Here is a 57,091-nt window from a genome sequence, read left to right as displayed (position 1 = left end):
CGCCCGGATTCCTCCGCCACGTGGGCAAAGGTGTGGCTGATATTTTCCAGGCTTTCGTTGATTTCGCTGACCGCCGTGACGGCCGCCTGCATGTTGGCGGTGATTTCGCTGGTGGCGGCGCTCTGCTGTTCCAGCGTGCCGGCCACCGAGGTGACATTGCCCAGCACTTCATTCATCGAACTGGAAATCAGGCCGAGCGCGCCGACCACCTCGCCGGTCACCGCCTGCATATTGGCGATTTCGGCGGCGATGGTCTGGGTGGAGCGCGCCGCCTGGTTGGCCAGGGACTTGACCTCCGAGGCGACGACGGCGAAGCCGCGGCCGGCCTCTCCCGCACGGGCGGATTCGATGGTGGCGTTGAGCGCCAGCAGGTTGATCTGGCCGGCGATATCCTGGATCAGGGTCACCACAATGGTCATGGAGGTAGCCGACTTATTGAGGGATTCGGCCGAGGTGTTGGCGACTTCGGTATGCTTGAACACGCCTTCCACGCTGCCACGCGCATGGCCCATGCTGTTGGAGATATCGCGCACGCTCTGCGCCAGTTCTTCCGAGGCGGCGGCGACACTGTGGATCATGGCCCCCGTCTCGGTCGAGGCGCTGGCGGCGATGCCGGCCTTCTCGTGGGCTTCGGAAATACTGCCAACCACCACGCCCAGTTCGCTGTTAAGTTCGGCGCCGCGGATGCGCCGCTTCACGGTGTCCGTGACATCGGTAGCGAACTTGACCACCTTCACCACCGCGCCGGTGTCGTCGAAGATCGGGTTATAGGTGGCCTGGATATAGATGTCGCGTCCGCCCTTGCCGAGACGGCGGTATTCGGCGGCCTGGTATTCGCCGCGTCCCAGGCTTTCCCAGAACTGGCGGTAGGCCGCTGATTGCACATAATCCGGTTCGCAGAACATGGCGTGGTGCTTGCCTTCAATTTCGTCAAGGCTATAGCCGACGGCTGCCAGGAAATTCGGGTTGGCGGTAAGAATGGTGCCGGTCGGGGTGAATTCGATGACGGCCTGGGCGCGGCTGATCGCCTCGATCTTGCCGTTGACATCGAGCTCGCGCAGCCGGGACTCAGTGATATCGCAGGCGAACTTGATGACCTTGATCACCTTGCCGGCCTCATCACGGATCGGATTATAGGTGGCCTGGAGCCAGATGACCCGGCCGCCCTTGCCGAAGCGCTTGAAGGTATTGGACGCAAAATGTCCCTGCGCCAGGTCGTGCCAGAACTGGCGGTAATCCGGTGTTTTTATATATTCCGGATCGCAGAAGAGGCTGTGATGCTGGCCGGTAATCTCGCCCAGGCTGTAGCCGACGGTGTTGAGAAAGTTGCTGTTGGCGGTCAGGATCTCGCCCGACGGCGTGAATTCGATGACGGCCTGCGAAGCGTGGAGGGCGTCGATGATGGCCTTGGTATCGGTCTGGTCGGTCTTTTTGAAAAACATGATACGCCTCACGCCCCTGACACGGTTACTCTTCCGGATCTGGTGCAGGCTAGGCTGTGTAAGGTTAACGGGCGGTTTACTGAACTATAAATATATAGCGGATACTTTTTACGTATATCGGATACGGATTTTTATATTCAGTAAAGGAAATAAATACTGGTCATGCGTTTAAATAAACGAAAGTAACTTTTGTGTCGCTGCATTTTTATGCAGAGACGGCAGAAAGCTGACCGCGTGAAATTGTTTGCGTACCGTAACAAGTTTGGCGTGTATATTGGTCACTCGCTGGCCGCGAACATTGATCTATATTCGCCAGAAGGGCGAAAATTCCATCTAAACAGATTCTGAGCAATTCAAGATTGTAAAAGGCGCGCGAAAGTTGATTATTGTGCTGTCCGAACCGGCACCTGCGCATTGCAGATATCGACCGCGCCGGCAGCCTTGACGAAAAACGCGCCGGAACGATTGGCACGCGCCTTCACCCACGCGGCAAAGGTCGGGCTGTCGCTGTCCAGCACCTGGAAAACCGGGCGTTCGGCTGGCGGCAGGTCTGCCGCCATTTTCGCGGAGATTATTTTGATGCGCTGGCTGTCATCCTTGTAAAAGCCCAGTTCCTCCGTGCCGCGCGGCCGGTCGGTCAGGAACTCCATGCCGCCAAGTATGCGGCCGACCACGGCCAGGTTGCGGTCGAGATGGCGCGGTGCGTGGCCGATCACGGTGTAAAGCTGTGTGCCGGAACCGGTATCGGGCGCCACGTCGCGCGCCACGCCGATCATGCCGTAGCAATGGATAAGCCAGTCCGTTTTGCCGTCGCTTGCCACCGGCCAGGATTTGACGTGACCAACTCGCTCAGCATAGGCGTCACGATAGGGGAATGGTTTTAAATCGGCCGGCGGGACGAATTCATATTCCGCGGGTGGCGTGGGATTTATCCCCTTCGCCTCGGTCTTGTCCTCGTCCGGACGGCCCCATTGCACCACATAGGCATCCTGCACACGCAGGATCGAGGCGCCGTCGAAATAGCCGGAGCGCACCAACTGGCGAATATTGGCGACATGGACGGGGGCGAAATCAGGCGCCAGTTGGTATTCGACCTGATGACCGTCGGCCAGGGTCATCACCACCAGATCTTCAGGCGATACGGTCAGCCAGGCGCTGGCCGGCGCGGCATCAAGGACTTCCTGCGGAGACGCCTGGGTGGAGCTGCCCTGCTGGGTGATGGGGGCGGCGCCGATCAGGAAGAGGGCGGCGGTGCCGGTCAGAAGCAGGCGCTTGAGCATGGAGGTCTCCAATCTGTTTCCGGCGAGACTAACCGCCGGATGCAATCCTGCAAGCAAATAAAGTTTTAACCACGTCTGTTCACCGCGTTTTTGCTTACTTTCACTAAGGTGCCGGCATCAACCGATGGAGTTCCCCTTGCTGCCCCAGATGTCCCGCGCCGCCAAAATGACCCTGCTTGTCCGTACCTGCCTGGCTGTGCTGACCCTGACCATTGCCATTCTGGTCTTTGGGCCGTTCGGCGGTCTGGAAGAGAAGGTCGGCTTCACCGACAAGGAGGCGCACGTACTGGCCTTCTATGCCCTGACGGGCTTAAGCCTGCTGGCCCTGCCGAAGATCCGCAAATGGGACGTGGCGTTGATCTGCCTGGCCGTCGGCGGCCTGATCGAAGTGGTGCAGGCCATGGTGGGCCGCGATGGCAATGTGCCCGACTGGCTGGCCGATGCGTTCGGCATATCCCTGGTCATGGCGCCGCTGGTCATGCAGTCGATGCGCCGCTCGATGCAGGGCAACCGCCCGTCGCGTCGCCGTACCGATCGTGTGGGCGCGAATGCCGATGCCGTCAGCAAGCTGCCGCTCTGAATTTTCTGTAGTTATAAAGAATGGCGCCGGCCGCTTAAGCGACCGGCGCCATTTTATTTTCCTCAGGGTATCAGGTCCTATTCGACATAATTGCTGTCGATGGACGCATAGATGATGCCTGGCTTTTCGATCTGTGCCAGTTCGACCGCGCCGGTCGCATCGACTTTTGCTTTACCGTCAACGGCATAGGCGACATTGTTCGAAACGTAGTTGTAGGTGAACCAGGTGCTGACGACGCCGTTATTGACCTTGCAGCCTTCGACCTTGATCAGGCGCTTGCTTTGGGCGGGGGCGCTGTCGCGCACCTTGTCGGCGGCCGCATCGGCGATGGGCTTGCCAACGGCCTCTTCCTGGGCGGTGGTGCAGCTATGCGACGACGGGTTGCTGAAGCTGCCTTCGGCAAAGGCCGGAACAACGGAAACGGATGCGGCCAGCAGGGCGGCGCCGGCGAGGAGAGAGACGGATTTCATCATGGGACACACTCACAAAGTTCAGGGTTGCGGTTTATAGCGCGCCACGGCCCAAAGAGGGGGCGTGGCAAACCGAGGCTGCACCACATTGACAGCGCTGTCATCACAAAATATCGCGCTGCAACATTTTGTGATCGTATACGATTGCTGGGGGTGGCGAGCCTAGGGGCTGATAAGCCTACGACATAAATCTCAAGGAGCGGATTTTACTCGTTGCGCATAAAATACGACTTCTATAGCCGTTAGAAGCGGCCATAAGACGTTGTAGGCAAGGTTGTTGTTAATCAACGCTAAAACCAAAACAGCATATTTAACGAGATCAAGTGCAATTAGCACTATGAATACTGACAATGAAAGACACTTTTTGAGAGCCAAATAGATAAAACGAAAAGTCCAGAAGAGACTAATTGCCGCAGATAACAGTCCAACAATTCCGCCAGTAAGCGTAATCCAAAAGACGATCGGGTCGTGTTTCAGGTCGTCGCCACGTATTTGAAAATAGCCAAAGGCGGTCGCAAAAGCTGCTGCAATTACGAAGAAAGAGGCGTTGATAATGAGGCTCTTATTTTTCATATAAGCTTCGTCTAAGCCCGCTCGCTTTTCAGCGGCCGCGACAGCAGCGCCTCGATGGCGCGGGAGACATCCATTTCGCCGGTCAGCACAGCATTGACGGCCTCGCAGATGGGCAGTTCGACCTTGTGCCTGCGGCCAAGATCGACCACGGCGGGCGCCGACTGGACGCCTTCCGCGACCGATACCTTGCCTTCAAGAAACTGCGCCAGGGTTTGCCCTTGGCCGAGCGCCAGGCCGACGCTCATATTGCGTGATTGCGGCGAGCTACATGTAAGCACCAGATCGCCCAGACCGCACAGGCCCGACATGGTCTCGAAGCGGGCGCCTAAAGCCATCGCCATGCGCGACATTTCGGCGAAGCCGCGGGTGATCAGGGCGGCATGGGCATTGCGGCCCAGGCCCTTGCCCTCGGCGATGCCGCAGGCGATGGCGATGACGTTCTTGATGGCGCCACCGGCCTCGGCGCCGATCAGGTCGGTAGATTGATAGGGCCGGAAGGTCGGCCCGGCCAGGGTGGCGGCAATCCGCGCGCCGAGCGCCTCATCCTCGCAGGCGATAGTCACCGCCGACGGTAGCCCCATGGCCACCTCTTTGGCGAAATTCGGCCCCGCCAGCACGCCGGCGCTGGCCTTGGGCAGGACGTCTTCCAGCACCTCGGTCATCAGGGCGTCGCTGCCACGTTCGACGCCCTTGGCGCACAGCACCACCGGCAGGCCGTCGCGCACCCAGGGCTTGAAGGCGGTCAGGGTCGCGCGCATGAACTGGGCCGGCGGCACGGCCAGAATCAGGTCGCACGCCGCCAGGTCGGCGAAGTCGCTGGTGGCGGTAATATCGGCCGACAGCTTGACCCCGCCGAGATAGAGACTGTTTTCGTGTTGCGCATTGATCGAGGCGACCACCTCGGCCTCGCGGGCATGGAGGATGACAGTGTTGCCGCCGAGTGTCGCCACCTGCGCCAGCGCCGTGCCCCAGGCGCCCGCGCCGATCACGCCTACCTTTTCAAAGGTTTGTATCGTCACGCCTTCGCTCCCTTGCGGCCGGGATATTTATGGATCGGCGCATTGGCGGCGCTCGTCTCATCGAGCGGCCAGCGCGGCCGCGCGATGGTGCTCATGCCCGTCTCTATGTCGGGGAGCGCACCCTTGCCCAGCTTTACATAATGTTCAAGCCCCGCCAGGGCGATCATGGCGGCATTATCGGTGCAGTATTTCAGCGGCGGGGCCTTTAGTGAGAAGCCGTTCTTTTCCGCTGTGGCCGTCAGAGCCGCGCGCAGGGCCTGGTTGGCCGCCACGCCGCCGGCCACCACAAAAGCGGGTGTTTCAACGTCATTATCCGCCTTGAACAGCTTCATGGCCCGGTCGGAACGCTCCACCAGTTGCCGGGCAATCGCTGCCTGCACACCGGCGCAGAGATCGGCGCGGTCCTGTTCGGTCTTGACCTCGGCATGGGCGATCAGGGCGGCAGCGGTCTTTAGGCCGGAGAAGGAGAAATCACAATCCTTGCGACCCAGCAGGGCACGCGGCAGGGTAAAGCGTGTCGCATCGCCGGTCCTGGCGCAGGCTTCCAATGCGGGGCCACCGGGATAACCAAGGCCCAGCACCTTGGCTATCTTGTCGAAGGCTTCGCCCGCTGCGTCATCGATCGTGGTGCCGAGGCGCTCGTAATCGCCGACACCTTTGACGCTCAGAAGCTGGCAGTGACCGCCGGAAATCAGCAGAAGCAAAAACGGAAATTGCACATCCTCGGTAAGGCGGGCGGAAAGGGCATGGCCTTCCAGGTGGTTGATGCCAATCAGCGGCAAATCGCGCGCCAGGGCAAAGCCCTTGGCGAAGGAAAGCCCCACCATTACCCCACCGATCAGGCCGGGACCGGAAGTGGCCGCCACCAGATCAAGCGCAGGATCACCGGCCTCTGCCAGCGCCTGCCGCGCCAGGTCGTCGATGGTTTCTACATGGCTGCGCGCGGCGATTTCCGGCACCACGCCGCCGAATGCCTTGTGCTGCATCACCTGACTGTGGATCACCGATGACAGCACTTGTGTGCCCCCCGCATCACGGCGCACCACCGCCACGGCGGTTTCGTCGCAGCTAGATTCGATGCCTAAAACGGTGAGGGTGTGTGTCATGGGGCTTCTACATCCCGTCATATGGTCGCCCGTCAAGTACTTTGCCAAGTCTTTTGCATTGATCCTGCATGACAAAGTGCTAGTGAAGGCGCATGAGCAAGCTGAAAATCGGTACACGCGGATCGAAACTGGCCCTGACCCAATGCGGCTGGGTGCAGCGGCAGATCGTGGCCCTGATGGGCGAAGATCCTGAAAACGCCAGTGACATCGCGCCCCTGACCATCATCACCACCCAGGGCGACCGCATTCAGGATCGCAGACTGATCGAGGCGGGCGGCAAACAGCTTTTCACCAAGGAAATCGAGGACGCCCTGCTGCGTGGCGATATAGATGTCGCCGTCCATTCGCTGAAGGATATGCCGGCCGCCGATATTCCCGGTCTCAGTCTTTGCGCCATACCGGTGCGCGAAGACCCGCGCGATGCCTTTATCAGCCTGAAATATGAAACCGTCGAAGACATGCCCGCCGGCGCCCGACTCGGCACGGCCAGCCTGCGGCGTCAGGCGCAGATGCTCAGCCTGCGGCCCGATCTGGAAATTGTGATGATCCGCGGCAATGTCGATACCCGTCTGGCCAAGCTGACTGCCGGCGACTGTGACGCCATGCTGCTGGCGGCGGCGGGTCTGAACCGCATGGGGCTGTCGCACCATATCCGCTCCTTTATTGACGCCGATATCCATGCCTCCGCCCCCGGCCAGGGCGCGCTGGCCGTGCAGTGCCGCTCCGATGACCTCGGCGCCGAATGGATGCGCAAGCTGCATCACGAACCGACCTTCCTTGCCGTTCAGGCTGAACGCGGCGCGCTGGAAGCGCTGGAAGCCTCCTGCCGCACAGCGGTGGGCGCCTATGCGATGATCGATGGCGATACCCTGTCGCTGTTCGTCGAGGCCCTGAGCGCCGATGGCCGTACCCGCTGGCAGAGGCGGGAAACCCTGGCCCATCCGAATGCCCTCAGCGCCCGCAATCTCGGCCTGCGGCTCGGCGTCGAGATCAAGGTCGAGGCCGGGCCTGATCTGATTCAGATCGGCGGCTAGGGATGACGGATCGCGCGCCTCTCGTCTGGGTTACGCGCACCACCGAAGGCGCCCGCCGGACCGCCCGCGCGGTCGAAGCTTTGGGATATCACACCCTTGTCGCGCCGGTGCTGAAGATTCAGGCGCTGAAGCCGATCATCGATCCGCACAGTTTCGATGCGGTTATCTTCACCAGTCGCAATGGCCTGAACGCTTTCTCAGCCCTGTGCAGCCGCCGCGCGCTGACGGCCTGGTGCGTGGGGGACGCCACCGCCCAGGCGGCACGCGAAAAGGGCTTTCAGCCAGTTATCAGCGCCGGCGCCGACGGCAAGGCGCTCGTCGAATTGATTCGCCAGACTGCCGATCGCCACAGCCGTCTTTTCTATGCCGCGCCGGCCGAGCCGGCGGCAGCCCTCGGCAAGGCCCTGCGCGCCGATGGCTTTCAGGTTAGCGAGGCGGCGGTTTACAAAACGCAAGGCGTGGTGCCGCGCCTGAATCCGTCTGATCTGCCGCGCATCCGCCACATCCTGGTGCAATCGCCCAAGGCCGGCCGCGCCATCGCCGAGGCCGTGATGGCCTGGCACGATAAACTTTGCTTTCCCAATCTCCGCTTTATCTGTATTTCTGAAGCGGCATGGCAGGGCGTGGAAGCGGGTTTGCGCCAAAGCACGGCACCGGAAATCAGGCAGGCTGTGGCTGCGGGCCTGGACCGGCGCATTGCCGAGACGCCCGATGAAGCCGCCATGCTGAGACTGTTAGAGACGGACGGATGATATGAGCGACCCGCTAAATACCAGCGACATCAATGCCGAGGGCCAGGCCATAGAGACTCAAGATTGGGCCGATCCGAAGACCACCAATATCGCACGTCTGATGGCTTTTTTCATCCTGCCATCCGTGTTCGTCCTGATCGCCATTTTTGCCGTCTTCTGGGGGCTGACGCACCAGAAAAAGCCGACCGTCGCCACCACCGCGCCGGTGCCGGCCGTCAGCGCCCCGGCCGTGGCTACCGACAAGGATGCCCAGATTGCGCAACTGCAAGGCCAGCTTCTGGCCCTGCAAAGCCAGCTTCATCCGGTTGAAGGCGCTCCTGCGGCTCCGGCGCAACCCTATTATGCGCCAGACCCTACAGCCTTGGCGCAACTATCCGCGCGTCTCGATCGCGTCGAGGCCGCCCAGCGCGAACTGGTCAAGGCCACGGCCGCCGCCTATGCCGCGCGCAGCCTGCAATTGGCGGCGCAGGATGAAAAGCCTTTCCTGTCCGAACTGGCCGTGGCCGAGCCGGCGCTGAACGATCCGGCCGTGGCCGCCACCTTGCGACCTTATGCCGAAAAGGGTGTGCCGAGCGCGGTGGCCCTGGCCGTCACCTTCCCCTCTGTCGCCGCCCGCGCCAATATCGCCGCCCATGCTGATGACGGCAAGACTGGCCTCTTCGACAAGATTCGCCACGCGCTCGGGGGCTTCATCTCGGTGCGGCGCATCGGCAATCCGGGCGGGCAGGGCGCGGAAGCCATACTCGAACGCGCTGAAATCCGGCTGAACAGCGGCGATCTCAAAGGCGCCGTCGCCTATCTCGATACGCTTTCACCTGCAGCGCAAAAGGCCCTGTCTCCCTGGCTGGAGGAGGCGCGCGCCCGTGTGCTGGTCGATGACACCACACGCCGCCTTTCGGAAACCGCGCTCAACCGTCTGAGCCAGATGACCGCCAGCTCGTCGGCGCCGCTGACCAATGGGGGCGTCCTGTGACCCGGACCGTTCTTATCCTGCTGGGTATCATTGCCCTGGTGGCCCTGGCCATTGCCGGTATCGGCGATGCCGGTCAGGCGTCGCTCGTCTGGCTCGGTTATCGCATCGATACATCGGCGTCGGCGGCCATTATCATCGTCGGCGTCATGGCCTTCTGCGCCGTCAGCTTCTGGAACATCGCCCTGTGGCTGTCGCGCTCGCCACAGCGCGCCGAACGCGCCCGCGCCCGTGCCCGCCGCAAACAGGGTGACGAGACCCTCACGCGCGGCTTCCTGGCCGTGGCCAATGGTGATGGCGCCGAGGCCCGCCGTCAGGCCGCCAAGGCGCTTGACGTCTGCGATAATGTCGCGCTCGTCCGCATCCTGACCGCCATGGCCGCCGAACAGTCCGGCGACGACGCGGCGACCAAAACGGCCTATTCCGCCATGCTGAATGTGCCTGAACTGAAGCTGGCCGGCCTCAAGGGCCTTATGCAACTGGCAAAAGGCCAGGGCGAAAAGACAGAAGCGATCCGTTTGGCCACCGAAGCCTACAACCAGTCAAAACCGGCCATGTGGGCTTTTGAGACTCTGTTCGAGGCCCGTCTCGAAGCCGGCGAGTGGGCTGAAGCGCTCGATCTGATCGATGGCGCCCTGAACCGTAAGCTGATATCGCCGATCTTCTCCGAGCGTGCCAAGGCATCGCTGATGGCCGCCTCTGCCGCGCGGCTTGAAACCTCTGACGACGCCCAGATGCGCGACCAGGCGCTCGATTACGCCCTGCGCGCGGCCAAGCTGCAACCGGCCTTCACGCCGGCGGCGATCATCGCCGCGCGCCTGCTGAACAGGGCGAAAAAAGTGGGCCGCGCCGAGGATGTGCTGGAAGCGGCCTGGGGCGCCCAGCCGCATCCGGCCATCTGGCTGACCTACCGCGACCTCGTTTCCAGCGAGACGCCGAAGGAACGCGCCCGCCGCCTGCAGGGGCTGATCGACCGCAACAAGAGCCACCGCGAAAGCCGGATGCTGCAACTGGAACGCGCCCTGCTGGCCGGATCGAAACCCGACATCACCACCGCCATGGCGGTCCTGGCCGATGACGCCACGGAAGACAAGCTGACCAAGCGCGTAAGCGGCCTGATGTCGCGTGGAGCTCAAGCCCTGGGCGACCTCGATGGGGCCCGTACCTGGGTGGCGCAGGCGGCCCTGGCCAAGGGCGAGCCTGAGTGGTCGGATATCGATGCCGAGGGCAATGCGTTTGCCTATAGCGCCTCGGACTGGAGCGATCTCATCCTGACCTTTGCCCGCAACGCCACCCTGGCCCATCCGCGTTATGAACGCGGTGAAAAAGGCCTGCCGGAAGTGCCGGACCTGTCGTCGCGCTATGTGCCGTCCATGCCGTTCATCAAGGCGGCGCGCAAAACGGCGGGTGGCAAGATCAGCCCGATTCCGCAACCGGATGATCCGGGCGATTACGATACGGCGATTACCGGCCAGGATTTGGATGTGATTGCGGTGCCGCAGGTCAAGACGGCTCGCCCGCGCCGCACATCGCCGCGCACAAAGAAATAGCTTTTAGGCTCTTGGCAAGCCGCCAAGACCTGTGTAATGAACGCGCCTGCTCGCAGGCCACGCGCCGCGACGCTGTTTCCGGGCCGCTTTAGCTCAGCCGGTAGAGCACCTCATTCGTAATGAGGGGGTCAGGTGTTCGAGTCACCTAAGCGGCACCACTACCTCGTTCGCCAAAGTCCGCGAATGTTTGAAAAATTCAATAAAATCTGCCAATTTAGACGCTAGATGGCCACTAGAGCGTTATGACTTTAAGTGGAAGCATAGCCTGAGTTCCTGAAGTAGTTTGCGCATTCGTCTGGAGGAAATCGATCAATGAGTTTTCCGATCTTCCTCCAGACGGTTTCTTTGGTTCGCTCCGCCGCCTTCCTCATGAGATGTTTGAGCTTGGAGAAGACCTGTTCGATCGGGTTGAGATCGGGGCTGTACGGGGGCAGGAAAAGCAACCGTGCGCCGGCTCTGCGGATAGCTTTACGAGCGGCTTTAGCCTTGTGGCTTGAGAGGTTGTCGAGGATGACGATGTCGCCCGGCTTGAGCACGGGCACCAGGCACTGTTCTACGTAATCGACGAAGCCCCGGCCATTGATCGGGCCGTCGAAGACACATGGCGCATCTATCCGATCACAGCGTAAGGCCGCGATAAAGGTCATGGTCTGCCAGTGCCCGAATGGGGCTTTGGCCCTTAACCGTTGTCCCTTCCGACACCAGCCGCGCAGGGGTGACATGTTGGTTTTGGCCCATGTTTCATCAATGAAGACAAGGCGACTTGGATCAAGACGCCCCTGATACATCTTCCACTGCTGGCGTCGGCGCTGAACCAGAGGGCGATCCTGTTCGCTGGGCAGAACGCTTTTTTTTGAAGCTCAAGCCTTCGTCATGCACGAAGGTCCATACCGTATGATAGTCGACCTTCACGCCGCGCTCCGCGAGTTCATGCACCAGGCCCCAAAGCGTGAAGTCACGCTGCGCACGTTCAAGAAGCCAGTCGCGGTTCGCGCCGCTCAAAATCCGTGGCCTATGCCCGCCCATCTGACCCGGTGAAACACTCCCAGTCTCTCGAAAGCGTTGCCACCACTTCGCGACACTCGACGGGGCAATGCCCAGCGCCTCGCCAACTGAACGCGTTGTTTCTCCCGCCTGAACACGCGCTACCGCGCGCTCACGCAGGTCCATGGACAAAGGACGACCCATCACTGCCTCCAGCAAAAAACGGCTGAAGGTAGTGAATCAAAATATCGCTGATTTGGGAATCCCGATTCAGCTAAAACTCATACCGCTCTAGTGCGTCGGCATCGCTTGCAGGTACAAGTGTACCTGCGGCGCTAACCTCCTGCTACTCGCCTCAAAGCTCTGGCCTAAAGGCGGGTGAGCTAAAAGGTCAGCCTTCGATCATGTAAGTGAACGGCTTACCGCGCGATTCAGGTTCCCAGCCATAGGCGATGGCCTTGCCGATCTGGATGGCGACGTCGCGCTTGTCGACCTTCGGGCGCTGGGCATGGCGGCTGGGCTTCGGGAACGGATATTCCAGCAGCAGCACCTTCTGCGGATTTTCGGCGTGCTGCACCGAAATGCACAGCCCCTTGGCGCCATCCACCGAAGCCCATTGCGGCTCCCGGTGGATGTGCCAGCGGTAAGAGACACCGTCCACCAGGGCGACGTCTTCCATTTGTCGTTTCGCTTTCGCGACCATTATTTACCCTTGGGTATGAGAGCATCCAGAATCGGCTTCACCCATACCTTCTTTTCGGCGTCATAAACACCAAAACCGCCGTCCCAGTACCAATAGGCTGTGGCAAATCCATGCTTGTGGGCCGACTCCGATACGGTTCGCGTCCACAGGGCGCGGTCCTCCAGCTTGCCGAATTTGTCGTAGGCGCCGAATTCGCCCAGGAAAATGGGCCGGTTCGACGCCTTTGACCATTCCGCAACCTTGTCGAAATCAGCATTGATGGCCGCCACCTCCTCCGGCTTGCCCTGCCAGCGAATGCCGCTGAGCTTTTGGGTTTCGGGATCGGCCCATGAGGCGCCCTGATGGGTGAAGTGGAACGGATCGTAATAGTGGAAGGTCACGATGATATGCCGGTCATTTTCCGGCAGTTGCAGCAGGACCAGGTCGTTGCGACTGTTCCAGTGCGTCGGGCCAATGATGACATTGCGCTCCGGATTGGTCTCGCGCACAATCGCCAGCAGATCGACCAGCCAGGAATTCCAGATCTTGTCATCCACCTGCCCATTCGGCTCATTAAGCAGTTCGAAGATCACGCTGTTGGGGGCGGACTTGAAATGCTCGGACAACTCATACCAGACATTGCTCAGGCTGGTGGCGCAGGCATCGGCATCCTTGGCGCAGGTCTCGAAATCATGTTCATCGAGAATGACGGTCAGGCCATTGGCCAGGGCCGCATCGACCACCTGATCGATGCGCTTGAAATAGGCGGCATCCAGGTGGCCGTCCTTGTCCAGATGCTTGAAAGTGAACAGGGGAATGCGCACGGTCGAAAAACCAGCCGCGCGGATCTTGTCGAAATCACTGAGGCTGAATTTTGTTTCACCGCCATCCCACCACGCATCGTAACCGCCGATGACATTGATGCCGGCGCCCATTTTCGCCACCTGCGCTTCGGGCGTGAGCGGTTGAAATGGCGTCTGCGCTTTTGCGGGTGAAACCATCAACCCTGCGCACAAGGCCAAAGCCAGGGCCGTGCCTGCCAGTTTACTGAACACTCTATCTCCTCCGACCAAATTGTTTATTTGGCATTATGTTATTATTTTCGTCATTCTAAGCGCAATTGACGATGGAAGGCAAGTCAGCCCTGCCGCGCCCGGATCAGGGCCAGCAGGCCGGCAGTGTCATCGAAGCTTGCGGTAATCGGCAGGCAGGCGATGCGTGCGCGCCAGGCCGGATCAAGCTTGATCCAGTCCTTTTGCGTGGTGATCAGTTGGGCGCCAGACGCCAAAGCCCTTGCCGTCAGCGTTTGCAGTTCGGCGGTAGTGAGGGCGGCGTGATCCGGAAAGCCCTCGAAACCGGCGATATCATAGCCTGCGCTGCGCAGGGTGGTCTCGAACTTCCATGGCTTGGCGATGCCGGCAAAGCCATAGACCGGCGCAGAAATAGCCGGGGCCTGGGCCTGGAGCCGGGCTATAAAGACCGGCTTATCGCCCAGCAGCGTCATCAGGTCCGGATCGGGTTGGGCCTCTTCGTCCGGCACCCACAACACAAAGATATCGGCGCGCGCCAGGCCCTGTTTGAGTGGCTCGCGCATCGGGCCATAGGGACATACGCCGCCATCACCGAACGGCCAGGCGCCGTTGCGCGTATCGCCATCGATGACGAGGATATGCAGGTCCTTGGCGATTTTCAGGTTCTGATGGGCGTCGTCGACGATGACGATCTTTGGCTTCGGCGCCTTGCGGTGCTTCTCGATCAGGCGCAGGCCGGCGGCGCGGTCGCGGGCGATGACGAAGGGATGGTCCTGCGCCAGCATCAGGGGTTCGTCACCGACTTCGGCGGCCGTATGTGTGTGCGGATCAATATTGATCGGGCCGGGGAGGCTGCCGCCATGACCGCGCGACAGACCGACGGCTTCGGGCGCCAGCAGGCCGAGCAGGGCGCCGGTGATCGGTGTCTTGCCGGAACCGCCGAGCGTCAGGTTGCCGACGCTGATAACGTACAGCGAGGAGCGGTAGGGGCGGGCATTGGCGGCCTTGAACGCATTGACCGCAAGCCAAACCAGCGACGGCGGCCACAACAGGAAACGCCACCACGGCGCGCCGGCGGCGTATCGCTTATACCACCAGTCGGGGGTCTTAATCGCCATGGGCGCTTTTCGCGGCTTTCGGCGGCAGCAATGGTTCGAGCGCTGCCCAGACAACATCGAGCGTGTCGGCTTCCTTGCGGCTGACCTCCAGGGCACGTTTGTCGGTGGCCTTCACGACTTCGGGATGCTGGCGAAGCTGGCTCAGCAGAAAGCCCAGTTCGGCCGTGCCCTTGACGCGGAAACCGGCGTCGGCATCGAGCAGGTCGGCATAGATGCCCGCCCAATTGCTGATATCCGGGCCGGTAATGACGCATTTACCGAGGCGCGCGGCTTCAAGCGGATTGTGGCCGCCAATATCCTCCAGGAAGCTGCCGCCCATGAGGGTGATACCGGCGACCGAGAAGAACAGGCCGAGTTCGCCCAGGGTATCAGCGAGATAGACATGGGTCTGGCTGGTAATCGGCTCGTTTTTCGAACGCTGCGCCACCTTCAGGCCCATCGCCTGGAGATCAAGCCGGATTTCGCCGGCGCGGATCGGATGGCGCGGGGCCAGGATCAGCAGGTCGCCGCCCCAGAGGGCCGGTTCCAGCGCCTTGGCGATCAGGCTGTCCTCGCCATAATGGGTGCTGGCGGCAAAATAGACGAACTGTTTGCCGATCTGCTTTTTCAGCTCTGCCAGGGCCTTGGGATCGACCGGCGGCGCGGTGCCGAGGGTCTTCAGATTGGCGCGCGGCCCCGGCGTGATGCCCATAGCCTTCAGGCGATCCTCGCTGGCCTTGTCCTGCGCCATGACCAGTGTATAGCCCGTCAGAAGCGAACGCATGGCGCCCTTGAAACGCTGCCAGCCCCTGTAGGTCTTTTCAGTGATGCGGGCACTTAGCAGGACGTGCGGCGTGCCGCGCCGGGTCAGTTCACGCAACTGGGTGGGCCAGATATCGCTTTCGATGAAAACCGCCAGGTCCGGGCGCCAGTGATCGAGGAAGGCGGTGACTGCCTGGGGGGTATCGAGCGGCGCGTACTGGTGGATCACGCCCTTGGGCAGGCGCCTGGCCAGGATATCCGCCGAGGTGGTGGTGGCCGAGGTGATCAGGATATTAAGGTCCGGCCGCTCGACCGACAGGGCTACGATGACCGGCAGGACGGACAGGCTTTCGCCGACGCTGACGCCATGAAACCAGACGAGTTGGCCCTCCGGGCGGGGGCGATCGGTCTGGCCCAGCTTTTCGCGCCAGCGTGCGGCATCTTCCTTGCCGCGCTGGACACGCCTTTGCAGCAGACCCGGTGCGATGACGTGCGCCGCGCCCATCAACCGTTGATAGAGGGATAAGGACAGGCTCATGATGCCCCCTGCGGGACAAGACCGAGTATTTCATCGGCACGGTCGGTCACCGCGGTCAGGGCTTGCTCGGCCTTGAGGCGCAGGGCTTCCATCTCCATTTCATCGGTATCGGCCGGAATGGCGGGCAGTACGCCCCAGACCATGGCACCGCGTGAGAAGGGCAGGGGAATGCGCATCCGGTCCCAGGTCTTGAATTCCATGTAGTTCTTTGTCGATTGTCCGAGCACGACCAGCGGTGCGCCGGACATCTGCGACAGCTTGAGCGAACCTTCGGTCATCACCCGCGCCGGGCCACGCGGACCATCGGGCGTCATGGCGACGCAGCGACCGCCAGTCTCCCGGTCGCCCCTGATCCAGCGGATCAGTTCGCGGAAGGCCTGGGCGCCGCCCTTCTGCTTGGTCGGATCGGACTTCTTGGCCGAGGAACCGCGAATCGAATGGTAGCCGAAGCGGGTATTGATCTTCATGCTGACCTCGCCGCTTTTCGACATCGAGGCCAGCACACAAACCGGCTGACCGCGATCGCGTGGCCACGACGCATGGCCCAGATGCAGTCGGCCATGCCAGAACATCAGCACGACCGGCCCCTTGCCGTCCCAGATGGCTTCAAGCGGGGCCTGATTTTCTATGGTCCAGCGCGTTGTTCGGTAACAGAATTTCAGATAGCCGACGAGCGTACCGGCGATCAGATCCTGCATGAAGGGCGACTGGAGGATATCCTTCATTGCGCGGCCTCCGCGCCATTATACGTTAACTCAGGAGTGCCGAACTGGGTGGCGGCCAGGCTGGCATAGAGGCCGTTGGCCCGGATCAACTGGTCGTGCGTGCCGCGCTCGACGATTTGCCCCTGATCCAGCACCAGAATCTGGCTGGCGTGGCGAATAGTGGAGAGACGATGGGCGATCATGAAGGTGGTGCGCCCTTTCATCAGGCGTTCCAGCGCGTCCTGCACCTTGATCTCGGACTGGGTATCAAGCGCCGAGGTGGCCTCATCGAGCAGCAGGAGCGGGGCGTCCTTCAGAAAGGCACGTGCAATGGCGATACGCTGTTTCTGGCCACCGGAAAGCCGCGAACCGGCTTCGCCGACGCGGGTGTCATAGCCCTGAGGCAGGGCGGTGATAAAGTCATCGGCGGCGGCGTCCCTGGCGGCCTGTTCGATCTGCTCAGGCGTGGCGTGGGGATTGCCATAGGCGATATTGGCGCGGATGGTATCATCGAACAGGAACGGGTCTTGCGTCACCAGGGCGATGCGGCTGCGCAAGGATGTGATCGACAGATCGCGGTGGCTGAGGTCATCAAAACGGATATCCCCGCCGGTCAGGTCATAGAAGCGCGGCAGCAGATTTAGCAATGTTGATTTCCCGGAACCGGAAGGCCCGACCAGGGCGATGCTTTCTCCGGCTCTGGCGGTGAAACTGACATCCCGTAGCACGGCCGCTTCACCATAGGTAAAGCCGGCACGATCAAAGGTGATGGTCTTGAAATCGCGGCCCAAAGGTTTGGCATTGGTGGCATCGACGATTTCCGGTTCGATATCGAGCGCGGCGAACAGGCGGCGGGCAGCGGTCAGCCCTTGCGTAAAGGTGCCTTGCAGTCCGGCCAGTTGGCGCAGGGCCTGGCTGGCGGTGCCCAGTGCGGCGACATAGGCGAACAGGCCGGCGACGGTCAGATGCCCGGCCTGGGCGCGCCAGCCGGCAAAGGCCAGCAGACCTGCCAGCAGGAAAGCGGTCAGGACTTCGGTGGCCGGGGCGGCCATCGAGCGGGCATTGGCGCTCTTGATCAGGAAGCGCTGGCGGCGATTGATGACTTCGCCGACGCGCGCCTCTTCAGCGGCTTCCTGATTGGTGATTTTGACGATCTTGACGCCATCCAGGCTTTCCATGACGGCGGTGGAAAGCGATGAGGTCTCGGCCATGGCGCCCTGGGCGGCCTTGCGAGTGGCTTTCAGATACTTGCCCATGACCGCGCCGATAACGGGGCCTGCCACCAGCACCAGCAGGGTCATCGACCAGTCGGTCCAGACCATGAAGGCGAGATTGCCGATGACAAGCAAAAGCGCCTGGATATATTGCACCAGCCCGGTCGAGGCGGCATCGCGCACCTGATCTGCATCATAAAGAACCGACGATAAGTACTGGCCGGAATGGGCTTTTTGCAGGTGACCGAGATCGGCGCGGACGAGGCGGGAGAACAGTTGCTCCTGGATGCGGCCGACCAGTTGATTGCCAACACGGTTCAGCGTCGTGGTCAGGCCGCGCTGGCCGGCAAAACGCAGCAGGCCGAAGACGATAATCACGGCGGGCACGGAAACCAGCGGATGCGCAGTGATCCATGCCGGCAGATGCGGCGTGATGCGATCGTCGGCGCTGTTGGCGTGAAACAGCAGATTGATGGCCGGATCGAGCCAGCCGACGACCACGGTCGTGGTCACCGCCACGAGTACGGCGCAGGCGATGGCGAATGACAATAGACCCTTTTGCGGCGCCAGATATTGCGACCAGACACGGGCGACGAGCGCGGAAGTGCGCATTTCAGTCGCGGCGGTGATCGGGTTGTCAGTCATGTTCGTCTGGAAAAAGCTTTGTGAGCGATTATATAGGCTTATGCGTGATTTCTTCAAACCTGTCGCCTGTTTATGTGTTATTTGCAGTGCGAATCCACAGTCGAGGCGTTCTTGAAGCTGCTCCCTAAAAAATCGCATGTGAAGCCGTTTCCGACGGATACCAAGTGGGGGCTGTTCACCACCTACCTGCATTATCTGTGGGCTGACCACGCCTACCTGCGAATCGGCTTCACCAATGCCCACTGGATCGGGCCGGACATGGTGCGCACCAACCAGCCCTGGCCGTTCCAACTGGCGTGGTGGAAAAAGCAGGGGGTGAAGACTGTTATCAACCTGCGTGGCGGGAAGGGATCGTTCTATTATCTTGAAAAACAAGCTTGCGAGAAACTGGGGCTCAAGCTGGAGGATTTCGGCCTGACCTCGCGCAGCCTGCCGACGGCAGCGGAGTTCCGTGAGGCGAAGGCGCTGTTCGATCGCATCGAATATCCGGCCCTGCTGCACTGCAAGTCGGGCGCCGATCGCGCCGGCATGATGAGCGTGCTCTACCGTCATTTTCACCTGGGCCATTCGATCCGCGATTCAGCGAAGGAACTGGGCCTGCGCACCTTGCACATGAAGGCTGGCCATACCGGCGTGCTCGACTATGTGTTCGAGGTTTACCTGCGCGATATAGAGCCGCAGGGCATCAGCTTCTGGGACTGGACGCAAGGCCCTGACTACGATCCAAACAAGTTGAAAGCCACCTTCAAGGCCAGTTGGTGGGGCACCCTGCTAACCGATAAGTTATTGAAACGGGAATAGAAAAGCCGCCGGATGATCCGGCGGCTTTTCTATATTTAATGGCTGTGATCGTCGGTCGACGGATCGATCAGTTTGTGGGCGTGGATCACGAAGTAACGCATCAGGGCGTTATCAACGGTTGATTGCGCCTTGGAACGCCAGGCCAGGACGGCTTCGGCATTGTTCGGATAGGCGCCGACAAACTCGATCTTTTTCAGATCCTTGAAGGTGGTGCCGTTAAGGTCGGTCAGTTCGCCGCCGATGACGAGATGGAGGAGTTGCTTGTCGCTCATATTCTTACTCTTTGATATTAAAGCTGTTCCAGGTGAGCACACCGCCGGATGATTTCATCGAAAAGCGGCGCGCCCGCGCAGATCAGGCTGGGTTTGAGGCTGTCTATAGCATTGAATCCATAAGGATTGCCTAAATGGTCCGAAACCACTGCGCCGGCTTCCTGGGCAATCAGGGTGGCGGCGGCCACGTCCCAGTCACGCTTGGGCGTCAGGGCCAGGGTGAAATCGGCCTTTCCGGCGGCGACGCTGACCATGCGATAGGCCACGGACGGCCGTGAATGCACGCTGAGGCGCGGCCAGGGCAGGGGCCAGATGTCCCTGCCGAACAGGCGGGCATCGCCCAGAACCTCGGCGTCTTCCAGGGTGTCGCGCCGGCTGGCATAAATCTGCTCGCCGTTGAGCCAGGCGCCTTCACCGAAGGCGGCCGCGTACATTTCATTCGAGTCGGGCGCGTACACGGCGGCGGCCACCGGCTGGTTGGCTTCGATGACGGCCAGGGCGATGGTCCAGTAGGGGCTGCCCTTTGAGAGGCCCATCGTGCCGTCGATCGGATCGAGCACGAAGGTGCGCAAGGAGGTCAGACGCTCGGCATTATCGGCCTCTTCCTCGCTTTGCCAGCCATAGTCGGGGCGGGCGGCGAGCAGGGCTTCCTTCAGCCACAGATTCACCTCGGTATCGGCATTGGTAACGATAGAACCGTCGGACTTGTAGCTGGTTTTCAGACCGTTTGTCTTGAGATGCTGGGCGAGCGCGCCGGCGCGACGAACCTTGTCGATGATCAGTTCAAGGTCTGTCGCGTGGTCATCGCGCATTATTTGCCCCCGACGCTCAAAGACTCGACGAGCAGGCTCGGCGTATCGAGCGTACCCTTGATTTCCAGATCAGAGGCGGGCACGAGGCGGCTATAGATATCGATCAGGTTGCCCGCCACGGTGATTTCATTGACCGGATAGGCGATGACGCCGTTCTCGAACCAGAAACCGGAGGCGCCGGCCGACCAGTCGCCTGTGTCGTTATTGACGCTGGGGCCGAACATAGATGTAACGATGACGCCTTTTCCGGCCGAGGCCATCAAGCCTTCGGGCGTTTCCGTACCGGCGCTGAGCGTGACGTTGTGCGTCGAAACGCCCGGCGCATTGGCTAGGCTGCGCGAGGCATGACCGGTGGAGGTCATGCCGAGTTGCTTCGCCGCGGAACTGTTGAGCAGCCAGCCGTCGAGCACGCCATCACGGATAATGGCGCGTTCGCAGACGGCCACGCCTTCATCGTCAAACAGGCAGGAGCTGAGGCCGCGCACTCGCAAGGGGTTATCGATGATTTGCACGGACGAATCGAACAGTTGCTGGCCAAGCCTGTCCTTCAGGAAGCTGGAGCCGCGCGCGATCATGGAACCGGAAATGGCGCCGATGAACTGGCTGATCAGCGACTTGGCGATGCGCTTGTCGAAAATGACCGTGGCTTTTTGGGTCTCGATTTTGCGGGCGCCAAGCGCCGCCAGAGCGCGCTCGGCGGCAATACGGCCGGTTTCGGTTACGTCCGGCAGGTCCGAGGCAAAGCGCACGCTGCGGCCTTCGCCATCGCGCTCCATATTGCCGTGGATGTCGGTGGCGATATAGCGGCCCGATTGGAAGAACAGGCTGGTCTGGTGGTGGCCGCGGAAGCCATCCGAGGTCAGCATCGACCACTGGTTCTGGACATAGCCCGTGCTGGCGGCATCGCTCTGAAGGGCATCGTTGCCAATTGACAAGCCGGCGGCTTCGATATCGAGCGCGCGCTGTTGCAGGCTTTCGGCGCTGAGATGCGTGTCGTCGAAAAGCTGGAGATCGACGGGTTCGCCTTTATACAGCAGGGTTGGATCAGCGAGGCCGGCATAGGCATCATCCGGCGCCAGTTTCGCCATGGCGACGGCCCGTTCCACCAGACGGTCCAGAGTCGCTTGTGAAAACTCGGAAACCGAAACCACCGCCTGTTTTTGACCGACGAAGACGCGCAGGCCGAGGTCGCTGTTTTCATCGCGCTCGACGGTTTCGACCGCGCCCTTGCGTACACCGACCGACAGCGAGCGGCTTTCGGCGAAGACGGCTTCGCACGCATCGGCGCCGGCCTTGCGGGCGGCCGTCAACAGGTTTTCGAGGCGCTCGAACCGGGTGTCTGCCGAAGCGTTTGGGGTATCGTTTCGCGTTTGCAACATGAAAATTCTATAGGCCCGGCGAGGATGTGAAAGCAAGTCTCGTTTGTGACAATTTAAACCGCATGTTTGGAAAATCTGGTGCCCGTACACACCAGACAAAAATCCACTTTCCGCGACAAAAGACGGCCTGTGCAGCATTAAATTACCGCAGATTAGCGCTTTTTTTAGGTGTGGCCCTTATGAATGTTGCGGTCAGGCCGCGCCTGATGCGTTTAAAACAGGGTTGGGCCGGTAATGTTGCGTTGGATGAAGTCGATCTTTGCCACCTTGCTGAATAACCGGTCGACACAGGCCAGCGCGGAAGACAGCCTGAGCGAGGTCGAGGAAGTATCGGCCATGAAGCCGATCGTATCGAGCTTCTGCCTCGTCAATGGCGGCTACTATATCCTGGTCACGCTCAATCGTTTCTGGACCGAAAGCGGCCAGGGACTGGTCCTGATGGCCAGCCTGTCGGCCCTCACTATGCTGGCCGGCTTCTATTTCTATTTCTTCTGGCTGAAAAGCGCCCGGCGCGTCTACCAGTTGAATATCGCCAGCCTGACGATCAATTTCCTGCTGTATCTCAATCCGGTCGTTTTCCAGAGCCTGCATTTCGACAGCGACCGTCTGGTCTATTTCGTTTTTCTGGCCCTGGTTTTCGCCACCACAGGGGTGAGCCTGCGGGTGGTTATCCCTAGTGTATCGCTGTGCATTTTCACAGTCGCCTGGTTGAAGCACCAGCACCACGCCCCGATGAATGCCGATAATGTCGGGCTGGTTGCGCTCATCCTGCCCCTGACGGCCTTCCTGACCTATATCGTCCGCCAAACCCTTTTGCGCGCCGTGAAAGCGCGGGTGATCGCGGAAAAACTGCGCGTGGAAGCCCAATCCATGGCCGACAGCGATGTGCTGACCGGCCTGCCCAACCGACGCAGTTTTTTCCAGGTCATGGAAGCGGCGCTGGCCGGCGTCGGCATCGGACAGAAGCCGTTTCACCTGGCCCTGATCGACCTGGATGGCTTCAAGCCTATCAATGATATCTACGGCCACAGCGTTGGCGATGCCCTGCTGATCGAGGTCGGCAACCGGCTGCGCCAGGTCTGCGGTGAGCTGGCCTTCGCGGCGCGGATGGGGGGCGATGAATTTGCCATTATCCTCTACGGCGATACGGCGCCCGCCGAACTGGACGGTTTCGGGACGCAACTCTGCGATGCCCTGCGCGATACCTACTTCCTCGGCAGCGTGACCGCCCATATTTCGGGCAGCGTCGGTTTCGTGCGCTGCGCCTCGGGCCAGTTCACGCCATCACAACTGCTGGAGCGCGCCGATTACGCCCTCTATTTCGCCAAGCAGAACCTGCGCGGGGCGCCGGTGGTCTTCACCGATAAGCATGAAGCCGAGATGCGTGATTTCAGCCAGGTCGACCAGGCCCTGCGCACCAGCGATCTCGACGCCGAACTGTCGATCATGTTCCAGCCGCAGGTCGATGTCATCGAAAGCCGTACCATCAGTTTCGAGGCCTTGGCGCGCTGGAACAGCCGCAAGCTTGGCAGCGTGCGCCCGGATATCTTCATCAAGGCGGCGGAGCGCTCCGGCCTGATCACGCAGATCACCCTGATTCTGCTGGAAAAGGCCCTAAAGCAGGTGCGTGACTGGCCGGCGGAAACCCGCGTGTCGTTCAACCTGTCGGCGCGCGACCTGCGCTCAGGCATTTCGATCACCAATATCTGCAAGGCCGTGCGCGACTCAGGGATAGATCCGCGCCGGATCGAGTTCGAGATCACCGAAACCGCCATGCTGACCGATTTCGAGCAGGCGTGCGAGGCGCTGGCCCGTCTGAAGGCCATGGGCTGCCGCATCGCCATCGACGACTTCGGCTCCGGTTATTCCAGCTTCAGCTATATCCACCGCCTGCCGGTCGATAAAATCAAGATTGATCGCAGCTTTGTCGTGCAATTGCTCCAGCACAGTTCGGCGTTGAAAATCATCAAGACCATCATCGACCTGTGCCGAAACCTGAACCTCGATTGCGTCATCGAAGGCGTCGAAACCCAGAGCGAAATGAACAAACTGGCCCAGATACGCGCGCGCTATATCCAGGGCTACCTCTTCTCCAGGCCCATGCTGGCCGAAGAGGTGCTGCCCTATCTGCATAATGAGGCGGCGCGCGGGCAAACCGCCCTCAAGGCCGTCTGATCATTTCCAGATGGATTTTCCCGCTTTTTTTCTAACCGGAAAATCTCATCTGTTCCAGATGGATTTTCCTTGGCTTGGCAGGCCCATCTCTGCCCACTTTTCCGAGACGCGATCAATGATGGATTGCTCCATATAGAGCTTCTCGCCCCATTCGCGGTGGGTTTCCGGCGCCCACTTGTTGGTGGCGTCGAGGCCGATCTTGCTCCCTAAGCCCGATTCTGGCGAAGCGAAGTCGAGATAATCGATCGGGGTGTTTTCCACGAGCGTGATGTCGCGCGCCGGGTCCATGCGGGTGGAGAGCGCCCACATGACGTCCTTCCAGTCGCGGGCATTGATGTCGTCATCCACCACAATGATCCACTTGGTGTACATGAACTGGCGCAAGTAAGACCACGCACCCATCATCACCCGTTTGGCATGACCGGGATAGGCCTTCTTCATGCTGATGACGGCGATGCGGTAGGAGCAGCCTTCCGGCGGCAGCCAGAAATCGACGATCTCCGGAAACTGTTGCTGGATCAACGGGATAAAGACCTCGTTTAACGCCTCGCCGAGCACTGAAGGCTCATCGGGCGGGCGGCCGGTAAAGGTCGAGAGGTAGATCGGCTTTTTGCGCATGGTGATGGCGCTGATCTTGAAGATCGGGAACTTCTCGATGCTGTTGTAATATCCGGTGTGGTCGCCATAGGGGCCTTCATCGGCATAGTCATCGAGCAGGACGTGGCCCTCCAGCACGATTTCGGCATGGGCCGGCACCATGAGAGGGACCGTCTTGGCCGGCACCAGTTCGGCCTTCTGGCCGCGCAGCAGGCCGGCGAACTGGTATTCAGACAGCGTATCCGGCACCGGCGTGACGGCGGCCAGGATCAGGCCCGGATCAGCGCCGAGTACAGCCGCGGCGGGCAATGGCTCTCTCTTGCCTTCTGCCTTCCAGCGCCGGTGATGCTGCGCGCCGCCGCGATGGGCCAGCCAGCGCATGATGGTCCGGTCCTTGCCCAGAACCTGCATCCGGTAGATGCCGAGATTGTAATCGTCCTCGCGCGTATCCGAAGGGCCCTTGGTGACGATCAGCGGCCAGGTGATCAGCGGTGCCGGCTCGCCCGGCCAGCAGCCCTGGATCGGCAGTTTTGTTAAATCGATGTCTTCACCCGTGAGCACAACCTCCTGAACCGGCGCGGTTTTCACCGTCTTCGGGCGCATGGAAAGTACGGTCTGCATCAGGGGCAGCATCCCCACGGCGTCCTTCAGGCCGCGCGGTGGTTCGGGCTGGCGCAGGAATGCCAGCAGTTCGCCGACCTCACGCAGTTCCGGCGCGGTGGTACGTTCTTTTCCCTCAAGCGTGACGCCCATGGCGACGCGCTTCACTGTGCCGAACAGATTGACCAGAACCGGCATGGGGGAGGGCGTGCCGTCTTCCAGGGTGACGTTCTCGAACAGGACCGCTGGGCCTTTTTCAGCCAGCAGCCGGGTCTGGATCTCGGTCATTTCGAGATGGGTCGAAACCGGTGTTTTCACGCGCACCAGTTCGCCGGCGGCTTCCAGCTTATCGATAAATTCACGCAGGGACTTATAGGCGGCCATTTTGTTCCTCTGGTACTCAGGCTCGGAGACGGCTCCCCCGCATAAGCCGGAACGCGGGCGCTGGCAATGGGCGCCGGTGTCGCATTCGCCGCAAGCTTGAAAATCGGCATCAACTCGGCCAAGGTGTCTGGATTCGCTGGGAGACAGGTGTGATAACGGACAAAAAAGGCTTGCTGGTTATCGGTGCGCGTTCGCTGATCGGGCGGCGGATGCCGGAGGCGATCAGGGCGGCCGGCTGGCCGGAAGAGTCCGTGCTCTACAGTTCGCGCCAGCCTGTGGCGAAACAGGGCGTTATCCTCGATACCGCGCGGCCTTATGACTTCCAGCCGGACCGCACCTTTGTGGCGGTTATTGTCTGCGCGCCCATCTGGCTGATCACGGATGTCCTGCTGGAACGACTGGTCGGGCTCGGCATGAAGCGCATAATCGCCTTTTCCTCGACCAGCCGGCTGACCAAGGGCGCATCAGGAGAGGCGGCGGAGCGCGAGGTGGTGGCCAAACTGGCGGCCGGCGAGGCGACCCTGACCGCCTTCTGCGAGGCGCGCGGCGTGGCCTTCACCATTCTGCGGCCGACCCTGATCTATGATGAGGGTCTGGATGAGAATGTCACGCGTATCGCCGATCTGATCCGCAAGCTCGGCTTCTTCCCGGTCTGCGGCCTGGCCAAAGGGGTGCGCCAGCCGGTTCATGCCCGTGACCTGGCTACGGCGGCCATGCAGGCCCTGACGGCGAAGCCCAGTTTCAACAAGGTATATAATCTCAGCGGTGGCGAAGACCTGACCTATGCCGCCATGGTGCGGCGCATTTTCGAGGCGCTCGGCCGCGCGCCGGTGATCATCGCCCTGCCGGAACTGCTGTGGCGGATCGGTTTTTTTATGGCAAATCTGGTGCGTCCCAAACGGCTGAAGCGCAATGTCCAGATGGTGCTGCGCATGAACACCGACCTGTGGTTCGATCACAGCGCCGCCACGACGGATTTCGGTTACCGGCCCGGACCTTTTAAACCGGAATTTGAATAGTCAGTCCGGTTTCCAGCGCATGGAGAGGCGCAGGGACTTGCCGTCATATTGCTTCGCCCAGTCGGTCTTGTTGCCGGACGTGCCGAGGCGATCCATGATCCGCATCAGCGAGGCGCCGAAACCGTAGTCCTTCGGCTCTTCCTCCGTCAGCACGCAGTCATCCAGATCACCCGAGGCCGTAAAGCGGCATTCCGCCGAGGCCCGACCGCCGACCTTGTCGTTCTGCGCATTGACCGGATAGGCCGAGACGCTCAACTGGTCGTAATAACCGTGAATATCCATGGTCTGGAAGCGCGGATCATTGGTTTCGGTGGCGAAGAACATGATGTCGCGCGGGATCTTGTCGAGATCGAGCGCCGGGGCTTCCGGCGCATCGGGATGGGCCTTCAGCCAGTCCTTCGCGGCGGTATCCGTGTCATCGCGCGCCAGGATACGGTAAAGTCGGGCGGCGCGACCGATATCGACCGGTGTGCCCGCACCGGTCTCATACTGATGGGCCAGCAGGCGCACGGCCTGGCGATCGCCGCGTTTGGCCGCCTTCTTGAACAGGTTGACGGCTTCGGTCTGGTCCTGCGGCGCCAGGTCGCCGATCATGTAGATCTGGCCGAGTTCGGTCAGCGCGCCAGCATGGCCCTGATCGGCGGCCTTTTTCAGACTGGCCAGGGCCAGGGCATTGTCGGGCGTGATGCCACGGCCCTCAAGATAGGCCATGCCCACGGCGTATTGCGCGTTGGCATCGCCCTTTTCCGCCGCCGTCTGGCAATAGGGCAGGGCTTTTAGCCAGTCCGGCGTGATCGTGTCGCTTTGGGTGTAGGCTTCGCAAACAAAGGCGCGAGCCTCTTCACGGCCCTGGTCAGCGGCCTGTACATACCAGTGAAGTGCTTGGGCGGAATCCGGCTTGACGCCGTGGCCCAGGCGGTAGGCGACTGCCAGGTCATATTGCGCTGTGGCATTGCCGGCCTCGGCCGATCTGGTGATCCACGAAAGCGCTGTTTTGGCGTCGGTTTTTTGATCGAGCAGGCCATCGAAATAGACCTGGGCCAGGTCGTATTGCGCCTGGGCATCGCCGCTTTCGGCCTTGTCGGTCAGGGCCTTGAGCTGTTCCTGCGGCGTCGGCGGTTTCGGCGGGACAAGCGCCGCCGTGGCGGGCTGCGCTATCGCCGCTGCAAGCACTATCAGGGAAAGCCAGCCGAGCCTACGCACGTTACCTCTTCTTGGACCTCTACTTGGACCTCTGCTTATCCGACCATACCGCCAGTTCATTACCCGATGGGTCGGTAAAATGAAACCGCCGTCCGCCGGGGAAGTCAAAGATCGATTTTACGATCACTGCCCCTTGCGCCTTGACGGCGGCAAGCGATGCCTCAAGATCCTCACTATATAGGATCACCAGGGGCTTTGCGGAAGCCTCGGCCGGATCGGCCTGGAAGCCGCCATCAAGCCCGGCATCGGCGAGCGCTGCATAGGTCGGGCCGTAATCGATGAAATTCCAGCCGAATGCCTTGCTGTAGAAGTCTTTCACCGCGCCTAAGTCGCCGACGGGAAACTCGATATAGTTGATCTTATGATGTTCAGGCATGTTCAGGTTTCCAGTTTCCAGACGCTGGCCGGCTTGACCGCCGCTTCCTCGATATCGGCATTGGTCAGGATATCGTAATCCGCCAACCGGGTCAGACCCGTTTTCGGGAAATAGGTTCGGTGGGGATCGCCGATATAGACCTCTATCTTGTGGGGCGCGGCGCGGCGAAAATATGTCAGCATGGCGTCCGTCATCGGTTTTTCGTAGCAGATATCACCGGCCAGGATGACATCGACATCAGGTGCTGGCCCAGCCAGAAGGTCCGTGCCGGTGAAAGCCAGTTCCAAACCGTTCAGGCTGGCATTCAGCCTTACAGCGGCTTCGGTGTAGGGATCGATATCATTGCAGAGCACATATTCCGCACCGGCCAGCCTGGCCGCGATGCCGACTAGGCCCGAACCGCAGGCGATATCGAGCACGCGGCGGCCTCGCACGATTTCCGGATGTTCCAGAACATAACGCGCCAGGGCCTGCCCGCCGGACCAGGCAAAGGCCCAGAAGGGCGGGGCCAGACGCTGGGCGACCATCTCCTGCTCGGTCATCAGCCACAAAGGGGTGACCTCATCGGCCTGATACAGCCGGATCGACGGCAGGGAGGGCACGGGCAGGGGGCGGGTATGGGCCCGGATAAACGCTTCAGGATCGCTCACTCGGCATCCGGATCGCTCAGGGCCTGGTCCTTGACCGGATCGCCGCCGAACTGATCGGCAAATTCCGGCGCCAGCACATCGCCCAGCATGGTCTGGGGTATGCGGATTTCATAGGGCCCCTCGGCATAGGGGCCGACATCATAGGGCGCATAAAGCGCATCGATGGCCCCTGCCTTGCCGCCGGCCGTGGCCGGGATCAGCACCAGCCGGCTTTCGGCGAACTTCGGGCAGGCAAAACCGGAGCCGGATTGCGATACGGGCTCACCGGCGCGTTTCGAGCGTTCGGCCTCGACCTGATGGCAGAGATAGGCGTCGATGGCCTTGAAATCGGCGCCCGGCCTGAACAGGCGTTTGGTGTCGATCGCCGTCTTGGCGGTCTTGTCCCACAACAGGGTCTGGATGGTGTGGTTGGGATGGGCGCCGCCCTGGTAATCGTCTTCCTCGGAAAAGACCGAGACGAGCCGCGGCGTCTGGGCGGCGATCTTCCAGACGATGCTGTGATAATAAGGCGGCTCCTCGATGCCGTCGGCGCTGTTCTGGGCGCGGTCCTTGTGGGCCTGGTCCATAAAGGCGGTAAGGTTGGTCTGCGCTTCGTTAAACAGCCGGGTGTGCAATTCGGGATAGAGCTTGATCGCTTCGGGCAGGGTGAGATTGACCTCCGCATCGGCATTGGTATTGGCCAGGCTCAGGGGTACGGGCGCCGCCGGCACGGCGGTCGCGGTCGCCTGATCGTCTTTCGGTTTTTTCTGGCAGGCGGAAAAGGCAAGCAGGGCGCCCAGGGCCAGGCCGGTAAAGAGTTGGCGGGACTGTGTCATGCTGCCTCTATGCATTAAGGAACCCGGTGAAATGCACCGCCAGCAAACTGAAGAACCATATGAGCCCGGTCGTGCGGTTGGACTTGAACAGCCTGAGCGCCAGGGCTGGCTCCCAGCGCTCACCGGACGAATCCGGCCGCAAACGGACGATCTGCATGAAAAGATGCGTGGTTACGAGCAAAAGTCCAACAAAAAAAAGCTGTGGCAGGCCGGCCAGGAACGCAGCCACGCCGGTCAACACCGAGGCGGCGCCATAAAACAGGCTGACTCCGGTGACGGTATGTTTGCCCAGGGCGCGGGCGCTTGACTTGACGCCGATCATGGCGTCGTCCTCGATATCCTGCAGGGCATAGATGGTGTCGTAGCCGAGTGTCCAGAAGATCAGGCCGGCATAGAAGAGGAGCGCCGGCAGGGTCAGCGTGCCGGTGACGGTGGCGAAGCCCATCAGGAAACCCCAGTTGAAGGTCAGGCCCAGCCACGCCTGCGGCCACCAGGTGATGCGCTTCATGAAGGGATAGGCCGCCACCAGCAGCAGGGAGCCGGCACCCAGAGCAATGGTCAGCCAGCCCAACTGGATCAGGATCAGGAAGCTGATCAGCGAACAGCCGGCGGCGAAGGCCAGGGCCTGTTTCGGGCTGATCTGGCCGGAAGGGATGGGCCGGCCGCGTGTGCGTTCGACCTTGGCATCGAAATCCCGATCGACGAAATCATTGAAGGCACAGCCTGCCGCGCGCATCAGCACCGAGCCGATGGCGAAGAGCAGTAGTTTGACCCATGGAAAATGGTAACGCAGAACCTCCTGCGGCGGCAAAAGGCGGGCCGTGCCGTCCAGATTACTGGCAAAGAACGGGTGGGCGATGGCGAAGGCCAGTCCCATGGCACCGGGCAGGAACAGCAGCCAGATGCCAATCGGCCGATCGAGTCGTGCCAGTTTCAGCCAGGGTTGCAGCGGGCGCGGCGCGTAGCGGTCAACCCAGTTGAGCCTGGCGGCATCGGGCAGGGGAGCGGAAGTTGTCATACGCCGTTGATGAACCGCTCACCCGGAATTGTCGAGTGGAAGTTTTTTGTATGCTTCGAAACCTAAATTTCTGTGGTAATGAACCGCCATTCCGCCGCCCAATCAGGAATTGTCCAGAGCGGATTTTCCAATGGCGCGCGAAGCGGCTTGCCATGTAATGCAGAAGCACCACACTTCCAGTCCACAAGGGCATCCAACTGATCGATAATATAAAACGTCTGTTTGATGTTTAATGCCTTGTAACTACCTTCGTCAGGCATATACCTGAACTCCATTTTTTCATGATGATCCAGCTTAGCCACTAGATCGCTGGCAATATCAGGCAGCTGATGTTGAAGAGCTTTCGTATGTAGTTTTTCAAGGCTGTGACCCCATGCTTCAACACCTTGCGCGATTAGCCAAGCTTTCAGGTATAGTTCAACGGCGAAACCTAAAAGCATGGAGTAACTTAAAAAAATGGAACTATCGATCTCCTTTACACCCCGGCGATGTTCGCTGGTCGCCAAAATAAAGGCGGACTGCATATAGCCTTTTGCTGTTGAATAGGCCTTAACGGCATCTAGAGTTTTTTGCGTCATTCGAAGATCCTTTTGCTAAAACTCATACACGAAGTACAATAAAAAAGAAATCAACCACTTATTATTATCTTGCGATCATATTCTTTAACAGAGCTGTGATTTACTGCCCAATTCTTATGGGGCTTCCTTAACTAAGCCCTGCGTTTCAGCAGTTGCGAACGATCCTTGCGCACCTGGGCGGCCGGAATGACGCGGGCGAAGGGGCGCAGGCCGAAGAGGCTCTCTTCCATCCCGGTTTCCAGGATGTCGCCGCGCTTGGGCGCTTTCAGGAACAGGTCTTCCATCGGTGTGATGACGTAGAGCCCTTCCGGCGCATAGACCAGCACCAGGCCCTCGTTTTTCGGCATGACCTCGGACCAGATTTTCAACTGATCATAATAGTGCGGGCGGCGCCAGTCGTGCGGTCGGTCGGGGTCGACATCGACCGCGAGTGTGGTGCCATTGGGTTCCAGGCGCAGGACGAAGCCAGCGTGATCGGGCCGCCACACGCCGTTCATATCGTCGTGCTTCAGCCACAGGCACTTGAATTCCTGGCAGATTTGCGGATGCAGTCCCCAGACGCCGCAACCGCCTTCGGGCCGGACATTGACGCAGGTGTGGCCGGATTTCTTTTCCAGGTCAGGGATATCGTAAACCTTGCAGCACAGGTTGCAGGTGCCGCATTCCTTCAGGTTGGCTCGCTTTGCAGGCGCAGGCGGTGCCTTCTGGCTGTTTACGTCATGTGCGCTTCGCGTCACGGGGGGTATCATAGGCCCTGAACCTTTTGTCCAGACTGGCAGCCCTTTTGCGGCCAGCAACGCCGCAAGCCTCCCAAAACAGAGTCAATAAACGGTTACTTTAACCTTTTATTTTTCAGGAATATGTGCACCGATTCGGTGTTCCTGACCTGTTCACGGCTCCAGCGTCTTGCGGCCTTCGATGACCTCGTCATAGGAGAAGACAATATCCGGATCGGGGGCGGAGACATCGCGGCCGGCATGGGGGCAGTCGAGCACCTTCAGCACATGGCGCAGGATGTTTTCGCGCGCCTTGACCTTGCTGTCGGTGGCGACGCACATCCATGGCCCGTGTTCATGATGCGAACGGCGCAGCATGTCGTCACGCGCCGCCGAATAATCGGCCCAGCGATCCTGTGCCACCTGGTCGAGGTCGCTGACCTTCAGCTTCTTGCGCGGATCGGCCCGGCGGGCATCGAGCCTTTCTTTCTGTTCCTTCATCGAGATATCGAGCCACAGCTTGATCAGGGTGATGCCGCTGCGCACGATCATGCTTTCGAAATCGGGCACGTCCCTAATGAAGGTTTCCTGCTGTTCGGGTGTGGAAAAGCCCATCACCTTCTCGACGCCGGCGCGGTTATACCACGAGCGGTTATAGACCACCCATTCGCCGGTGGAGGGCAGGCGGTTGACATAGCGCTGAAACCACCAGGCGCCGCGGTCGAAATCGGTCGGCTTGGGCAGGGCAATGACATGGGTGTTGCGCACGGAGAGGCATTCGGTCAGGCGCTTTATGGCGCCATCCTTGCCGGCGGCGTCGCGGCCTTCCAGAAGGATGCACACCTTCTGGCCATTGGCCATGGTCCAGATCTGGGTATCGACCAATGCCACCTGCAAGGCTTCGAGGCGCTTCTGGGCGGCTTTCTTGTCGTCTTTTTTCGACACGGGATCCTCCATAAATTCCCGGCCAGCTTGCCGGAATTTTGTAAGGAAACAAGTGTGTTCCAAAATTTAGGCGATCAGCCGTCCGTCCCTGGCGATCAGGCGCAGGTGGGCGGACTGCGGGCCTTGCTCTGGTGGGCACAGGCGGACGGAGTCCAGCGCGTAGCGGCCGAGCACGCCGTTCGGATTCTGCGGCATGGCGCTGAGGGTCTGGTAAATGCCGACCAGGCGATCGACCTTGCCATAGGCGTTCAGCATGGGGCACAGGCAGATTTCAAAACGCACCGTTTCATTTTGAAACAGGGCGGCTTCTTCCGGCGACATTTCGGGATGTGAGGTCTGCCAGGGCGCGGACAGGCTGAGGATCACCGGCTGCGCCTGGCGACGGGCGAGCATCAGGGCGGTGGTCACCCGGCCGATAAAGGGCGCCTGGAAAAGCGCGGTAAAGGACGTGTCCTTGAGTTCGCAACCATGCAAGGCGCGCAGGAAGCCGCCCGCCAGGCGAAAGCGGTGGCTGTGATCAGTGGTTGAGACCATCATCATCTGCGGGATCAGGGTCTTGAGACATGCGGGATCGAACTGTTCCCGCAGCGGGGCCTTGCCCGGATCGGTCTGAAGGCTGCGCCAATAGCTCAGGAATGAAACTGTACTGGAATGGGGCACGTCGATCTCCTTTACACAGGGGAAAGGCAAGATCGCTGCCGGAAATGTGGTGTTTGTGTACTTTTTTGACGCCGGGCTTAATCAAAAGGCAAGTTTGGCGCGGTATGGTTCTTGCTGATGAGTGGCCAGAATAGCCATGAGGGCGAAAAAGCCATGAGGAAAGTTTTGATGCGCAAAGCCTTGAAGAACCTGTTCACCCTTCTGGTGGGCGCCGGAATGCTGGCCTTCGCCGGCGCCGCCGCGGCCTGCACGACCGGATGCGCACCGCCGGCGCCGCCCACCGTGCCGCACAATCCGCGTCCGCCGCATACCCCCTGCACGAGCTGCGGCGGTGGCGGCAATGTCAATGTGAACGTCAATGTCAAGGTCGGCGCCGGTGCGAGCGCCGGCGCCAGTGCCGGGGCCACCACCTATTATGGCGGCGGTTACAGCAACTGGTCGCAGACGCCTGGCTATCCGCAGGCCGCCGGCACCCTGAATGTGGTCAGCGGAAACTGCTGCGGCGCCATGGAAAGCTACAGCGAGCAGCAGACCTTCACCAAGCAGACCATCATCCAGGCGAGCTGCATCGATGATACCGGCGTACCTCACCCGGCCTCTCAGGTCTTTTCGGGCCGCGATATCGCCGGTTCCTATCGCGGCGAGGTCTATCGCTGCATCGCCGGCACGCATATGCAGTGGACCTACTCGGACTATGACGGTTCGCACATCAATTTTGACGGCGGCAAGAACGCCACCTGCGCCAAGAACGAGGCCCTGTGGTTCGAAAACGGCACCCTGACCTGCAAGACGCAGATTCCGCAGCGTCAATGCAACGAACGTTCGCTGCTGCGCCGCTTTGGCGTCGGCATCAAGATCCTGACCCTGACCCGCACCGAAACCATCACCAAGCAGCGTCAGATGGCCTGCAATAGCTGCAATGCCACCAGCACAGCCGTGATGAGCTTCGATGGCGGCGTCGGCGGTTTCGTTCAGTAAACTAAAAAAGTGCGCACATAACTGAAAACCCCGCCGGTCCATCCGGCGGGGTTTTTGTTTGCCGTCGCGGCAGTTTTAAACTAAACTAACCGAACTTAGTTTAGTGAGGTCTGTCATGAAGGCGGTCAATATCCACGAAGCCAAAACGCATTTGTCGCGCCTGGTCGAAGAAGCGGCAAAGGGCGAGCCATTTATCATCGCCAAGGCCGGCCGGGCCATGGTCAAGGTCGTGCCGATCAATGAGCCGGTGGTGAAAACGCCGCAGCGGTTTGATTTCCTGCCGGCTGATTTCACCGTGCCCGACAATTTCGATCGTCTTTATGAAGATGAGATCGCCGAAATGTTTTACGGTAAAGAATGAAGCTCCTCATCGATACGCACCTGCTCATTTGGGCATCCAGCACTTCCTTCCGGCTTTCGGCAGAGGCTAAGTCTTTGATGGGTGATCTGGAAAATGAGCTGTTTTTTAGTTCAGCCAGTCTCTGGGAGGTCGCTATTAAACAATCTCAGGGGCGCAGTGATTTCCCAGCCGATGCAAGACAATTACGGCGCAGTCTTTCGGATAATGCTTACACTGAACTGTCAATTTCCGGCGACCATGCCGTGGCTGTCGCCGATCTGCCGTGGCTTCACAAGGATCCGTTCGATCGCTTGCTGGTGGCGCAGGCGACGGTCGAAGGCATTCTTCTGCTGACCTCCGACCGTCAGGTGGCCGATTATCCCGGTCCGATCCGGCTGGTTTAGGGTTTAGCGGCTTCCGCTGTTGCCGGCTTGATCTGGATGCGCATGGCCTTGCTCATATCAAGATAGTCATTGGCCAGTTTCTGGATATCGGCCACGGTCACGGCCTTGTACTGGTCGCGGCGGGTGCGGATATAGTCGAGCTTGCGCGGGTCTGTCGTCGAACCGGGCAGGGCGCCGGCCCAGAAGGTATTGGTCTTCAGGTCGGTATCCATGCGGTCGAGCAGCGGTTTTTGCGCGCGCAGCAGTTCGTCATCGCTGATCGGATGGGCCTTAAGATCAGCCACAATGCCCGCCACCGCGTCATAATAGGCCTGGTCGTCCTCCGGTTTCACCTGGGCGACGGCGCTGAGATAGCCGAAGCCGGGGAATGTCTGGGAATAGTAGTTGCTGGCATAGGGGCTGTAGCTCAGGCCCTTCTGCTCGCGCACGATATCGGTCAGGCGCAGCGAGAGCACCTCGGCCAGGACGGTCAGACCGCGGGCGCGCCGGGTGTCGGACATGAAATCCGTGCCCGGCCAGGCGATATAGCTCAGATCCTGGTCTGCGCGGCCCTGATGCTCGAACACCCGGTTGAGATTCTGGGTGGGGAAATGCAGAGACAGGCCGTCGGCGGGCAGGGCCGGTGTGTCGGCGCGTTTGCCGAGCGTGGCGAAGGTTTTACTGATCTCAGCCTCCGCTTCCGCTTCGGAAATATCGCCGACAATGGTGATTTCAATCGGCTCAGTTTTGAGTTGCTTGTCGATCAGCGCCTTCACCTGGTCATTGGTGGTGGCGAGGAAATCGGCCTCGGACGGCATGGTGAAGCGCGGGTCGTTGTTCCGCAAGGCAGCCGCCCCGCTCATCTGGAAGACGCCGCCGGGCGTGGCGTTGAGCTGGTTGTAATAGTCGGGGATGAAGGATTTCAGGCGGGCAAAGGCATCGGGGCTGTAGGCCGCATCCGTGGTGAAGGCCATCAGCACCTGCATCTGGGTGGCGAAGTCGGTCGGATTGGTACCGCCCGAAAGGGTGGTGGCGTCTTCGCCAATGCTCAGGCCCACGCTGTAGATCTTGCCGGTCAGGCTGTCCTTGATTTCGGACGCCGAAAGTTTGCCGAGACCGCCTTCCTGCAGATCGGACACCGAGGCGGCGAAAACCGGCGGCTTCGCGGCCGGCGACAGGGCACTCAAGCCGCCGGCGAAGCGGACCGTAATGCCGATTTCATCGTCCTTGAAATCGGTGGTCTTGATGGTGGCGCGCACGCCATTGGCCCAGGTCAGTTGGGTCAGGCCGAGATCCTTGATCTCCTCGCGCTTTACCAGTTTGGCCGGCGTGCCGAAATCGGTATAGGGCCAGGGCTTGTTGAAGCGGGCTTCGGAAGCCGCGACCTTGGCGGACTGAACCGTATTATAGGTGTCGAGGAAGGCTTTCTGGTCGAAATCACCGAGCGTCGCGCCTTCATGCCACAGCAGGGGGCCGTCGCCGGCAAACAGGGGCTTGATGCCGGCATTGAGGGCATTGAGCGTGATCGAAGGCTTCAGTTTCTGGAAATAGTCCCAGTCCTGTTGTGGAGAGGTAAACACCTCGCCATCGGCCATGGAATCGACCAGGGATTCGGCCAGTTGCCGGCTGTTACGCGTATTGGCGCCCTGCAGGGCCTGCTTGAAATAGGTTTCGGTATCGCTGAGCGTGCGGTCAAGCTCGGCCTGATCGGCGCCATATTCGATGAACTGGCGCACGGTGGTATAGGCGGCGACGAAGGCATCCTTCTCGCGGCCTGGCTTGGGCGTGATCGACAGTTGCGTGACGGTCGCCGTATGATCGACGTCATCATGGGCGATCGAGGCGGCGGCGAAGGGGGTATCCGGCAGCTTGGCCAGGCGCTCCAGGCGCTCGTTCAGAATCTGGGTGCGCAGGCCATCCAGGAAGTCGGCGGTTTCCTTGGCTTCAGTCTGGTAGACCTCGGTAATCGGTTGCGACCAGGTCAGGGTCAGTTCGGTGCGCAGGCCCTTTTCGGCATAGGCTTCGGAGGTGACGCCCTTTGGCTTGTAGGCGCCGAAATCGGTGACGCGGATCGGGGCTGCGGGCTTCTGCCAGTCGGAGAATTTCGCCTTTATGCGCGCCTCCATGGCATCGGGGTCGAAATCGCCGACCACGACCAAGGTGGCCTGTTCCGGGCGGTAGAAGCTGTTGTAATAATCGACGAAGCGGTCGCGCTTGGCGTTTTTGATGATATCGGTCAGGCCAATAGGCAGACGCACAGGGTATTTCTGGCCGCCGAAGGCCGCGGTGGACCATTTCATATAGGCGTGACGGCCGGGACTGTCGCTGGCGCGTTCCTCGCCCAGAATGACGCCGCGCTCACGGTCGATGGCGCCGTCATCCAGCGACAGATTACCGGCGGTTTCGCGCATGAGGAACAGGCCGGTATCGAGGTCGTCATCGGCCACCTTGGGCAGGTCAAGTTCATAGACGGTCTCGCTGAAACCGGTATGGGCATTGGTGTCGGCGCCGAAGGACAGGCCGTGGCGCTCCAGTATCTTGACCATGTCACCCTCGGCCACATTCTTCGAGCCGTTGAAGGCCATATGCTCCAGGAAGTGGGCCAGGCCCTGCTGGCTGTCGTCCTCCATCAGCGACCCGCCATTGAAGCGCAGGCGCATCGAGGCGGTGCCCGGCGGGGTAGCGTTCTTTAAGATGATATAGGTCATGCCGTTGGGCAGTTTGCCGAAGCGTACCGCCGGATCGGCCTTGATGTCGGAATGGTTCTGGGGGAAGTCGAGGCCCGTACTGATATCGATCGGCTGCGCGGCGACCGGTACTTCGGCATAACTGCTGACCGGCGTCAGGGCCGTGGTGGTCAGGGCCGCAATTGCAAAGGCGGTCAGCAGGGACTTTTTCATCAGCATTCGGGTATCTCCGGTTATCCTTAAGGACACTGCCGCAGGATTGTGTCCGAAGAAAGCGAAATCCGGCGGATTAATTTTTGTTAAGGTCGGCGGATGGCTTTACCGGCAGGGGCGCCGGCTTTTTCTTCGCCGGCTGGCAGACCACAAGGGTGACCGGAATATTGCGCAGATTGCATTCCGCCTTGGTCATGGACTGGTGATAGGTGAGCGGCGCATAGAACAGGTAACTGACCGCGATCAGGATACTTAGCCCGCACAGGATACCGAAGCGGTGCTTCGCCACCAGCGGCATCTGCCTGGCCACGATCCTGAAGCACAGGGCCGCCAGCAGGTAGGTCAGGGCCAGGCCGATGAAGTAATGATAGATGTACATCACCCGGTGGATGCCGAGATAGATGTGAAACACCCAGAAAAACATGAACATGGCGAACAGGGCTTCCAGGCGGTCGAAGTCCATGGCGCGGGCCTCGGCGTCCGGAGTATCCTTACGGTCAAAGCGGCGGCGCGAGATCAGCACGGCCGCACCGATTATGCCGACTAACCCTAAGCCCCAGTTGACCGGATTGCCGACCATGTGGGTATAGGCGGTCTTCTTGCCGTCGAAATCCCACCGGTAGGTGATGGCCTTGGCCATGAAGGGCCACAGCACCGGTTGCGACCCATTGGGTTCGGTCTTCACCTCGCCGGTGAAGTCATACTTCATATACTTGTAATAGCCAACCGTGGCGTCCCAGACCACCGCGGGCGACAGGCCACGCTTGTGGGCGAGATAGTCCCTGTAGACCTGCCCCATGGCGCCGTTGTCGCGGGCGCCGGCCTTGGTTGAGGTGTCGGGGGCATTGGGGTTGAAGACCACATGCAGGGTGAAAAACAGCGCGACGACCGCCAGGAAGGCACCGGCGATCGAGGAACCGCGCCAGAATTGCCGCAGCCAGTTGGGGCGCGAATGGTCCATCCACAGGGCGCGACCGAGGCTGAGCGCCCCCAGAAGCAGCATGACCAGCGAATTGACCTTGACCATGAAGCTGAGACCGCACAGCAGGCCGAAGGCGGCATAGGTCAGGAGCGGCCGCTTCGGTTCGCGTCCGAAGGTATGTAGCCAGACCAGGATTGAGCCCAGGGTAAAGGTGAACTGGTAGGAATCGAGGTGAGCGGCGCGGAAATGGACGATATAGGCGTTCTCGAAAACGAACAGCAGTGAGAAAACGAACGCCTCGAAAGCTTCGCCATTGAGGCGCAGGATGATCAGATAAAACAGCAGGGCGCTGATGACCGCGAACAGGGCCGACGGCATACGGATCGGCGTGAAATCATAGCCTTTCGGCACGACGCGCGAATCGATCTTTTTCACATCGCCGAGGAAATGGGTGTCGATATTTTTGTTGATGCCCAACAGCTTGCCGGCCTTGACCCCGGCATCCATGAACATGAAGCCGAGCGGCGGATGCGAGGCATATTGCGCCTTGCCTTCCTCATATCTCTGGGTTGTCGTCAGGTAATAGGATTCGTCCCAAAAGGCATGGTTGGGGTTATTCAGGTCGCGCACGAAATTGAAACAGGCCAGCACGATCACCAGGACGCCGAGCATCCACCGCAGGGTCTGGTCATCGGCGTTCCACATACGGTCGGCGAAATCCTTCGCTTTTTGAATGAAGGAAGGGGCGGGCATGTTCGGGTCGGAGGTCATTAAGGCTCGCACATGTCGGGTCTGGCACTGAAGGATGAGTCTTATGCCCTATTCGGTCCGGTCTGCCTACAGGTTTGACGATGGAGCCGGGCTTTGATGTGCAAAGCTATTGCGGCGATTATGGGGCTAAATGGCGCAAAAATAATCCGCACCAATAGGTTGCAAATTAACGCAATTTAAACGCTTTAATTGTAACTTGAGGTTGCGTCACGATTTTCCCCTGAAATCGCCCGGCGCCCCACGTGCGCACTGTTTCTCCCTCTTCCGGGCGCGCACATAAACTCCGCGCCGGGCCTGCTGGTCCCAGGTCCGGCCGGATCTTTTCGCTTAAGTTCTCAGGCGGTAGCCGGTCTTGAAAATCCAGGCGATCAACGCCACGCAGGCGGTCATGAACACCAGGGTCATGCCGAAACTGACCAGCACATTGACATCGGCCTTGTCGTAAAAGGTCCAGCGGAAGCCGTTTACCAGATAGACTATCGGGTTGAACAGGGTGATGCCTTGCCAGAAGTCCGGCAGCATCTTGATCGAATAGAAGGTGCCGCCGAGGAAGGTCAGCGGGGTGATGATCAGCAGGGGCACGACTTGTAATTTCTCGAAGCCATCGGCCCAGACGCCCAGGATAAATCCGAACAGCGAAAAGGTGAGGGCGATCATGACCAGGAATATGGCCGCCCAGACCGGATGCACGATTTCATAGGGTACGAACAGACGCGCCGTGATCAGGATGATGGTGCCGAGAATCACAGACTTGGTGGCGGCGGCCCCGACATAACCCAAAAGCGCCTCGACCACCGAGACCGGCGCCGACAGCAACTCGTAAATGGTGCCGGTAAAGCGCGGCAGGTAGATGCCGAACGAAGCATTGGATGTGCTTTCGGTCAGGATCGACAGCAGGGTCAGGCCAGGCACGATAAAGGCGCCGTACGAGACGCCATCGACCAGGGTCATCTTGCTGCCGATGGCCGAGCCAAAGACGATGAAATAGAGCGAGGTCGAGATCACCGGCGCGGCGATGCTCTGGAACAGGGTGCGCCAGGTGCGGTGCAGTTCGAAAAAGTAGATGGCGCGGACGGCATGGAAATTGAGGCTCATGCTTTTTTCTCCACCAGGTCGACAAAGATATCTTCGAGCGAGGACCGTTTGGTGCTGACTGATTTGAAATCGATCCGCTTATCCATCAAAGCCTTAAGCACGTCCGCGACGCCAGCATCTTCTGCATCGCCTTCACCGGTGAGCGTAAAGGTGAGGGTCTCGCCATCTGTGGAGAGGTCGAGTGCTTGCGGGATATCAGGCGGGGCGTCGAGCTTTGTCTTCAGGCCAATGGTGACGCGGGTCTGGCCCAGCTTCTTCATCAGGGCGTGCTTTTCCTCGACCAGCATGATCTCGCCCTTATTGATGACGCCGATGCGGTCGGCCATCTCCTCGGCTTCCTCGATGTAATGGGTGGTCAGGATGATGGTCACGCCCTGTTCACGCAGGCGGCCGATCATCTTCCACATGTCGCGGCGCAGTTCGACATCGACGCCGGCGGTCGGTTCATCGAGGAACAGAATCTTCGGCTCGTGCGACAGGGCCTTGGCGATCAGTACCCGGCGCTTCATGCCACCGGACAGGGTGGCGATTTTGTTGTCCTTCTTGTCCCACAGGGAGAGGTCTTTCAGCACCTTCTCGATATGGGCCGGATTGGGCGCCATGCCGAAGAGGCCGCGCGAGAAACTGACTGTGGCCCACACGGTCTCGAACATGTCGGTCGCCAGTTCCTGCGGCACCAGACCGATCTTGGCGCGGGCGGCGCGGTAATCCTTCGTGATGTCATGACCGTCGGCGATGACCGTGCCGCTGGTCAGCCTGACCAGCCCGCATACCACACCTATCAGCGTGGTCTTGCCGGCGCCATTGGGGCCGAGGAGGGCGAAGATTTCACCGCGCCGGATATCGAGATCGATGGATTTCAGCGCCTTGTGGCCGCTCTTGTAGGTCTTGTCGAGTTGCCGGATCGAAATGACCGAATCCATCTGTTTTCCTTTGCGGGGTAATGAGTGACCTATATAGTCCGTTATGCGCCAAAAAACGACAGGGGATATTCGCCGATGAAGAGAGTTTTGCTGTGCGGACTGGCGTTTGTGGCTTTCGGTGTCGAAGCTCGACCCATTCCCAAAGCTGATACGGTTTTCCGAAACGGCTATGTGTACACGGTCGACGCCAAGGACAGTACCGCGGAAGCCGTGGCCGTGGCACGAGGTCAAATCATCTACGTTGGTGATGACAGTCATGTTCAGGCTTATATTGGCAAAAAGACGCAGATCATCGACCTCAAGGGTCGGATGGTCATGCCGGGCCTGATCGACGGCCATATGCACCCGCAATCGGGCGGCCTGCGGATGCTGAGCTGTAATCTCAACTATGAAAGCCTGACGATTGCGGAATTCCAGGCGCGTATTCAAAAGTGTGCCGATGACGACAAGACAGCCGGACCGGATGACTGGTTATTGGTGATCAACTGGTTTGAGCAGGGCGCTAAGCCGCAGGGCACGGTCCTGACCCGGGCCGCGCTGGATAGCGTGAAAACCACCCGGCCGATCAAGGTCCATTCGTCCTTCGGTCATTCCAACCTGACCAATACGCGCGGATTGCAACTGGCAGGCATCATCCGCGATACGCCCGAGCCAAAGGATGGCGTCATTGTGCGCGATGCCGCGGGCGAGCCGACCGGGCTTTTGCAGGACGCGGCGCAGGATTTGCTGGATAAGGTGGTGCCGCCCCCTTCAGTTGAAAAGAATTACCAGGCGACGCAACTGGCGCTGAAAGCCATGCGCGAGCAGGGGATCACCACCTTTCTCGACGCCTATACCGATATCGAGACCATGACCGCCTACCGCAGGGTCTCCAAAGAGGGGGGACTGACCGCGCGGGCGCATTTCGCCGTGCTGATTGATTCTCCGGCTGACTACGATGCCGATAAGGCCATCGCCGAGGTGCTGAAGGAAAAGGCGGAATTTGAGCAAAAGCCTAATGGTGCCGCCCCGATCATGACCGTCGATACCGCCAAGTTGTTCCTCGATGGCGTCTATTCGGCGCCGGCTTTTTCAGCCGTGATGGTTGAGCCGTATTTCGAGAATGGCCGTCCGGGGCATAATACCGGACCGAAGCCGTATTTTTCGCAGGATCAGCTCAATGAAACCCTGATCAAGCTGGCGGCGGTGGGGCTCAATCCGCACATGCATGCCGATGGCGACGGCTCGGTGCGTATGGGCCTGAACGCGGTCGAGGCCATGCGGAAAGTCCATCCGGCCGATGATATCCGTCCGGCCATCGCCCATGACGAGATCGTCGATCCGGCGGATTACAAACGCTATGCCGAGGTGAACGCCTTGCCGGTGCTGTCCTTCCAGTGGGAGCGGCCCTCCATTGACATCATGCAGTCGATGCCGGCGCTGGGGCCGATCCGGTCGGCCCTGATGGAACCGGCGGGCCTGCTGGAGATTTATGGCGCACGCATTGTCTATGGCTCTGACTGGCCGGTGGATGCGCTCGATGAATGGCTGGCCCTGCAAGTGGCGGTCACGCGCAAGGCCATCGGCGAGGACGCTGTGACATATCCCGACCGGCTGGGCATCGATCCTGGCCTGACAGTGGCGCAAGGCCTGCGGGCGATCACGCTCAATGCCGCCTACAGCCTGCGACAGGACAAGGACACGGGCTCTCTGGAAAAAGGCAAGTTCGCCGATTTGATTGTGCTCGACCGCAACCTGTTCCAGATCAAGCCGGAAGAGATCGGTGATACGAAAGTGTTGCTGACCATGGTGGGCGGCAAGATTGTGTATGAGGCGGAGGACTTGAAGTAAGAAAAAGGCCGGCGAGGGGGATATTCGCCGGCCCGTAGGTTTTCACTCAGACTTTATCAGTACTTGTAGGTGATCTGCAGGAAGCCCGAACGGCCGAGACCTTCGTACCAGTTGGCATTGTAGTACGGGTAGCTGGTCCAGGTGGAATCATAGGGCGGGTTGGTATCGAACAGGTTGTCGATGGCCAGGGACACCGTGACCTTATCGTTGACTTCATACTGCGCCGAGGCGTTATAGAGCATGTAGGCTTTCACCCAGGCGTCCTCGTCATAGTTTGGCAGACGGCTGGTATAGTTGCCGTCGATATTGAACTTCCACTTGCCCGTCTTCAGGTTGACGCTGGCCGAAGCCTTGTCGCGCGGGATGTAATAGTCGGAATCGACCGCCAGCTTGTTGATGGCTGGATCGCCGACATAGCGGGTATAGTCATGGTCGATGACATGGGTATAGCTGCCCGAAAGGCCGAGCACGCCGATCGGCGTATCGAAGCGCAGGTGGCCGGCGAAGTCGTAACCGGAGGTTTCTTCCTTGGCGACATTGATCGGGCTGACGAACACCTGGGTTATGTCGCCGCCGGAATCACGCGTCACACGGGCAATGGCGTCCTGGCAGGTCGGGGTGTTTATGTCCTGCAGGCCGTTGCGGCATTCGCCTTCGGTGCGGGTCAGATTATTGATGACCAGATCCTCGACCACGCCTTCCATCTTGATCTTGAAGTAATCGACGCTGAGATCGAACATGCGTGACGGCGCCCAGACGAAGCCGGTATTGAAGCTTTCGCTGGTTTCCGGTTCCAGGTCGCGGTTGCCGCCGGTCTTGACCGAGATGCGCGAACCGCGGCCGCAATCGCCGGGATAGTCTTCCGGCGTATCATTGTAGCAGGTGTAGTAGTCGGTGGCGCGGCCTTCTTCGTAACCGATGCCCTGATAGACATAGTTCAGGTCCGGCGCGCGGAAGCCGGTGCCCCAGGCGGCGCGCAGCAGCAGGGTCTTGAGCGGACGGTATTCCAGACCGAGATTATAGGTGCTCTGGCCAACGCTGTGACCGGCATAATCATAGTGATCGTAACGGGCCGCGGCGCTGGAGGACAGGGTGGAGAGCAGCGGAATACTGAACTCGATGCCGGTGGCGTAGTGATTGCGGTGGCCCTTCGAGATGAAGTCTGTCCAGCTAAAGAAGTGCGGCGAGGCGGCCTTCGGGTCGGTGCCCTGGTCGTAGTCCTGACGACCGCCCTCGATGAGGAAGTTGAAGCCAACAGGGCCGGCCGGCATCTGGAACAGGTCGCGGGTGCCAATCTGGGCGGTGACTTCGGTGACCGAGCTCTTCGGATGATAGACGGCATTTTCAGCGATCGAGGCGTATTCTTCCGGGGTCAGCGGGGTATAGAAGCGCGTCGGGTCGGCATTGAAGACTGGCAGGCCGTAGCCGTCATCCTCGCCCAGGAATTGCGGGTCGGTGTCCATGCCGAGCTTCGGGCCGAGGAACAGGGCATTGGCCTTGTCGACATTGATCAGCGGAAAGATGACCTCGGCGGTATAGGCGCTGTAGTTGAGCGCCACCTCGTAGTTCCACTTGTCATCGGCGCCAAAGGTGCCGCGCACACCCGGCGTGAAGGTATAGGTGGTCGAATTGACCTGGCGCTTGGCCTTGTCCAGCCCGCCCATCTCTTCCGGGGTGAAGATGCGATACCAGTTGTCGGTGCCGCCGGTGAAGCTGTTGTAGAAGTCGCCGACATCGTTGCCGGTTTCATCCTGATAGCCCCACGAGGTCGGGCGCTTCAGCAGTTCTAGCCGGCTGAGGCCGAACTGGACATCGGCGAAGAGGTGCAGACGGTCAGACACATCATAGGTAAAGGAGCCGACGAGATTCCCAGCGTGGCGCTGCGACTGGACGGTCTTATAGCCGATGGCGGATTCGCTGCCGCAGTAGGCGCCCAGAATGGTGTCGCCGTCGCCGTAATAGTCATCGATCGCCAGGTGGGTTGTGCCGCCATTGGTGGAGGCGGTGAGGGCGCAATCGGCCTCGGTGGCATCGATGGCATAGACATCATAATCGACGCGCTGCCAGTTGGTGACCGGGGTCTGGTAGGCGGGATCGGGCGCGTCGAGCGTCGAATCCTGGCGCTTGCGCTGGTAGCCATAGATCGGATCGGTCCACAGGATTTCGCCGCCGAAGACGCCATGGAACTTGCCGGCGTCGAAGCCCGACGAATAGTTCAGGCGGTGCGATTGTCCGCCGCCCTGTTCGGTCCAGCCGTAGCGGTAATCGAGCGTCGAGCCGTCATAGCGCTCCTTGAGCTTGAAATTGACCACGCCGGCCAGGGCGTCCGAGCCATAGATGGCCGAGGCCGAGCCGGACAGGATTTCAATCTGGTCGACCATGCCCAGCGGGATATTGGAAATGTCGGTGAAGTTGCCGTTGCCGTCATAGGGCATCGGATAATCGGAGATGCGGCGGCCATTGACCATGACCAGGGTATGGTTGGGGCCGAGACCGCGCAGATCGACCTGTTGCGCGCCCGGCGAATAGTCGGCGGCGTCGCCGGATTGCTGGGATTGCGTTTCACCGCCGTTTTGCGTCACGGTTTTCAGCACGTCCGGCACGCTGGCATAGCCGCCGGCGCGAATCTGGTCGGATGTGATCACGGTGACGGGCGCTGGGCCTTCCTTCTGGGTGCGCGGGATGCGCGAACCGAGAACGACAACGGTCTGAGGTTCGTCATCCGCCGGCGCAGCGGTTGTGGTGTCCTGCGCACTTGCCACGCCATGAAGGCCATAGAGGCTGCATCCGGCAAGCAGGGTCAGCTTGCAGAGGTGCCCAAGAGTTATATAAGGCCTGGTTTTCTTCATGGAACGCTCCTTGTTGATGTAACGGTGTTCGCGGATGCAAATGGGATAAATGTGCAAATATAGTTTCAAAGTGCACTATTTTTGCGGAAACATGATGAAAAGTGACATCATTGTGTCAAACTTGGCAATCAAATTGTTGCCATGAGGTCAATTTGCGATCACAGTTGTGGTGATATGTTGCATTTGCGCACTAACAATCGCGGAGCCTGCCATGCGTCCCTTGATCCTTGCCTTAAGTCTCGCCGTCGTCACCTTAAATTTGGGTAATATAGCTGAGGCGAAGGCATGGAAGAGCGGACCGGGCTACAAAACCTTTGTGATCGGTGACGAGACGAAGCCGACCGCCGATCCGGTAAAGGGTGGCTTCCTGCTGAGCGGCGGCGGTGACTGGGCCTATGATGCCTTCCGCTGGTTCACGGCCCATGCCGGGCATGGCCATATCGTCGTGCTGCGGGCTTCCGGCACCACGGAATCGCAGGATGAATTCTATAATCAGGTAAAGGGCGTCAGTTCGGTGCGCACCTTCCTGTTTACCGACCGCAAGGCATCTTACGATCCGAAGCTGCTGGAAGCGGTGAAAAAAGCTGACGGCATTTTCCTGGCGGGCGGCGACCAGTCCAACTATGTCCGCATGTGGAAGGGCACGCCGCTCAACGAAGCGCTCGATGCCCATGTGGCGGCCGGCAAGCCGATAGGCGGCACCTCGGCGGGGCTGGCCGTGCAGGGAAGCTGGCTATACGGGGCCATGGATGGCGGCAGCATTACCTCGCCGGAGGCGATGAAAGACCCGCTCGGTTCGGCGGTGACGATGGAAACCGATTTCCTGCATTCGGAGCTGATGGCCAATATTGTCACCGACAGCCATTTCGGTGTGCGTGACCGCCTGGGCCGCCTGATCGCCTTTTTGGTCAAGTCGGAATCCTTGCGCGCCTCGCCGAACAAGCGCTATGCGCATCCGCTCGTCGGCCTCGGCATTGATGAAGAGGCGGCGATGACGGTCGAGGCCGATGGCACGGCAAAGGTCTATTCCAATCTCGATGGCCACGGCTGGCTGGTGCAAGGCGGTGAGGTTCACGATCTGGCGCCGGGCAAGCCACTCAATATCAAGAATGTGAGTGTGACGGGCATCGGCAAGACAAGCACCTTCAACATCCGGACACTTGAGGTCGGTCAGCCATCCTTCACGCGCACCTATGATGTCACCAATGGCGTGCTCACCCAGCAAAAGCATTGGTCGCTGGCCATTCATGGCGGGGCCGGGGTGATTGATCGCGGTGACCTGACGCCTGAGACCGACGCCGCCTACCGTGCCGGTCTGGCCGAGGCGCTGAAGGCGGGGCAGGCGGTGCTCGACACCGGCGGCACGGCGCTCGATGCCGTTGAAGCCACGCTCAAACCGCTGGAGGACAATCCCCTGTTCAATGCCGGCAAGGGTGCGGCGATCGCGGCGGATGGCAATGTCTATCTCGACGCGGCTATCATGGACGGCGGCACCATGAAAGCCGGCGCCGTGGCGGCCCTGACACGGACGAAGAACCCGATCCTGGCGGCCCGCGCGGTCATGGACAAGACGCGGCATGTGTTCCTGGCCGGGGAGGGCGCGGATGCGTTCTCGAAGGCGCAAGGTCTGGCGCAGGAAGACCCGTCCTATTTCCATACGCCGGAGCGCGAGCAGATGCTGGTGGACTGGAAGAAGGATCACCAGGCCATGATTAACCCGACTCATATGTACGGCACGGTTGGCGCGGTGGCGCTGGATAGCGACGGCCATCTGGCGGCGGCCACCTCGACCGGCGGCCTGACCGGCAAGCAGTGGGGCCGTATCGGCGACAGCCCGCTGATTGGCGCGGGAACCTATGCGCGTGATGGCGATTGCGCCGTTTCGGCTACCGGCACTGGCGAATATTTCATCCGCGATTCCGCCGGCCGCCAGGTTTGTGACCGCGTGCGCTGGAACCGTCAGGATATCGAGGCCGCGGCGCATGACACCATCATGTCGATCGGTTCGATCGGCGGTGACGGCGGTCTGATCGCCATGGACGCCAGCGGCAAGCCGGCCTTTGCCATTAATGATGTCGGCATGTATCGTGGGGCGGTATCATCCGATTCCCCCGTTATCCGAACGGCAATCTATGGCGACGAGACACTGAAATAATGACCACGCGCAAGCCTGCCCCGGAACTGGACGCCATTGACCGCAAGCTGATGGCGTCCTTACGCGAAAATTCCCGCCTGCCGGTATCGCAACTGGCGACCATGCTCGATATTCCACGCACCCAGGTTTATGCCCGGCTGGAACGGCTTGAAAGCGAAGGCATTATCGACGGCTATACGGTGCGGCTGGGCCAGGCCTACTCGAAATCGCGTCTGCGCGCCCATGTCATGATCAAGACCCTGCCGCGCCTGTGCCAGGAGGTCGAACTCAAGCTGCCGGAAATCCCGGAAGTCTCGGCCGTCTATGCCATCAGCGGAGAATACGACATCATTGTCATGGTCGAGGCCGCCGACAGCATCGAAATGAACGAACTGATCAATCGGATCGGCTTGCTCGATGGTGTGGAGCGCACCACCACCTCAATCATTCTGGCCGCCAAGCTGGAACGTTAGGTTCTTGCTGCGAACCAGACGGTCAGCCTCTGGATTGCTTCCTCGATCTCAGGTGTGGAGACGGCAAAGCTGAAGCGAATGAAATGACGACCCTCGACCGGATCGAAATCGAGGCCTGGTGCGGTGGCTACGCCGGTGTCGCGCAACAACATCTGGCAAAAATCGAGGCTGTTGTCGGTCAGGTGGCCAATATAGGCATATATATAAAAGGCGCCGTCGGGCGGCGCAATCGAGGTCAGGCACATAGCGGGCAGGGCATCGAGCAATAGCTGGCGATTGCGGGCGTAGGTGGCGACATGGGCCTCCAACTCGTCGCGGCAATCCAGTGCCACCAGGCCGGCATGCTGGCTGAGAGATGGCGCGGTCAGGAAAAGATTGCCGACATAGGCGCGGGCCTTTTCCAGATGCTCTGGCGGCACCAGAAGCCAGCCCAGCCTCCAGCCAACCATGCTCAAATATTTCGAGAAACTGCTGACTACTAAAGCGTCCGGCGCATATTCCAGCATGGAATGTGCGGGTTCGACATAGCTCAGGCCGTGATAGATTTCGTCGGAAATGATGCGGATGCCGCGTTCCCGGCAGACGGCGGCGATAGCCTCCAGTTCCGCGGCTTCAATGATCGTACCGGTCGGATTGGCCGGGCTGGCGATGATGACGCCGTTCGGCGCTGGTTCGATGGCGGCCAGGGCCGCGGCGGTCAACTGGAAGCGAACCGAGGCATCGCAGGGAATTTCCAACGGCACCTGACGCAGGGCCTTCACGGTATTGCGGTAGGCGACATATCCGGGGCGCGCCATGGCGATGCGGGCGCCGGGCTCGAAGCCGGAGATCAATGCCAGCAGCAGGGCCGGGGAGGCGCCGCAGGTCAGGATGAACTGCTCAGGTGCGACGGTGACGCCATAGGTTTCCTGGTAGTGACGGGCCAGGCGCGCGCGCAGGTCCGGGCTTTCCCAATAGCCAAGGCCGTCCGTGTCGAGCACATGGTGGGCGGTCTCGATCGCCTTTGCCGGCGCGCCGGTGGAGGGCTGGCCAAATTCCATGTGGATGATGGAGCGGCCCTCGGCCTTCAGTTGATGGGCCAGGCGGCTGATGGCAATGGCGTGAAACGGTTCGATATCCTGCATGTCCTGCTTCTAGGCCAGATGGCTGTCGATCCCAATTCAAAAATTTGAGCTGCATCCTTGTCAGGGCGGATAATTGTTGCTAATGCGAATGATTATCAAAGTTATGCGGTATTTTTGTCTTCATGCCCAGTTCAATAACGGTAAAGTCCGGCTTCTGGCGTAACCAGTTACGCCAATGGCACTGGATCAGTTCGGCGGTTTCGCTGATAGGGTTGCTGTTGTTCTCCGTGACCGGCTTTACGCTCAATCACGCCGCGCAGATTGAAGCCCAGCCCAAGGTGACGAAGATTGAACGCACGGTGCCGAAAGCTACCTTGACGGGCCTGGCTTCGGTCACGGCCAATGTGCCCCTGACGCCCGTTCAGGCCACGGCCATCCGCGGCGCCACCGGCGTCGATGTGCGCGGCGCCACGGTCGATGCTGACGACGACGGCATCTATCTCACCCTGTCGGCGCCGGGCGTCGATTCCACGCTTGAGATCAGCCGCATCGACGGCCGCGCTACCTATGAACGCACCAATCGCGGGCTGATCGCCGTGCTCAATGACCTGCATAAGGGCCGGCATTCCGGGCCTGTCTGGGCCCTGTTTATCGACCTGATCGCGATTGCCTGCGTGGTCTTCTCCGTGACCGGTTTCGGCTTGTTATGGCTTTACGCTCGCGGTCGTCGCGTCACCTGGCCGCTGGTGGCACTGGGGCTGGTGCTGCCTTTCATCCTTTTCCTGCTGTTTGTTCACGCCTGAGGTTTCCCATGACTTTCAAATTCCTTGCCTTCGCCGCCGTTGCGGCCACCGGCCTGACCGCTTCCATCGCAAATGCCGGCCAGGTCGTGCTCGATATCGAAATCCCGACGCAGAAGGTCGCCGAATATCACAAGCCCTATGTTGCCGGCTGGATCGAGGATACGGCCGGCAATCACGTCGCCAACGCCTTCCTGTGGTATGATGTCAAGAAGCCGGAAAACCGCGGCGCCCGCTGGCTGAAGGATCTGCGGTCGTGGTGGCGCAAAAGCGGCCGCGACCTGACTTCGACCGATGGTTTCAGTGGCGCCACGCGCGCCCCTGGCCGCAATACGCTGGCATTGGATACCAACACTTCCGCTTTCAAGGGACTGAAGCCCGGCGCCTACAGTTTCGTCGTTGAAGCCTCGCGTGAGCAGGGCGGGCATGATCAGGTAAAGCTGCCGCTGACCTGGAACCCGGCCAGGGCGGCGACCGCCAGCGCAAAAGGCACCACCGAACTCGGTCAGGTCAAGCTCAGCTATAAGCCGTAAATGACCCCGTCGCTGCCCGCCCTTGACCGACGTGTCCTGATCCCCGACCTGGTCGCGGAACCGCATCCGCCTGCCGGAACGGTCCGTCACGATCTGGAAGGATCAGCCTTCGCCACGACCTGGCGGGTCAGTTTTTATGCCGAAGCCGATGCGGTCCTGATGGGACTAAAGGCGCGGCTGCAAGGGGTGCTGGATGAGATCGACCGGGAAATGAGTCCGTATCGGATCGATTCCGACCTGACGCGCTTCAACCTGGCGCCGACGGGCACATGTGTCGCCCTTCCGCCCCGGATGATGACGGTCATGCGCCATGCGCTGGATATGGCCGAACTGACCGACGGCGCCTTCGATCCGGCCATCCTGCCGGCGGTTGAACTGTGGGGCTTTGGCGCCAGGTCGGTGCCGGAAGGTCTGCCCGATATCTCGATCCTGCCGGCCAGCCGCTGGCGCGATCTGGTCTGGCAGGCGGAGGGCCTGATCAAGCCGAAGGACGTGCGGATCGATCTATGCGCCATCGCCAAGGGTTATGCCGTTGATGCCCTGATGGACCTGCTCAAGGCAAAACCAGGTGTCTGTTCGGCTCTGGTCGAGGTTGGGGGGGAACTGAAGGGCTGGAGCGTACAACCGGACGGCTTGCCGTTTTGGGTGGAAATCGAGACACCGGTAAAGCAAGCCACTGTGGCCGCTCTGTGCGATTGGGCGGTGGCCACATCCGGCGAACAGGTGCGATCCTTCGTGCATGAAGGACAAGTCCATTCGCATATCATCGACAGCCAGACCCAGGCGCCGACGCGCTCCGGCATTGTCAGCGTGACGGTTTTCGATGCCGAGTGCTGGCGGGCCGATGCGCTTGCCACGGCCCTGATGGTGCTGGGCGAGGCGCGGGCCATGGATTTTGCCGTGGCACACGATATCCCCTGCTTGTTGTGGCTGCGTGACGGCAGCGGTTTCCGTGAGCGTTTAAGTCCGCGCCTGGAGGCTTGGCTGTGACGCCGTTGCTTGATAATCTGACTGATGATCCGGCGCGCTGGGCTGCGGCCGGTGCCTGGGCAGCGGGCTTTGTGGCGGTCAGCCTGTGGGCGGCGCTCAAGGGACGGACAAAGGCCGAAACGACCAGCGATTATCTGGTGCTTTATGCCTCACAAACTGGCCAGGCCGAGGAGATTGCCAGAGACAGCGCGGCTTCTCTTGTTGGCGGTAGATGCGATGCGATAGCTGTTTCCACCGATAAGGTGACAGCCGTACAATTGCGGGCGGCGATACATATACTCTGCGTGGTCTCGACCACCGGCGAAGGCGACGCGCCGGACGAAGCTCTGCGTTTCGAGAACACCCTGATGCGTGAAACACCCGATCTGATGGGGCGGTCCGTGGCCGTTCTGGCCTTGGGCGACCGCAAATATGATCAGTTCTGCGCCTTCGGCCATCGGGTGTTCAATTGGCTGGTTGCCTGCGGGGGCGAGGCTGTGGCACCGGTTATCGAGGCTGATGACCTGGATGCGGCGGCGCTGAAGAGGTGGCACGACCTGCTGGCCTCTCTCGGTGGGCAGGAGACGGTTCATGCAAACACTGGATTGCCGTGGCGGCTGGAGGCACGGACACGGCTCAATCCACTGGGCAGTCATCCACTCTATCATCTCAGCTTTACCGGTCAGGCCGCCGACTGGCAGGCGGGTGATCTGGTGGAAATCACCACACCTTATGGCCACCGCCGCGATTATTCGATCGCAACCCTGCCGGACGAGGGGCGGCTCGATCTTTATGTGCGCGAGGTCCGCAAGGCAAACGGTGAAATGGGCGACGGTTCCGGCCTGCTGATCGAAGGCATACAGCCCGGCGATGCCCTGCCTTTGCGGATAAAGTCGCATAAGGGTTTCCATATGCCGGAAGGAAACGGGCCATTGCTGCTCATTGGGGCGGGGTCGGGTCTGGCTGGTTTGCGGGCGCATATTCTTCAGGCGAACGCGCAAGGTCGCAAGGTCTGGCTGATCTACGGAGAACGTCATCCGGAGCGCGACGGCGCCTTGGCGGATCAGATGAAAACCTGGCGAGAAGAGGGCCGGCTGACGCAGCTCGACCTCGCCTTTTCACGGCCCGATGACGGCGCAGGTCAATATGTCCAGACGATAGTGGCCGCACAGGCGGCGGATATCCCGGCCTGGCTGGGAGATACGGGCGCTGTCTTGTGCTGTGGCGGCCGCGATATGGGGCTGGCGGTCGATCAGGCGCTGACAGGCGTCCTCGGCCAGGCCTGGGTCGATGACGCCAAGATATCCGGGCGATACCGCCGTGACCTTTATTAATTCAGCTTTTGGGAGCCAATTCATGTTGAAACCTGTTCTTTCCGGTCTGGCGGTGGTCGCCCTGTTCGCCGCAGTCGCCGCCGAGGCGCGCACCAGCTATATCCTGCCCTATAATTTCGCGCCGACCGAAGCCTATGTGACGGCGGAAGCCGCGACATCGGAGAATGTTTTCACGCCGGAAGGCGCGCTGAAAATCGACAGCTTCCAGATCATCGATGACAAGGGCGCCGCCACGCCGGCCAAGGGGGCGCAGTTCAAAGAGGTGACCGTTTTCGAATCCGCCCTGCCGCATGAGGGCACTTTCCGCCTGACCACCGGTAATGTGGAAGTCCGCTCGATGCAGATGGTAGAGGTCGATGGCAAATGGCGCCCAATGCGCGGGCCAGGCGGGCCGGGCGGCAATAAGGCACCCGGTGAAGGCGGCCAAACCCCGGTGCAATCACCGCAACAACCGGCCATTCCCGCCGATGCTAAAACGGTTACGGTAAAAGCCATGACCCGTGCCGACAGCTATATTTCGCTAAAAAAACCGTCGGAAGCTTTGCCGCCGCTCGAAGGCAAGGGCCTGGAAGTCGCGCCGCTGACCCACCCCAGCCGTTTGTTCAGCGGCAGCACGTTCGACTTTGCCGTTATATTCGACGGCAAGCCCTTGCCGGCAGCGGATTTCAAGATCGAGCGTGGCGGCGATCAATACCGTGACGCCAGTTATGTCTATACCGGCACGACGGGTGCGGATGGCAAGGCGCAGGTGACCTTCGATACACCGGGCGTCTATGTCATCGAGATGAGCCGCAACTGGCAGGACGGGGATCAAGCCGATCCGCGCAACTGGTCCTACAGCCTTACGCTTGAAGTCGCGCCTTAACAGACGTGGCCAGACGGGCGTAGCCAAAAGCGATGCCGACTCCCATCAGTACCGGACCTTCAAAGGCCGCCTGGGCAACCAGTGCGGCCATTTCCCTGAGTGTGCCGGAAAGGGCACGGGCCGAGGGGCGGCCGGCATTTTCAATAATGACCACGGGCGTTTGCGGCGAGCGCCCCGCATTTAAAAGACTGGCCTCGATATAGGCGGCATTGTGCGATGACATATAGAAGACGAGCGAAGTCATCGGGTCGTTGATGCTTTCCTCGCGCAGGTCGATCGAGCCATCTTTTGTGCGACCGGTCAGAAAGGTGACCGAGCGCGCCTCGCCGCGATGGGTAAGGGGGAAGGAAAACTGCGCCGCAGCGGCCGAGGCCGCGGTAACGCCCGGCAGGGTCTTATGAGCTATGCCATGCTGTTCGAGATAAAGGCGTTCTTCCTCGACGCGGCCAAAGACCGACGGATCGCCGCCTTTCAGACGCACCACATGCAGGCCCTTTTTCGCCAGGCGGACCATCAGTTCATTGGTCTTTTCCTGTGAGACAGACAAGCGGTCCCCACGTTTGCCGACGCAGATCTTGACGCACTTCTGCGGGGCAAGCGCCAGGATATCTTCCGACACCAGCGCGTCATAGAGCAGGGCCTGCGCTGATTGCAGGGCTTTCAGCGCGCCGAGTGTCAGGTGATCGGCGTCGCCCGGACCGGCGCCAACAAGCGAGACGAAGCCGCGTCCTTTCTCCTCCCTTGCGAAGCGGGGGAGGGGGACCACGAAGTGGTGGAGGGGGCCTTTAGTTGATGTGGTAATTGCCCCCTCCGGCGCGACTACGCGCGCCACCTCCCCCGATAAATCAGGGGAGGAGATAAGGTTATACGGCATGGGCGGTCTCCTTTGCGTGTTTCAGCAGGCATTGTTTCAGTTCGCCCTTGCACGAGCCGCAGGCCGTGCCGGCGGTGGTGGCCTCGCCGATGGCCTCGACCGTGAGGGCGCCGTCGGCAATGGCGGCATTGATAGTCTTTTCGCCGACGCTGCGGCAGGCGCAGATGATGCGGCCCTTGTCCTGCACGCCGGGCAGGCGGCCGATCAGCAGGGCAGCCCGGTCCTTGGCGTCGAGCACCAGGTCGCCGAAACGCTCCAGCAGCCAGTCGCGCGGTGGTAGACGCTTGGTGATGGGGGCGATAAAAAGCACACGGGTCAGGCGACCATCCTCGATGCGCACGCGGCGGGTCTGGCCGGTCGTCAGGTCATCCAGGCTCTGGGTGATCTCGATGGCGGAAATATCCATCGGGGCGATGCCGGCGATCTCGAAACAATCGGCATAGGCATGACTGGAGCGACGCCACACCGCACCATTTTCCGTTTCTTTGGCGAATTCCGGCAGTTCGCCGTCGAAATCGCGCGGCGTCATGATAAAGCCGTGCCAGGCCTCGTTATAGGCGGCGACCCGCGCCGGCGTATGCTTGAATTCCGGCTGGCCGGACATAGGATCGACCGCCGGATTGACCAAGGCATTGGCGCGGCCAAAGGGAGCGAACTGGCGTGTCCAGTGCATGGGCACGCTCAAATTGCCTTCGCGGACATCGTCGGTGACGCGGGCCTTCAGGATCGCCTCGCCAAAGGCCGTGGTCACGATGGCCAGGCGGCTGTCCTTGATGCCGAGACGTTTGGCGTCCTTCGGATGGATATCGAGCAGGGGTTCGGTGATATGGCGGTTCAGTTCCGGCGCCAGGGCCGTGCGGGTCAGGGTGTGCCAGTGATCGCGGACGCGGGCGCTGTTGAGGCTAAAGGGGAATTCTGGCGTAGGCAAGTTGGCCGGGCCGGTAGCCTTTGGCGCGATCAGGCGGGCACGGCCGTTCGGCGTGGCGAAGTGACCATCGGCAAACAAACGCTGCGTCGAGCCGGCCTTAGTCACCGGCCAGCGGGTCGGCATCAGGGCGTCATAGGCCTCACGACCAAGACCCGTCAGGCCGCCGAGGTTCAGAAATCTTTGGCCGTTGTTTTCAAAGGCGGTCAGACCGGCATGTTCGTCAAAGACCTCGTGCGGTTCCTTCCAGCCGAAAGCTTTGTCCCAGGCGCTGTTCATGCGGCGCGCCACCTCGGCGACGATTGCCCAGTCGGGTCGGACTTGGCCGGGCAGGGCGGTCATCCGGCGCTGGCGCGAGATCACGCGCTCGGAATTGGTGACCGTGCCGTCCTTCTCGGCCCAGGCCGCGGCCGGTAGAACGATATCGGCAAGTGCCGTGGTGTCGGTCGGCCAGGCGTCGGAGACGATGACGAGTGGACATTTCGCAAGGGCTTCACGCACGAGGCCCGCGCGCGGCATGCTGACCGCGGGATTGGTCGCCGCGATCCAGAGTGCTTTCACTTGGCCGTCCGCCGCCGCCTCAAAAAGATCGACGGCCCTCAAACCCCGTCGCACGGCGAGATTCGGTGCGTTCCAGAAACGTCGGACGCGCGCCACGTTGTCGGGCGCGAAATCCATGTGCGACGCAAGCTGATC

Annotated in this window: 54 protein-coding genes and 1 tRNA gene (1 of these 55 cut by a window edge); 21 read left to right on the top strand and 34 right to left on the bottom strand. The window is 60.6% G+C overall.

The window, feature by feature from the left end:
- A protein-coding gene (locus ACTHND_RS13095; RefSeq protein WP_440178394.1) for a methyl-accepting chemotaxis protein crosses the window boundary here: on the bottom strand, positions 1–1,442 show its 5' portion. It extends 34 nt beyond the left edge of the window; only the first 1,442 of its 1,476 coding nucleotides appear in the window; its start codon is at positions 1,440–1,442; its stop codon lies beyond the left edge, outside the window.
- Positions 1,443–1,825: 383 nt separating this feature from the next.
- The gene (locus ACTHND_RS13090) at positions 1,826–2,722 is read right to left on the bottom strand and encodes a peptidylprolyl isomerase (RefSeq protein WP_440178393.1); all 897 of its coding nucleotides are present in this window, start codon (positions 2,720–2,722) and stop codon (positions 1,826–1,828) included.
- Positions 2,723–2,858: 136 nt separating this feature from the next.
- Here ACTHND_RS13090 and ACTHND_RS13085 point away from each other — a divergent pair, with 136 nt between their 5' ends.
- A complete protein-coding gene (locus tag ACTHND_RS13085; RefSeq protein WP_440178392.1) occupies positions 2,859–3,302 on the top strand; it encodes a VanZ family protein in 444 nt (147 codons plus the stop codon).
- A 77-nt stretch (positions 3,303–3,379) separates the two neighbouring features.
- Here the strand turns inward: ACTHND_RS13085 and ACTHND_RS13080 are convergent, their stop codons facing one another.
- The 4 genes from ACTHND_RS13080 to tsaD form a co-directional block, all read right to left on the bottom strand.
- Positions 3,380–3,775: a hypothetical protein gene (locus ACTHND_RS13080; protein WP_440178391.1), complete on the bottom strand. Its 396-nt coding sequence runs from the start codon at positions 3,773–3,775 to the stop codon at positions 3,380–3,382.
- Positions 3,776–3,964: 189 nt separating this feature from the next.
- The gene (locus ACTHND_RS13075) at positions 3,965–4,345 is read right to left on the bottom strand and encodes a hypothetical protein (RefSeq protein WP_440178390.1); all 381 of its coding nucleotides are present in this window, start codon (positions 4,343–4,345) and stop codon (positions 3,965–3,967) included.
- Between the two features lie 11 nt (positions 4,346–4,356).
- Positions 4,357–5,364: an NAD(P)H-dependent glycerol-3-phosphate dehydrogenase gene (locus ACTHND_RS13070; RefSeq protein WP_440178389.1), complete on the bottom strand. Its 1,008-nt coding sequence runs from the start codon at positions 5,362–5,364 to the stop codon at positions 4,357–4,359.
- The gene (tsaD, locus tag ACTHND_RS13065) at positions 5,361–6,491 is read right to left on the bottom strand and encodes a tRNA (adenosine(37)-N6)-threonylcarbamoyltransferase complex transferase subunit TsaD (RefSeq protein ID WP_440178388.1); all 1,131 of its coding nucleotides are present in this window, start codon (positions 6,489–6,491) and stop codon (positions 5,361–5,363) included. The genes ACTHND_RS13070 and tsaD overlap by 4 nt, the downstream gene beginning before the upstream one ends.
- A 71-nt stretch (positions 6,492–6,562) precedes the next feature.
- On the opposite strand from tsaD, the gene hemC reads away from it, so the two are divergent.
- The 5 genes from hemC (at position 6,563) to ACTHND_RS13040 (ending at position 10,934) form a co-directional block, all read left to right on the top strand.
- On the top strand, positions 6,563–7,504 hold the full coding sequence (gene hemC / locus ACTHND_RS13060; RefSeq protein WP_440178387.1) for a hydroxymethylbilane synthase: 942 nt from the start codon (positions 6,563–6,565) through the stop codon (positions 7,502–7,504).
- 2 nt (positions 7,505–7,506) lie between these two features.
- Positions 7,507–8,256, top strand: coding sequence for a uroporphyrinogen-III synthase (locus tag ACTHND_RS13055; RefSeq protein ID WP_440178386.1), 750 nt, complete (start codon positions 7,507–7,509; stop codon positions 8,254–8,256).
- A gap of 1 nt (position 8,257) precedes the next feature.
- Positions 8,258–9,229 carry a COG4223 family protein gene (locus ACTHND_RS13050; RefSeq protein WP_440178385.1) on the top strand — a complete coding sequence of 324 codons (972 nt, stop codon included), beginning with the start codon at positions 8,258–8,260 and terminating at the stop codon, positions 9,227–9,229.
- Positions 9,226–10,776, top strand: a complete 1,551-nt coding sequence (locus ACTHND_RS13045; RefSeq protein WP_440178384.1) for a heme biosynthesis protein HemY — start codon at positions 9,226–9,228, stop codon at positions 10,774–10,776. Before ACTHND_RS13050 ends, ACTHND_RS13045 begins: the two co-directional genes overlap by 4 nt.
- Positions 10,777–10,858: 82 nt before the next feature.
- Positions 10,859–10,934: transfer RNA gene (locus tag ACTHND_RS13040), tRNA-Thr, on the top strand.
- 90 nt (positions 10,935–11,024) lie between these two features.
- Here ACTHND_RS13040 and ACTHND_RS13035 read toward each other — a convergent pair.
- The 7 genes from ACTHND_RS13035 to ACTHND_RS13005 all read right to left on the bottom strand — a co-directional run bounded on the left by ACTHND_RS13035 (position 11,025) and on the right by ACTHND_RS13005 (position 18,433).
- A protein-coding gene (locus ACTHND_RS13035; protein ID WP_440178383.1) for an IS630 family transposase occupies positions 11,025–11,964 on the bottom strand; the annotation gives its coding sequence in 2 pieces (ribosomal slippage) (positions 11,025–11,630 and positions 11,632–11,964; 939 coding nt in all).
- A gap of 187 nt (positions 11,965–12,151) precedes the next feature.
- Entirely contained in the window at positions 12,152–12,439 is a 288-nt protein-coding gene (locus ACTHND_RS13030) for a hypothetical protein (RefSeq protein WP_440178382.1), read from the bottom strand.
- A 23-nt stretch (positions 12,440–12,462) separates the two neighbouring features.
- On the bottom strand, positions 12,463–13,497 hold the full coding sequence (locus ACTHND_RS13025) for a glycoside hydrolase family 5 protein (protein ID WP_440178381.1): 1,035 nt from the start codon (positions 13,495–13,497) through the stop codon (positions 12,463–12,465).
- Between the two features lie 83 nt (positions 13,498–13,580).
- Entirely contained in the window at positions 13,581–14,591 is a 1,011-nt protein-coding gene (gene lpxK, locus ACTHND_RS13020; protein WP_440178380.1) for a tetraacyldisaccharide 4'-kinase, read from the bottom strand.
- Positions 14,581–15,870 (bottom strand): 3-deoxy-D-manno-octulosonic acid transferase, encoded by a 1,290-nt coding sequence (locus tag ACTHND_RS13015; RefSeq protein WP_440178379.1) that lies wholly within the window; start codon positions 15,868–15,870, stop codon positions 14,581–14,583. Before ACTHND_RS13015 ends, lpxK begins: the two co-directional genes overlap by 11 nt.
- Positions 15,867–16,595: a lysophospholipid acyltransferase family protein gene (locus tag ACTHND_RS13010; protein WP_440178378.1), complete on the bottom strand. Its 729-nt coding sequence runs from the start codon at positions 16,593–16,595 to the stop codon at positions 15,867–15,869. The genes ACTHND_RS13015 and ACTHND_RS13010 overlap by 4 nt, the downstream gene beginning before the upstream one ends.
- A complete protein-coding gene (locus ACTHND_RS13005) occupies positions 16,592–18,433 on the bottom strand; it encodes an ABC transporter ATP-binding protein (RefSeq protein WP_440178377.1) in 1,842 nt (613 codons plus the stop codon). The genes ACTHND_RS13010 and ACTHND_RS13005 overlap by 4 nt, the downstream gene beginning before the upstream one ends.
- Before the next feature lie 138 nt (positions 18,434–18,571).
- Here ACTHND_RS13005 and ACTHND_RS13000 point away from each other — a divergent pair, with 138 nt between their 5' ends.
- Positions 18,572–19,234 carry a fused DSP-PTPase phosphatase/NAD kinase-like protein gene (locus ACTHND_RS13000; RefSeq protein ID WP_440178376.1) on the top strand — a complete coding sequence of 221 codons (663 nt, stop codon included), beginning with the start codon at positions 18,572–18,574 and terminating at the stop codon, positions 19,232–19,234.
- A gap of 35 nt (positions 19,235–19,269) precedes the next feature.
- Here ACTHND_RS13000 and ACTHND_RS12995 read toward each other — a convergent pair whose 3' ends face one another.
- Genes ACTHND_RS12995 through ACTHND_RS12985 form a run of 3 tightly spaced genes read right to left on the bottom strand, consistent with a single transcriptional unit; the run spans position 19,270 to position 21,697 of the window.
- Positions 19,270–19,506, bottom strand: coding sequence for a DUF4170 domain-containing protein (locus tag ACTHND_RS12995; RefSeq protein WP_440178375.1), 237 nt, complete (start codon positions 19,504–19,506; stop codon positions 19,270–19,272).
- Between the two features lie 17 nt (positions 19,507–19,523).
- Positions 19,524–20,318, bottom strand: a complete 795-nt coding sequence (locus tag ACTHND_RS12990) for an inositol monophosphatase family protein (RefSeq protein WP_440178374.1) — start codon at positions 20,316–20,318, stop codon at positions 19,524–19,526.
- Complete coding sequence (locus tag ACTHND_RS12985) at positions 20,318–21,697, bottom strand: TldD/PmbA family protein (RefSeq protein ID WP_440178373.1); 1,380 nt, start codon at positions 21,695–21,697, stop codon at positions 20,318–20,320. The genes ACTHND_RS12990 and ACTHND_RS12985 overlap by 1 nt, the downstream gene beginning before the upstream one ends.
- A 26-nt stretch (positions 21,698–21,723) precedes the next feature.
- On the opposite strand from ACTHND_RS12985, the gene ACTHND_RS12980 reads away from it, so the two are divergent.
- Together ACTHND_RS12980 and ACTHND_RS12975 are read left to right on the top strand one after the other, a co-directional pair.
- Positions 21,724–21,975 (top strand): hypothetical protein, encoded by a 252-nt coding sequence (locus ACTHND_RS12980; protein ID WP_440178372.1) that lies wholly within the window; start codon positions 21,724–21,726, stop codon positions 21,973–21,975.
- A complete protein-coding gene (locus tag ACTHND_RS12975; protein ID WP_440178371.1) occupies positions 21,932–23,872 on the top strand; it encodes a putative bifunctional diguanylate cyclase/phosphodiesterase in 1,941 nt (646 codons plus the stop codon). Before ACTHND_RS12980 ends, ACTHND_RS12975 begins: the two co-directional genes overlap by 44 nt.
- 45 nt (positions 23,873–23,917) lie before the next feature.
- Here the strand turns inward: ACTHND_RS12975 and ACTHND_RS12970 are convergent, their stop codons facing one another.
- The gene (locus ACTHND_RS12970; protein WP_440178370.1) at positions 23,918–25,453 is read right to left on the bottom strand and encodes a UbiD family decarboxylase; all 1,536 of its coding nucleotides are present in this window, start codon (positions 25,451–25,453) and stop codon (positions 23,918–23,920) included.
- A gap of 149 nt (positions 25,454–25,602) precedes the next feature.
- Here ACTHND_RS12970 and ACTHND_RS12965 point away from each other — a divergent pair, with 149 nt between their 5' ends.
- Positions 25,603–26,472 (top strand): NAD-dependent epimerase/dehydratase family protein, encoded by an 870-nt coding sequence (locus ACTHND_RS12965; RefSeq protein ID WP_440178369.1) that lies wholly within the window; start codon positions 25,603–25,605, stop codon positions 26,470–26,472.
- Here the strand turns inward: ACTHND_RS12965 and ACTHND_RS12960 are convergent, their stop codons facing one another.
- From ACTHND_RS12960 to ACTHND_RS12920, 9 genes are all read right to left on the bottom strand, one after another.
- Positions 26,473–27,675: a tetratricopeptide repeat protein gene (locus tag ACTHND_RS12960; protein WP_440178368.1), complete on the bottom strand. Its 1,203-nt coding sequence runs from the start codon at positions 27,673–27,675 to the stop codon at positions 26,473–26,475.
- Between the two features lie 19 nt (positions 27,676–27,694).
- Positions 27,695–28,051, bottom strand: coding sequence for a VOC family protein (locus tag ACTHND_RS12955; protein WP_440178367.1), 357 nt, complete (start codon positions 28,049–28,051; stop codon positions 27,695–27,697).
- A 2-nt stretch (positions 28,052–28,053) separates the two neighbouring features.
- Positions 28,054–28,701 (bottom strand): class I SAM-dependent methyltransferase, encoded by a 648-nt coding sequence (locus ACTHND_RS12950; protein WP_440178366.1) that lies wholly within the window; start codon positions 28,699–28,701, stop codon positions 28,054–28,056.
- On the bottom strand, positions 28,698–29,516 hold the full coding sequence (locus ACTHND_RS12945; RefSeq protein ID WP_440178365.1) for a PdaC/SigV domain-containing protein: 819 nt from the start codon (positions 29,514–29,516) through the stop codon (positions 28,698–28,700). Before ACTHND_RS12945 ends, ACTHND_RS12950 begins: the two co-directional genes overlap by 4 nt.
- Positions 29,517–29,523: 7 nt before the next feature.
- On the bottom strand, positions 29,524–30,534 hold the full coding sequence (ubiA, locus tag ACTHND_RS12940) for a 4-hydroxybenzoate octaprenyltransferase (RefSeq protein ID WP_440178364.1): 1,011 nt from the start codon (positions 30,532–30,534) through the stop codon (positions 29,524–29,526).
- A 62-nt stretch (positions 30,535–30,596) separates the two neighbouring features.
- A complete protein-coding gene (locus ACTHND_RS12935) occupies positions 30,597–31,112 on the bottom strand; it encodes a HEPN domain-containing protein (protein ID WP_440178363.1) in 516 nt (171 codons plus the stop codon).
- 131 nt (positions 31,113–31,243) lie between these two features.
- Positions 31,244–31,849, bottom strand: coding sequence for a hypothetical protein (locus ACTHND_RS12930; protein WP_440178362.1), 606 nt, complete (start codon positions 31,847–31,849; stop codon positions 31,244–31,246).
- 153 nt (positions 31,850–32,002) lie between these two features.
- Positions 32,003–32,773 (bottom strand): polyphosphate kinase 2, encoded by a 771-nt coding sequence (locus ACTHND_RS12925; RefSeq protein WP_440178361.1) that lies wholly within the window; start codon positions 32,771–32,773, stop codon positions 32,003–32,005.
- 66 nt (positions 32,774–32,839) lie between these two features.
- Positions 32,840–33,433, bottom strand: coding sequence for a PAS domain-containing protein (locus tag ACTHND_RS12920; protein WP_440178360.1), 594 nt, complete (start codon positions 33,431–33,433; stop codon positions 32,840–32,842).
- 168 nt (positions 33,434–33,601) lie between these two features.
- On the opposite strand from ACTHND_RS12920, the gene ACTHND_RS12915 reads away from it, so the two are divergent.
- From ACTHND_RS12915 to ACTHND_RS12905, 3 genes are all read left to right on the top strand, one after another.
- The gene (locus ACTHND_RS12915; RefSeq protein WP_440178359.1) at positions 33,602–34,411 is read left to right on the top strand and encodes a hypothetical protein; all 810 of its coding nucleotides are present in this window, start codon (positions 33,602–33,604) and stop codon (positions 34,409–34,411) included.
- 115 nt (positions 34,412–34,526) lie between these two features.
- Positions 34,527–34,772, top strand: coding sequence for a type II toxin-antitoxin system Phd/YefM family antitoxin (locus ACTHND_RS12910; RefSeq protein WP_440178358.1), 246 nt, complete (start codon positions 34,527–34,529; stop codon positions 34,770–34,772).
- On the top strand, positions 34,769–35,155 hold the full coding sequence (locus ACTHND_RS12905; protein ID WP_440178357.1) for a type II toxin-antitoxin system VapC family toxin: 387 nt from the start codon (positions 34,769–34,771) through the stop codon (positions 35,153–35,155). The genes ACTHND_RS12910 and ACTHND_RS12905 overlap by 4 nt, the downstream gene beginning before the upstream one ends.
- Here ACTHND_RS12905 and ACTHND_RS12900 read toward each other — a convergent pair.
- The 4 genes from ACTHND_RS12900 to ACTHND_RS12885 form a co-directional block, all read right to left on the bottom strand.
- Complete coding sequence (locus ACTHND_RS12900; protein WP_440178356.1) at positions 35,152–38,040, bottom strand: M16 family metallopeptidase; 2,889 nt, start codon at positions 38,038–38,040, stop codon at positions 35,152–35,154. The genes ACTHND_RS12905 and ACTHND_RS12900 overlap by 4 nt on opposite strands.
- A gap of 70 nt (positions 38,041–38,110) precedes the next feature.
- Positions 38,111–39,727 (bottom strand): phospholipid carrier-dependent glycosyltransferase, encoded by a 1,617-nt coding sequence (locus tag ACTHND_RS12895; RefSeq protein WP_440178355.1) that lies wholly within the window; start codon positions 39,725–39,727, stop codon positions 38,111–38,113.
- Positions 39,728–40,054: 327 nt separating this feature from the next.
- Positions 40,055–40,822, bottom strand: a complete 768-nt coding sequence (locus ACTHND_RS12890; RefSeq protein ID WP_440178354.1) for an ABC transporter permease — start codon at positions 40,820–40,822, stop codon at positions 40,055–40,057.
- Positions 40,819–41,745: an ATP-binding cassette domain-containing protein gene (locus tag ACTHND_RS12885; RefSeq protein ID WP_440178353.1), complete on the bottom strand. Its 927-nt coding sequence runs from the start codon at positions 41,743–41,745 to the stop codon at positions 40,819–40,821. Before ACTHND_RS12885 ends, ACTHND_RS12890 begins: the two co-directional genes overlap by 4 nt.
- A 75-nt stretch (positions 41,746–41,820) precedes the next feature.
- Here ACTHND_RS12885 and ACTHND_RS12880 point away from each other — a divergent pair, with 75 nt between their 5' ends.
- Complete coding sequence (locus tag ACTHND_RS12880) at positions 41,821–43,575, top strand: amidohydrolase (protein ID WP_440178352.1); 1,755 nt, start codon at positions 41,821–41,823, stop codon at positions 43,573–43,575.
- Positions 43,576–43,631: 56 nt separating this feature from the next.
- Here the strand turns inward: ACTHND_RS12880 and ACTHND_RS12875 are convergent, their stop codons facing one another.
- Positions 43,632–46,424, bottom strand: a complete 2,793-nt coding sequence (locus ACTHND_RS12875; RefSeq protein WP_440178351.1) for a TonB-dependent receptor plug domain-containing protein — start codon at positions 46,422–46,424, stop codon at positions 43,632–43,634.
- Between the two features lie 211 nt (positions 46,425–46,635).
- Between ACTHND_RS12875 and ACTHND_RS12870 the strand changes: the two genes are divergently transcribed.
- Together ACTHND_RS12870 and ACTHND_RS12865 are read left to right on the top strand one after the other, a co-directional pair.
- The gene (locus ACTHND_RS12870; RefSeq protein ID WP_440178350.1) at positions 46,636–48,579 is read left to right on the top strand and encodes an isoaspartyl peptidase/L-asparaginase; all 1,944 of its coding nucleotides are present in this window, start codon (positions 46,636–46,638) and stop codon (positions 48,577–48,579) included.
- Entirely contained in the window at positions 48,579–49,031 is a 453-nt protein-coding gene (locus ACTHND_RS12865; protein WP_440178349.1) for an Lrp/AsnC family transcriptional regulator, read from the top strand. Before ACTHND_RS12870 ends, ACTHND_RS12865 begins: the two co-directional genes overlap by 1 nt.
- Here the strand turns inward: ACTHND_RS12865 and ACTHND_RS12860 are convergent.
- Complete coding sequence (locus ACTHND_RS12860; RefSeq protein ID WP_440178348.1) at positions 49,028–50,155, bottom strand: aminotransferase class I/II-fold pyridoxal phosphate-dependent enzyme; 1,128 nt, start codon at positions 50,153–50,155, stop codon at positions 49,028–49,030. The genes ACTHND_RS12865 and ACTHND_RS12860 overlap by 4 nt on opposite strands.
- A 122-nt stretch (positions 50,156–50,277) precedes the next feature.
- On the opposite strand from ACTHND_RS12860, the gene ACTHND_RS12855 reads away from it, so the two are divergent.
- Genes ACTHND_RS12855 through ACTHND_RS12835 form a run of 5 tightly spaced genes read left to right on the top strand, consistent with a single transcriptional unit; the run spans position 50,278 to position 54,596 of the window.
- Complete coding sequence (locus ACTHND_RS12855; RefSeq protein ID WP_440178347.1) at positions 50,278–50,898, top strand: PepSY-associated TM helix domain-containing protein; 621 nt, start codon at positions 50,278–50,280, stop codon at positions 50,896–50,898.
- 8 nt (positions 50,899–50,906) lie between these two features.
- Positions 50,907–51,428: a DUF2271 domain-containing protein gene (locus ACTHND_RS12850; RefSeq protein ID WP_440178346.1), complete on the top strand. Its 522-nt coding sequence runs from the start codon at positions 50,907–50,909 to the stop codon at positions 51,426–51,428.
- Positions 51,429–52,418, top strand: coding sequence for an FAD:protein FMN transferase (locus ACTHND_RS12845; RefSeq protein WP_440178345.1), 990 nt, complete (start codon positions 51,429–51,431; stop codon positions 52,416–52,418).
- Positions 52,415–53,731 carry an NADPH cytochrome P450 oxidoreductase family protein gene (locus tag ACTHND_RS12840; protein WP_440178344.1) on the top strand — a complete coding sequence of 439 codons (1,317 nt, stop codon included), beginning with the start codon at positions 52,415–52,417 and terminating at the stop codon, positions 53,729–53,731. The genes ACTHND_RS12845 and ACTHND_RS12840 overlap by 4 nt, the downstream gene beginning before the upstream one ends.
- Positions 53,732–53,753: 22 nt before the next feature.
- Positions 53,754–54,596, top strand: a complete 843-nt coding sequence (locus ACTHND_RS12835) for a DUF4198 domain-containing protein (protein ID WP_440178343.1) — start codon at positions 53,754–53,756, stop codon at positions 54,594–54,596.
- Here ACTHND_RS12835 and cobA read toward each other — a convergent pair.
- Together cobA and ACTHND_RS12825 are read right to left on the bottom strand one after the other, a co-directional pair.
- Positions 54,574–55,470, bottom strand: coding sequence for a uroporphyrinogen-III C-methyltransferase (gene cobA / locus ACTHND_RS12830; RefSeq protein WP_440178342.1), 897 nt, complete (start codon positions 55,468–55,470; stop codon positions 54,574–54,576). The genes ACTHND_RS12835 and cobA overlap by 23 nt on opposite strands.
- Positions 55,460–57,091: nitrate reductase (locus ACTHND_RS12825; protein ID WP_440178341.1), on the bottom strand; the 1,632-nt coding region annotated here is incomplete at its 5' end. The genes ACTHND_RS12825 and cobA, both read right to left, overlap by 11 nt.

Source organism: Asticcacaulis sp. (genome assembly GCF_051954415.1).
Taxonomy (GTDB): domain Bacteria; phylum Pseudomonadota; class Alphaproteobacteria; order Caulobacterales; family Caulobacteraceae; genus Asticcacaulis.
This window is presented reverse-complemented; position numbering and strand designations above follow the sequence as displayed.

Coding starts and splice junctions, on each gene's coding strand:
- ACTHND_RS13090 (WP_440178393.1), bottom strand. CDS start 2,722: ATGCTCAAGCGCCTGCTTCTGACCGGCACCGCCGCCCTCTTCCTGATC.
- ACTHND_RS13080 (WP_440178391.1), bottom strand. CDS start 3,775: ATGATGAAATCCGTCTCTCTCCTCGCCGGCGCCGCCCTGCTGGCCGCA.
- ACTHND_RS13075 (WP_440178390.1), bottom strand. CDS start 4,345: ATGAAAAATAAGAGCCTCATTATCAACGCCTCTTTCTTCGTAATTGCA.
- tsaD (WP_440178388.1), bottom strand. CDS start 6,491: ATGACGGGATGTAGAAGCCCCATGACACACACCCTCACCGTTTTAGGC.
- hemC (WP_440178387.1), top strand. CDS start 6,563: ATGAGCAAGCTGAAAATCGGTACACGCGGATCGAAACTGGCCCTGACC.
- ACTHND_RS13055 (WP_440178386.1), top strand. CDS start 7,507: ATGACGGATCGCGCGCCTCTCGTCTGGGTTACGCGCACCACCGAAGGC.
- ACTHND_RS13050 (WP_440178385.1), top strand. CDS start 8,258: ATGAGCGACCCGCTAAATACCAGCGACATCAATGCCGAGGGCCAGGCC.
- ACTHND_RS13030 (WP_440178382.1), bottom strand. CDS start 12,439: ATGGAAGACGTCGCCCTGGTGGACGGTGTCTCTTACCGCTGGCACATC.
- lpxK (WP_440178380.1), bottom strand. CDS start 14,591: ATGGCGATTAAGACCCCCGACTGGTGGTATAAGCGATACGCCGCCGGC.
- ACTHND_RS13015 (WP_440178379.1), bottom strand. CDS start 15,870: ATGAGCCTGTCCTTATCCCTCTATCAACGGTTGATGGGCGCGGCGCAC.
- ACTHND_RS13010 (WP_440178378.1), bottom strand. CDS start 16,595: ATGAAGGATATCCTCCAGTCGCCCTTCATGCAGGATCTGATCGCCGGT.
- ACTHND_RS13005 (WP_440178377.1), bottom strand. CDS start 18,433: ATGACTGACAACCCGATCACCGCCGCGACTGAAATGCGCACTTCCGCG.
- ACTHND_RS12995 (WP_440178375.1), bottom strand. CDS start 19,506: ATGAGCGACAAGCAACTCCTCCATCTCGTCATCGGCGGCGAACTGACC.
- ACTHND_RS12990 (WP_440178374.1), bottom strand. CDS start 20,318: ATGCGCGATGACCACGCGACAGACCTTGAACTGATCATCGACAAGGTT.
- ACTHND_RS12985 (WP_440178373.1), bottom strand. CDS start 21,697: ATGTTGCAAACGCGAAACGATACCCCAAACGCTTCGGCAGACACCCGG.
- ACTHND_RS12975 (WP_440178371.1), top strand. CDS start 21,932: ATGTTGCGTTGGATGAAGTCGATCTTTGCCACCTTGCTGAATAACCGG.
- ACTHND_RS12970 (WP_440178370.1), bottom strand. CDS start 25,453: ATGGCCGCCTATAAGTCCCTGCGTGAATTTATCGATAAGCTGGAAGCC.
- ACTHND_RS12955 (WP_440178367.1), bottom strand. CDS start 28,051: ATGCCTGAACATCATAAGATCAACTATATCGAGTTTCCCGTCGGCGAC.
- ACTHND_RS12945 (WP_440178365.1), bottom strand. CDS start 29,516: ATGACACAGTCCCGCCAACTCTTTACCGGCCTGGCCCTGGGCGCCCTG.
- ubiA (WP_440178364.1), bottom strand. CDS start 30,534: ATGACAACTTCCGCTCCCCTGCCCGATGCCGCCAGGCTCAACTGGGTT.
- ACTHND_RS12935 (WP_440178363.1), bottom strand. CDS start 31,112: ATGACGCAAAAAACTCTAGATGCCGTTAAGGCCTATTCAACAGCAAAA.
- ACTHND_RS12915 (WP_440178359.1), top strand. CDS start 33,602: ATGCGCAAAGCCTTGAAGAACCTGTTCACCCTTCTGGTGGGCGCCGGA.
- ACTHND_RS12910 (WP_440178358.1), top strand. CDS start 34,527: ATGAAGGCGGTCAATATCCACGAAGCCAAAACGCATTTGTCGCGCCTG.
- ACTHND_RS12905 (WP_440178357.1), top strand. CDS start 34,769: ATGAAGCTCCTCATCGATACGCACCTGCTCATTTGGGCATCCAGCACT.
- ACTHND_RS12900 (WP_440178356.1), bottom strand. CDS start 38,040: ATGCTGATGAAAAAGTCCCTGCTGACCGCCTTTGCAATTGCGGCCCTG.
- ACTHND_RS12895 (WP_440178355.1), bottom strand. CDS start 39,727: ATGACCTCCGACCCGAACATGCCCGCCCCTTCCTTCATTCAAAAAGCG.
- ACTHND_RS12890 (WP_440178354.1), bottom strand. CDS start 40,822: ATGAGCCTCAATTTCCATGCCGTCCGCGCCATCTACTTTTTCGAACTG.
- ACTHND_RS12885 (WP_440178353.1), bottom strand. CDS start 41,745: ATGGATTCGGTCATTTCGATCCGGCAACTCGACAAGACCTACAAGAGC.
- ACTHND_RS12880 (WP_440178352.1), top strand. CDS start 41,821: ATGAAGAGAGTTTTGCTGTGCGGACTGGCGTTTGTGGCTTTCGGTGTC.
- ACTHND_RS12875 (WP_440178351.1), bottom strand. CDS start 46,424: ATGAAGAAAACCAGGCCTTATATAACTCTTGGGCACCTCTGCAAGCTG.
- ACTHND_RS12870 (WP_440178350.1), top strand. CDS start 46,636: ATGCGTCCCTTGATCCTTGCCTTAAGTCTCGCCGTCGTCACCTTAAAT.
- ACTHND_RS12865 (WP_440178349.1), top strand. CDS start 48,579: ATGACCACGCGCAAGCCTGCCCCGGAACTGGACGCCATTGACCGCAAG.
- ACTHND_RS12860 (WP_440178348.1), bottom strand. CDS start 50,155: ATGCAGGATATCGAACCGTTTCACGCCATTGCCATCAGCCGCCTGGCC.
- ACTHND_RS12855 (WP_440178347.1), top strand. CDS start 50,278: ATGCCCAGTTCAATAACGGTAAAGTCCGGCTTCTGGCGTAACCAGTTA.
- ACTHND_RS12850 (WP_440178346.1), top strand. CDS start 50,907: ATGACTTTCAAATTCCTTGCCTTCGCCGCCGTTGCGGCCACCGGCCTG.
- ACTHND_RS12845 (WP_440178345.1), top strand. CDS start 51,429: ATGACCCCGTCGCTGCCCGCCCTTGACCGACGTGTCCTGATCCCCGAC.
- ACTHND_RS12835 (WP_440178343.1), top strand. CDS start 53,754: ATGTTGAAACCTGTTCTTTCCGGTCTGGCGGTGGTCGCCCTGTTCGCC.
- cobA (WP_440178342.1), bottom strand. CDS start 55,470: ATGCCGTATAACCTTATCTCCTCCCCTGATTTATCGGGGGAGGTGGCG.